The 57069-nt window shown below is 72.1% G+C and carries 51 protein-coding genes, 1 rRNA gene and 1 pseudogene (1 of these 53 only partly in view); 13 read left to right on the top strand and 40 right to left on the bottom strand.

Features of this window, described 5'->3' with window-relative positions; translation table 11 throughout:
- Nucleotides 1–1146 carry the 3' portion of an aa3-type cytochrome oxidase subunit I gene (gene ctaD / locus IE278_RS34200; protein WP_189778190.1) on the top strand. 588 nt of this gene lie to the left of the window's left edge, so the window shows 1146 of its 1734 coding nt (coding positions 589–1734); its start codon lies off the left edge, out of view; it ends in the stop codon at nucleotides 1144–1146.
- Nucleotides 1147–1150: 4 nt separating this feature from the next.
- Here ctaD and IE278_RS34195 read toward each other — a convergent pair whose 3' ends face one another.
- From IE278_RS34195 to IE278_RS34180, 4 genes are all read right to left on the bottom strand, one after another.
- The gene (locus tag IE278_RS34195; protein WP_246571070.1) at nucleotides 1151–1984 is read right to left on the bottom strand and encodes a hypothetical protein; all 834 of its coding nucleotides are present in this window, start codon (nucleotides 1982–1984) and stop codon (nucleotides 1151–1153) included.
- Nucleotides 1981–3249 carry a glycosyltransferase family 4 protein gene (locus IE278_RS34190; protein WP_189778189.1) on the bottom strand — a complete coding sequence of 423 codons (1269 nt, stop codon included), beginning with the start codon at nucleotides 3247–3249 and terminating at the stop codon, nucleotides 1981–1983. Before IE278_RS34190 ends, IE278_RS34195 begins: the two co-directional genes overlap by 4 nt.
- 143 nt (nucleotides 3250–3392) lie before the next feature.
- Entirely contained in the window at nucleotides 3393–4682 is a 1290-nt protein-coding gene (locus IE278_RS34185) for an ABC transporter substrate-binding protein (RefSeq protein ID WP_189778187.1), read from the bottom strand.
- Nucleotides 4657–5196, bottom strand: coding sequence for an MTB12 C-terminal domain-containing protein (locus IE278_RS34180; protein WP_189778185.1), 540 nt, complete (start codon nucleotides 5194–5196; stop codon nucleotides 4657–4659). Before IE278_RS34180 ends, IE278_RS34185 begins: the two co-directional genes overlap by 26 nt.
- A 160-nt stretch (nucleotides 5197–5356) precedes the next feature.
- Between IE278_RS34180 and IE278_RS34175 the strand changes: the two genes are divergently transcribed.
- Genes IE278_RS34175 through IE278_RS34165 form a run of 3 tightly spaced genes read left to right on the top strand, consistent with a single transcriptional unit; the run spans nucleotide 5357 to nucleotide 9707 of the window.
- Nucleotides 5357–5914 (top strand): hypothetical protein, encoded by a 558-nt coding sequence (locus tag IE278_RS34175; RefSeq protein ID WP_246571066.1) that lies wholly within the window; start codon nucleotides 5357–5359, stop codon nucleotides 5912–5914.
- A complete protein-coding gene (locus tag IE278_RS34170; RefSeq protein ID WP_189778183.1) occupies nucleotides 5914–9006 on the top strand; it encodes an ABC transporter permease subunit in 3093 nt (1030 codons plus the stop codon). Before IE278_RS34175 ends, IE278_RS34170 begins: the two co-directional genes overlap by 1 nt.
- The gene (locus tag IE278_RS34165) at nucleotides 9003–9707 is read left to right on the top strand and encodes an ATP-binding cassette domain-containing protein (RefSeq protein WP_189778175.1); all 705 of its coding nucleotides are present in this window, start codon (nucleotides 9003–9005) and stop codon (nucleotides 9705–9707) included. Before IE278_RS34170 ends, IE278_RS34165 begins: the two co-directional genes overlap by 4 nt.
- Here the strand turns inward: IE278_RS34165 and IE278_RS43105 are convergent.
- Both IE278_RS43105 and IE278_RS34155 read right to left on the bottom strand, forming a co-directional pair.
- Nucleotides 9625–10506 (bottom strand): LysM peptidoglycan-binding domain-containing protein, encoded by an 882-nt coding sequence (locus tag IE278_RS43105; RefSeq protein ID WP_189778169.1) that lies wholly within the window; start codon nucleotides 10504–10506, stop codon nucleotides 9625–9627. The genes IE278_RS34165 and IE278_RS43105 overlap by 83 nt on opposite strands.
- A gap of 212 nt (nucleotides 10507–10718) precedes the next feature.
- A complete protein-coding gene (locus IE278_RS34155; RefSeq protein WP_189778167.1) occupies nucleotides 10719–11363 on the bottom strand; it encodes a LysM peptidoglycan-binding domain-containing protein in 645 nt (214 codons plus the stop codon).
- A 573-nt stretch (nucleotides 11364–11936) separates the two neighbouring features.
- Here IE278_RS34155 and IE278_RS34150 point away from each other — a divergent pair.
- Nucleotides 11937–12713 carry a DUF8842 C-terminal domain-containing protein gene (locus tag IE278_RS34150; RefSeq protein WP_189778165.1) on the top strand — a complete coding sequence of 259 codons (777 nt, stop codon included), beginning with the start codon at nucleotides 11937–11939 and terminating at the stop codon, nucleotides 12711–12713.
- A 247-nt stretch (nucleotides 12714–12960) separates the two neighbouring features.
- The gene (locus IE278_RS34145) at nucleotides 12961–13350 is read left to right on the top strand and encodes a hypothetical protein (RefSeq protein WP_189778163.1); all 390 of its coding nucleotides are present in this window, start codon (nucleotides 12961–12963) and stop codon (nucleotides 13348–13350) included.
- An 80-nt stretch (nucleotides 13351–13430) separates the two neighbouring features.
- Here the strand turns inward: IE278_RS34145 and der are convergent, their stop codons facing one another.
- From der to aroH, 11 genes are all read right to left on the bottom strand, one after another.
- Entirely contained in the window at nucleotides 13431–14900 is a 1470-nt protein-coding gene (der, locus tag IE278_RS34140; RefSeq protein WP_189778161.1) for a ribosome biogenesis GTPase Der, read from the bottom strand.
- Nucleotides 14901–14973: 73 nt separating this feature from the next.
- Nucleotides 14974–15672 carry a lysophospholipid acyltransferase family protein gene (locus IE278_RS34135; RefSeq protein WP_189778159.1) on the bottom strand — a complete coding sequence of 233 codons (699 nt, stop codon included), beginning with the start codon at nucleotides 15670–15672 and terminating at the stop codon, nucleotides 14974–14976.
- On the bottom strand, nucleotides 15630–16325 hold the full coding sequence (gene cmk, locus IE278_RS34130; protein ID WP_189778157.1) for a (d)CMP kinase: 696 nt from the start codon (nucleotides 16323–16325) through the stop codon (nucleotides 15630–15632). Before cmk ends, IE278_RS34135 begins: the two co-directional genes overlap by 43 nt.
- A gap of 135 nt (nucleotides 16326–16460) precedes the next feature.
- A complete protein-coding gene (locus IE278_RS34125; RefSeq protein WP_246571064.1) occupies nucleotides 16461–17750 on the bottom strand; it encodes a hypothetical protein in 1290 nt (429 codons plus the stop codon).
- A 37-nt stretch (nucleotides 17751–17787) separates the two neighbouring features.
- A complete protein-coding gene (locus IE278_RS34120) occupies nucleotides 17788–18609 on the bottom strand; it encodes a PP2C family serine/threonine-protein phosphatase (RefSeq protein WP_189778156.1) in 822 nt (273 codons plus the stop codon).
- A gap of 36 nt (nucleotides 18610–18645) precedes the next feature.
- Entirely contained in the window at nucleotides 18646–19410 is a 765-nt protein-coding gene (locus tag IE278_RS34115) for a vWA domain-containing protein (protein WP_189778154.1), read from the bottom strand.
- Nucleotides 19411–19449: 39 nt separating this feature from the next.
- A complete protein-coding gene (locus IE278_RS34110; protein WP_213089761.1) occupies nucleotides 19450–19977 on the bottom strand; it encodes a hypothetical protein in 528 nt (175 codons plus the stop codon).
- 142 nt (nucleotides 19978–20119) lie between these two features.
- Nucleotides 20120–20404, bottom strand: coding sequence for a hypothetical protein (locus IE278_RS34105; RefSeq protein ID WP_189778144.1), 285 nt, complete (start codon nucleotides 20402–20404; stop codon nucleotides 20120–20122).
- A gap of 160 nt (nucleotides 20405–20564) precedes the next feature.
- The gene (locus IE278_RS34100) at nucleotides 20565–21569 is read right to left on the bottom strand and encodes a serine/threonine-protein kinase (RefSeq protein ID WP_189778142.1); all 1005 of its coding nucleotides are present in this window, start codon (nucleotides 21567–21569) and stop codon (nucleotides 20565–20567) included.
- A gap of 154 nt (nucleotides 21570–21723) precedes the next feature.
- The gene (locus IE278_RS34095; protein ID WP_189778140.1) at nucleotides 21724–22809 is read right to left on the bottom strand and encodes a prephenate dehydrogenase; all 1086 of its coding nucleotides are present in this window, start codon (nucleotides 22807–22809) and stop codon (nucleotides 21724–21726) included.
- Nucleotides 22806–23168: a chorismate mutase gene (gene aroH / locus IE278_RS34090; RefSeq protein ID WP_189778138.1), complete on the bottom strand. Its 363-nt coding sequence runs from the start codon at nucleotides 23166–23168 to the stop codon at nucleotides 22806–22808. The genes IE278_RS34095 and aroH overlap by 4 nt, the downstream gene beginning before the upstream one ends.
- 217 nt (nucleotides 23169–23385) lie before the next feature.
- On the opposite strand from aroH, the gene IE278_RS34085 reads away from it, so the two are divergent.
- Genes IE278_RS34085 through IE278_RS34075 form a run of 3 tightly spaced genes read left to right on the top strand, consistent with a single transcriptional unit; the run spans nucleotide 23386 to nucleotide 25155 of the window.
- A complete protein-coding gene (locus IE278_RS34085) occupies nucleotides 23386–24063 on the top strand; it encodes a hypothetical protein (RefSeq protein WP_189778136.1) in 678 nt (225 codons plus the stop codon).
- A 58-nt stretch (nucleotides 24064–24121) separates the two neighbouring features.
- On the top strand, nucleotides 24122–24706 hold the full coding sequence (locus IE278_RS34080; protein ID WP_189778134.1) for a DUF6529 family protein: 585 nt from the start codon (nucleotides 24122–24124) through the stop codon (nucleotides 24704–24706).
- Complete coding sequence (locus IE278_RS34075) at nucleotides 24703–25155, top strand: Rieske (2Fe-2S) protein (protein WP_189778132.1); 453 nt, start codon at nucleotides 24703–24705, stop codon at nucleotides 25153–25155. The genes IE278_RS34080 and IE278_RS34075 overlap by 4 nt, the downstream gene beginning before the upstream one ends.
- 63 nt (nucleotides 25156–25218) lie before the next feature.
- Here the strand turns inward: IE278_RS34075 and IE278_RS34070 are convergent, their stop codons facing one another.
- The 11 genes from IE278_RS34070 to pyrG all read right to left on the bottom strand — a co-directional run bounded on the left by IE278_RS34070 (nucleotide 25219) and on the right by pyrG (nucleotide 38342).
- Nucleotides 25219–26238 carry an ADP-ribosylglycohydrolase family protein gene (locus IE278_RS34070; protein WP_189778130.1) on the bottom strand — a complete coding sequence of 340 codons (1020 nt, stop codon included), beginning with the start codon at nucleotides 26236–26238 and terminating at the stop codon, nucleotides 25219–25221.
- On the bottom strand, nucleotides 26235–27044 hold the full coding sequence (locus tag IE278_RS34065) for an NUDIX hydrolase (RefSeq protein ID WP_189778128.1): 810 nt from the start codon (nucleotides 27042–27044) through the stop codon (nucleotides 26235–26237). Before IE278_RS34065 ends, IE278_RS34070 begins: the two co-directional genes overlap by 4 nt.
- Before the next feature lie 253 nt (nucleotides 27045–27297).
- Entirely contained in the window at nucleotides 27298–28563 is a 1266-nt protein-coding gene (locus IE278_RS34060; RefSeq protein WP_189778126.1) for a pseudouridine synthase, read from the bottom strand.
- On the bottom strand, nucleotides 28563–29219 hold the full coding sequence (scpB, locus tag IE278_RS34055) for an SMC-Scp complex subunit ScpB (protein WP_189778123.1): 657 nt from the start codon (nucleotides 29217–29219) through the stop codon (nucleotides 28563–28565). Before scpB ends, IE278_RS34060 begins: the two co-directional genes overlap by 1 nt.
- A gap of 4 nt (nucleotides 29220–29223) precedes the next feature.
- Nucleotides 29224–30237, bottom strand: coding sequence for a segregation and condensation protein A (locus IE278_RS34050; RefSeq protein ID WP_189778115.1), 1014 nt, complete (start codon nucleotides 30235–30237; stop codon nucleotides 29224–29226).
- Nucleotides 30238–30255: 18 nt separating this feature from the next.
- On the bottom strand, nucleotides 30256–30831 hold the full coding sequence (locus tag IE278_RS34045) for a hypothetical protein (RefSeq protein WP_189778106.1): 576 nt from the start codon (nucleotides 30829–30831) through the stop codon (nucleotides 30256–30258).
- The gene (locus IE278_RS34040; protein ID WP_079053143.1) at nucleotides 30816–31943 is read right to left on the bottom strand and encodes a ParA family protein; all 1128 of its coding nucleotides are present in this window, start codon (nucleotides 31941–31943) and stop codon (nucleotides 30816–30818) included. The genes IE278_RS34045 and IE278_RS34040 overlap by 16 nt, the downstream gene beginning before the upstream one ends.
- 423 nt (nucleotides 31944–32366) lie before the next feature.
- A complete protein-coding gene (gene ald / locus IE278_RS34035; RefSeq protein WP_189778104.1) occupies nucleotides 32367–33491 on the bottom strand; it encodes an alanine dehydrogenase in 1125 nt (374 codons plus the stop codon).
- A gap of 166 nt (nucleotides 33492–33657) precedes the next feature.
- Entirely contained in the window at nucleotides 33658–35739 is a 2082-nt protein-coding gene (locus IE278_RS34030) for a tetratricopeptide repeat protein (RefSeq protein WP_189778103.1), read from the bottom strand.
- 193 nt (nucleotides 35740–35932) lie between these two features.
- Nucleotides 35933–36559: an NUDIX domain-containing protein gene (locus tag IE278_RS34025; protein WP_189778101.1), complete on the bottom strand. Its 627-nt coding sequence runs from the start codon at nucleotides 36557–36559 to the stop codon at nucleotides 35933–35935.
- A gap of 115 nt (nucleotides 36560–36674) precedes the next feature.
- Nucleotides 36675–38342 carry a CTP synthase gene (gene pyrG, locus IE278_RS34020; protein ID WP_189778099.1) on the bottom strand — a complete coding sequence of 556 codons (1668 nt, stop codon included), beginning with the start codon at nucleotides 38340–38342 and terminating at the stop codon, nucleotides 36675–36677.
- 493 nt (nucleotides 38343–38835) lie between these two features.
- Between pyrG and IE278_RS34015 the strand changes: the two genes are divergently transcribed.
- Both IE278_RS34015 and IE278_RS34010 read left to right on the top strand, forming a co-directional pair.
- Complete coding sequence (locus IE278_RS34015; protein WP_189778097.1) at nucleotides 38836–40638, top strand: glycoside hydrolase family 15 protein; 1803 nt, start codon at nucleotides 38836–38838, stop codon at nucleotides 40636–40638.
- An 87-nt stretch (nucleotides 40639–40725) separates the two neighbouring features.
- A complete protein-coding gene (locus IE278_RS34010) occupies nucleotides 40726–42417 on the top strand; it encodes a PucR family transcriptional regulator (RefSeq protein ID WP_189778095.1) in 1692 nt (563 codons plus the stop codon).
- Nucleotides 42418–42474: 57 nt separating this feature from the next.
- Here the strand turns inward: IE278_RS34010 and IE278_RS34005 are convergent, their stop codons facing one another.
- From IE278_RS34005 to IE278_RS33985, 5 genes are all read right to left on the bottom strand, one after another.
- Nucleotides 42475–43620, bottom strand: coding sequence for a glycosyltransferase family 4 protein (locus IE278_RS34005; protein ID WP_189778093.1), 1146 nt, complete (start codon nucleotides 43618–43620; stop codon nucleotides 42475–42477).
- 262 nt (nucleotides 43621–43882) lie between these two features.
- A complete protein-coding gene (gene recN / locus IE278_RS34000; RefSeq protein ID WP_189778091.1) occupies nucleotides 43883–45625 on the bottom strand; it encodes a DNA repair protein RecN in 1743 nt (580 codons plus the stop codon).
- A gap of 383 nt (nucleotides 45626–46008) precedes the next feature.
- Nucleotides 46009–46914 (bottom strand): NAD kinase, encoded by a 906-nt coding sequence (locus IE278_RS33995; protein ID WP_107021203.1) that lies wholly within the window; start codon nucleotides 46912–46914, stop codon nucleotides 46009–46011.
- Entirely contained in the window at nucleotides 46911–47726 is an 816-nt protein-coding gene (locus IE278_RS33990) for a TlyA family RNA methyltransferase (RefSeq protein WP_189778089.1), read from the bottom strand. The genes IE278_RS33995 and IE278_RS33990 overlap by 4 nt, the downstream gene beginning before the upstream one ends.
- Before the next feature lie 7 nt (nucleotides 47727–47733).
- Nucleotides 47734–48057 carry a hypothetical protein gene (locus IE278_RS33985; RefSeq protein WP_189778239.1) on the bottom strand — a complete coding sequence of 108 codons (324 nt, stop codon included), beginning with the start codon at nucleotides 48055–48057 and terminating at the stop codon, nucleotides 47734–47736.
- Between the two features lie 129 nt (nucleotides 48058–48186).
- On the opposite strand from IE278_RS33985, the gene IE278_RS33980 reads away from it, so the two are divergent.
- Nucleotides 48187–48534 (top strand): SCP2 sterol-binding domain-containing protein, encoded by a 348-nt coding sequence (locus IE278_RS33980; RefSeq protein WP_189778087.1) that lies wholly within the window; start codon nucleotides 48187–48189, stop codon nucleotides 48532–48534.
- A 6-nt stretch (nucleotides 48535–48540) separates the two neighbouring features.
- Here IE278_RS33980 and IE278_RS33975 read toward each other — a convergent pair whose 3' ends face one another.
- The 4 genes from IE278_RS33975 to IE278_RS33960 all read right to left on the bottom strand — a co-directional run bounded on the left by IE278_RS33975 (nucleotide 48541) and on the right by IE278_RS33960 (nucleotide 52771).
- A complete protein-coding gene (locus IE278_RS33975; RefSeq protein ID WP_189778077.1) occupies nucleotides 48541–49404 on the bottom strand; it encodes an ABC transporter ATP-binding protein in 864 nt (287 codons plus the stop codon).
- Nucleotides 49401–50402 (bottom strand): FecCD family ABC transporter permease, encoded by a 1002-nt coding sequence (locus IE278_RS33970; RefSeq protein ID WP_246571076.1) that lies wholly within the window; start codon nucleotides 50400–50402, stop codon nucleotides 49401–49403. Before IE278_RS33970 ends, IE278_RS33975 begins: the two co-directional genes overlap by 4 nt.
- Nucleotides 50403–50560: 158 nt before the next feature.
- Nucleotides 50561–51604 carry a FecCD family ABC transporter permease gene (locus IE278_RS33965; protein WP_189778073.1) on the bottom strand — a complete coding sequence of 348 codons (1044 nt, stop codon included), beginning with the start codon at nucleotides 51602–51604 and terminating at the stop codon, nucleotides 50561–50563.
- 138 nt (nucleotides 51605–51742) lie between these two features.
- On the bottom strand, nucleotides 51743–52771 hold the full coding sequence (locus IE278_RS33960; protein WP_189778071.1) for an HAD hydrolase-like protein: 1029 nt from the start codon (nucleotides 52769–52771) through the stop codon (nucleotides 51743–51745).
- Between the two features lie 71 nt (nucleotides 52772–52842).
- On the opposite strand from IE278_RS33960, the gene IE278_RS33955 reads away from it, so the two are divergent.
- A complete protein-coding gene (locus IE278_RS33955) occupies nucleotides 52843–54126 on the top strand; it encodes a DUF1015 domain-containing protein (protein WP_189778069.1) in 1284 nt (427 codons plus the stop codon).
- 81 nt (nucleotides 54127–54207) lie between these two features.
- On the opposite strand, the gene IE278_RS33950 is transcribed toward IE278_RS33955, so the two are convergent.
- The 3 genes and pseudogenes from IE278_RS33950 to rrf all read right to left on the bottom strand — a co-directional run bounded on the left by IE278_RS33950 (nucleotide 54208) and on the right by rrf (nucleotide 56893).
- Complete coding sequence (locus tag IE278_RS33950; RefSeq protein ID WP_246571073.1) at nucleotides 54208–55110, bottom strand: tetratricopeptide repeat protein; 903 nt, start codon at nucleotides 55108–55110, stop codon at nucleotides 54208–54210.
- Nucleotides 55111–55341: 231 nt separating this feature from the next.
- Nucleotides 55342–56652 (bottom strand): annotated as a pseudogene (locus IE278_RS33945) (hypothetical protein); the annotation flags it as partial.
- A gap of 124 nt (nucleotides 56653–56776) precedes the next feature.
- Nucleotides 56777–56893, bottom strand: a 5S ribosomal RNA gene (gene rrf, locus IE278_RS33940).
- Nucleotides 56894–57069 lie beyond the last annotated feature (176 nt).

Here is a 57069-nt window from a genome sequence, read left to right as displayed (position 1 = left end):
ACGATGTTCCGGATGCCGATCTTCACGTGGAACACGCTGTTCACGTCGATCCTGATCCTGCTGGCGTTCCCGGTGCTCGCGGCGGCGCTGCTGGTCCTGGAGGCGGACCGGCGGTTCGGCTCGCAGGTCTTCGCCTCGGCCAACGGCGGGGCGCTGCTGTGGCAGCACCTGTTCTGGTTCTTCGGGCATCCCGAGGTCTACATCATCGCGCTGCCGTTCTTCGGGATCATCACGGAGATCATCCCGGTCTTCAGCAGGAAGCCGATCTTCGGCTATCTGACGCTGGTCGGCGCCACCATGGCCATCACCGGTCTGTCCGTGGTCGTGTGGGCCCATCACATGTTCGCGACGGGCGCGGTGCTGCTGCCGTTCTTCTCGTTCGTGTCGTTCCTGATCGCGGTGCCCACGGGGGTGAAGTTCTTCAACTGGACCGGCACCATGCTCAAGGGGTCGCTGTCCTTCGAGACCCCCATGCTGTGGGCGACGGGGTTCCTGGTGTCGTTCCTGTTCGGCGGTCTCACCGGGGTGATCCTGGCCTCGCCGCCGCTGGACTTCCACGTCACGGACACGTACTTCGTGGTGGCGCACTTCCACTACGTGGTGTTCGGCACGGTCGTCTTCGCGACCTTCGGCGGCTTCTACTTCTGGTGGCCCAAGTTCACCGGCAAGATGCTCGACGAACGCCTCGGCAAGCTGCACTTCTGGACGCTGTTCGTGGGCTTCCACGTCACGTTCCTGGTGCAGCACTGGCTGGGCGCGGAGGGCATGCCGCGCCGCTACGCCGACTATCTGGCGGCCGACGGTTTCACGGCGCTCAACACCATCTCGTCGATCGGCGCGTTCCTGCTGGGCATGTCGACGCTGCCGTTCCTCTACAACGTCTGGAAGACCTCCAAATACGGCGTGCAGGTCGACGCGGACGACCCCTGGGGCTTCGGCCGCTCCCTGGAGTGGGCGACCTCGTGCCCGCCCCCGCGGCACAACTTCATTACGCTGCCGCGGATCCGCTCCGAGTCGCCGGCGTTCGACCTGCACCATCCGCGGTTCGCGGCGATCACCCCGCCCCAGACCCGCTCCGGCCAGGAGGACAGCCCGCAGATCCGCTTCGGCCAGGAGCGTCCGGGGGCCGGCCCCGAGGAGTACTGACCGTTCAGGGTGTCGTCGGGGTGACGGTGATCGAGAGGTCGTTGTCGCCCGTGTAGTACGGACCGGCCGTCACCGGGCCGTGCGCCGTGTCCACCGTGACCTTGGGGTACGTGAAGATCGGCTTCTTGTCGGCGATGTCGTCGAGCAGCCGCGCGATCCGCACCCGCGGCCCGCTCTCCCCCGCCGGCCGCAGCCACAGGTCCCACACGCCCTCGGGCAGTGCGGTGTAGTCCACGGTGAAGCGGAACAGTGCCTGGTCCCGGTGGATCTCGAACCTCGGCGCGGGCCGCGTCTCCTCGCGGCCGGCCGGTTCGACGTACGCGTCCGGGGTGAGCGCCACCCCGTACACCTGGCCGTGGACGCCCAGTGTGCCCTCTCCTATGTGCAGTTCGCCGGCCTCCGCGTGCGGGGCGCGCAGCCAGCTGCGGATGGAGAGGTTGCCGTGCTTGGTCGCGTACGGGATACGGACGGCGACATGGCCGCGCGCCCCGCTCGGCACCCGGTCGACCAGTGAGCGCAGGTCGTTGAGGCCGGGGGTCAGGCGCCGCGGTTCGCCGTCGCCGGTCTGCGCGAAGGCGTCCCAGCGGCCCTCGGGCAGTGCGACACCGCTCGGGAGCGCGGCGCGCAGCCGGCCGTCGGCGGCCGGGGCGAGCGGCAGCCGGACCTCCTGGAGTCCGTCGCGGTGGACCAGTACGAGGTGGGTGTCGCCGCTCTCGCCGGTCTCGGCCACGTCGAAGGTGAGGCCGCCGGCGGAGTCGGCGAGGCAGTCGGCGCGCGGCGGCATGGCGGCGTCCTCGTCGGTGGGTGTCTGCGCGGTCTGCGGAGCCAGCGTCATCATGCGGAACGCTCCTTCCCGAATACGGTCAGTCCGGCGTCCCGCACGGCGTACGCGCTGCCGAGCAGGGCTCCCCTGGTGCGGTGCAGTGAGCCGCGCACCCGGCCGATCTTCGAGGTGCCGCCGCGTGAGACGAGGCCGTTGAAGATCGATTCGTAGCGTTCGGCGATCCGGGACGGGTCGAAGCGCTCGGAGTCCTTGAGCGCGGCGTCCGCCATCTGCCGGCGCAGCGCGTCGTCGTTGATGAGTTCGAGCAGGCCACCGGCGATGGCCTGGACGTTCCCGACCGGCACGAGGCGTCCGTCGACACCGTTGTCGATGATCTCCCCCGGGCCGTGCGGGCAGTCGGTGGAGACGACGGGCAGGCCGCAGCGCATGGCCTCGACGATGGTCATGCCGAACGATTCGAGGCTGGAGGTGACGGCGGCGATGGAGCCCTTGGCCCACTCAGGCTCGATGGGGTTGGCCGCTCCCATCAGTAATACGTGGTTGTAGAGGCCCAGTTCGTCGATGAGGTGGCGCAGTTTGTCCTTCTGCTTCCCGCTGCCGTAGATCCGCAGGCGCCAGTCGGGCCGCTCGGCGCGCACCAGGTCGAAGGCCCTGATCAGCAGGTCGTACCGCTTGACCGGGGCGAGCCGGCCGGCCGCGACGACCCATTTGCCGGTGCCGTCCGCGGGTTCGATGCCGGGCGCGGGCACCGAGTTGGGCACGGCCTCGACCCGCACCCCGGGGAGCCGCATCTTCGTGCGGTACGCGGTGGCGTCCGCCTCCGTGGTCGTGGTGACCGCGTCGAGGCGGGGGTAGGCGCCGCGCAGTTCGGTGCGCAGCCCGACGGAGTGGCTGTCGAGGGTGAGGTGCTCCTGGCCGACGCGGGCCGGGCCGCGCCTGGTCTCGCGGGCCAGGTGCACGTTCAGGCCGGGGCGGGTGCCGACCACGACATCGGCGTCGACGGTGGAGAGATGCCCGGCGATACGGCGGTCGGTCAGGGCGCTGTACTGCTCGTAGCGGATCTCTCCCTTCGGGAAGACCCGGGCCGGTTTCAGATGTTCGGGGTCGTCGCCCTCGTATCCGGGACTGCCCTTGCGCAGGTCGACGAGGTGGCGCAGGCGCACGCGCGGGTTGCGTGCGAAGACCGGCTCCTCGCGGTGGCGGAGGACGGAGACGATCTCCACGTCGTGCTGCTCGGCAAGGGTGTTCGCAAGGTTGTAGGTCGTCCGGATCGTCCCACCGATTCCGTAGGCGTTGTGTATAAGGAAGGAAATCTGCATGCGTCCCCGTATCTCCGGCTCATCCAGCTACCAGAGGGTTAGACCTGGGTACGGACGTGATGGTTGGGCTTACTTATCACTCTGTTCCCGAACAGTTGCGCCATCGGTAACCAAATGGGGGAACCTTCTGGCGCCCGTACGCATCAGGGCTTGTAGGAGAGCTGCGGGACGTCGTAGCACGCGCTGTCCATGTCCCCCTGGCTCACCCATCCCCGGGCGTCCTTCCAGCGGGCCACCGACAGACAGGTCCTGCGCGTCCTGGGCGGTTCGGACAACTGCTCGAAGCGGACCGGCAGCAGCAGCCCTTTCGCGGTGTACGGCTTCCCGGCGGCCATGTACCGGTCGACGCACGCGCGCGTGACGCCCGTCGCGGCACAGGAGCGGGCCGCGTCCGTGAACCACATCGCGGCGGCCCAGCCCTCCACCTGCCACTGGGAGCGCTTCTTCAGCGCCTTCGTGCCGGCCCGGAACTCCCGTACCGCCTTGTGGCCGGTGTCCTCGTAGTTGCGGCTCGCGCCCGTCGCCCACAGGGTGTTGCGGCAGCGCGGGGCGTCCTTGTAGTCCTCGCGGACGGTGGATGTCCAGTTCTGCACGTTGGTGACCTTGGCGAGGACCTCGGCGCCGACCTCGTCCATCGCCTCGCACAACTGCGCGTTGCCGTAGGTGTCGATGGCGTCGAAGACCAGGTCGGCGCCCTGCTCCTTCAGATCGGCCGCCGCGGCACGGAAGTTGGGCAGCGCGAAGTCGACCTGCTCGGTGACGACCTCGTACCCCTCGGCCTTCAGACCCCGGGTGACGAGCCGCGCGTACGCCGCCGACGCGGACTGGTTGTACGAGACGACGGCCGCCGTGCGCGCGCCCTGCCGCTCCTTGAACCAGCGGTAGATCTCGGTGCCGCCGTACAGCTCGCCGTCCCAGCCGGGTGTCCCGTTCCGTGGCGCGAGGCTGCCGTAGATCCCGTAGAGGTGCGGGTAGGTGTCGTAGGCCGCGCCGACGGGCTGCCCGCCGATGTCGGGCACGCGCGCGCGGGACACCCGGGAGGCGCCCGCGTAGTCGAGGGCGGTGGTGGCGACGAGGGCCACCACCTTCTCCTCGTCGACGAGTTCGTGCACGCACTCGTTGTTGCCGACACCGCTGCCGCCGTCGTCGCACGTACGGACCTCGACCCGGCGTCCCGCGACGCCGCCGCGCGCGTTCAGGGCGTCGAAGTAGGCCTTCGCGCCGTCGCGCGGACCGGTGAAGGCGTCGCCGCCGACCGGACTGGTGGCGCTCGTGACGATGCCCACCCGGATCGGTTCGGCGGTGGTGCGGGTGGGCGTGCGGTCGGGCCGGTTCTCGAAGTCGCTCTCCGGCAGGCGGCTGCCGCAGGCCGTGCCCACCAGGAGCAGCAGGCCCACGACAGCGGATTCAGCAGCCCGGGCCCGGCGAGGCATTGCCGCTCAGACCGACCAGGCCGCACAGCGTCTTGACCGAGACCTTCCAGGTGCCGTCCTGCTCGACGGAGGTCCCGGAGGCGTCCGGCATGACCGTCGCGCCCTTCAGGGTGAGCGTGTACGTGACGTCCGCGTCGGTCGGCGAGGTGAAGGCGACCTTGCCGACCGTCGCCTCGACCTGCCCGCCCCGCTCGTCGCCGCTGAAGCTCTTGAGGACCTGGCCCATCGCGTCGCCGTTCTCCAGGACGGCCTGTTTCTCCTTCGTGGGGACCGCCGGGTCGAAGAACTTCTTCCAGTTCTCCTCGATCTCCTCCTCGGCCGCCGCCGGGTCGTCCGGTCCGCTCGCGCTCGGCGTCGGTTCGGCCTTCGAGGTCCGCTCCGCGGAGGGCGAGGGCGGATTCGTGTCGTCACCGCCGCTGTCGTCGCCGCACGCCGTGAGGGCCGGGGCGAGAAGGAGCACCGCCACCGCCAGCCCCCGGCCCGTCCCCCGCCTGAGATCACTCCCGAGAACCATCTGGCTCACCACCGGGTGTCGGTCCGGGCCATGCGCGCCCGGAGCTTTTCGGGTCAGCTTCCAGAAGGCATAGTGCAAGTCCGTCGGCGGACTTGGAAGACATCGGCGGACTCGGAAGGCAGCCGCACGCGTACAGCCGGACACCTCACGTGGAGCCCCCATGCGGACAGCTCGACTGCGCAATGTGCGTCCCGTCCTGTGGACCGGGTGGGCCGCGCTGGCCACGGGCGCCGTGCTGTGCGTCCTCGGCTGGTACGGGATCTCCGGCGAGCGGTACGCGGAACGGCAGTTGCCGTACCTCGCGTCCTGCACGGTGCCCGGAGCGGCCCTGATCATCGCCGCGGCCGTCCTCCTCACCCATGGCAGGAACGCGCTCGCGGCGACCCGCGTGGAGGAGCTGTACGGGCTCCTGGTGGCGGCCGACCCCGAGGACGCCACCTCCGCCGAGGGGACGGCCGCCGCGCCCGTGGCGGTCAGCGGGGACCTGCTGATGGTGCCGGGCGGCACGCTGTGGCACCGCGCGGACTGCCCGCTCGTCGCCGGGAAGCCCGAGGCCCTGCCGGTCGACTCACGCGTCCTCGCGGGCGGCGACCTCGCCCCCTGCCCGATCTGCGAACCCACGGCCTCGGACGAATCCACGACCCCGGCCGGCCCCACGGCTCCGGACGCCCCCGCCGCGGCCCCCTCGGACGGCCCGTCGTCCGGGGCGGCCGGCTGATGGCGTCGCTGACGTACGACCTCACGCTCGCCGGGCTCTCCGTGGGCAGCGCCGCCGCGCTCACCGGGATCGGACTGGTCGTCACCCACCGGGCCACCGGAGTCCTCAACTTCGCCCACGGTGCCGTCGCGATGGTCTGCGCCTACCTGCTGCGCCACCTCACCGTCGAGTGGGACTGGCCGCTCGCGCTCACCGCACCGCTCGTCCTGCTCGTGGTGGCCCCGGCGATCGGCGTGGCGCTGGAACGATTCGTCTTCCGCCCCCTGGCCGTCCTCGGCGGCGACCCCGCGCAGACCCTCGTCGCGTCCATCGGCGTGTTCGTCCTGCTCGTCGGCGGGGCGGCGCTCGTGTGGGGCCCCGGCGCGCGCTCGGACGCGCCGACGCTCGTCTCCGCGGGCCCCTGGGGCCAGTTGACCGTGACGCTCGCCCTGGCCGCCGGCGTGGGCGCGGTGATCCGCTGGACCCGCTTCGGCCGGGAACTGCGGGCCGTCGTCGACGACCGCCCGCTCGCCGCGCTGACCGGCGTCGACGCGGACCGGGTGGCCGCGGCGGGCTGGGCGTTCGGCTCGTTCACCGCGGGCCTGACGGGAGTGCTGCTGGCTCCTTACGTGCGCCTGGACCCGTACGGCATGCCGTTGCTGGTGATGGAGGTGGTGGCGGTCGCGGTGGCCGCCCGGATGCGCAGTCTGCCGGTGGCCGTGGTGGTGGCACTCGGCATCGGGGTCGCCCAGAGCCAGCTGACCCGGCTGCACCCGACGGGCCGCCTCGAACCCCTCCTCCAGGCGGTGGGCGCCAACCTCTTCGTCGTCGCCCTGCTGGTCGCCGCCCTCGTGCTGCCGGGAATCGGCACCCGGGACGCCCTCCCGCGCACGGCGACGGCCCGCGTGCCGACCCCGCCGGGCGCGTGGATCGTCGCCGTGGTCCTGTTCCTCCTCCCCCTGGGCTTCGCGGGCTCGGACCTGCACACGGCCGTCCAGGTTCCGGCCCTGGGCGTCGTCCTGCTGTCCCTGGTCGTCGTCACGGGCCGCGGCGGCCAGCTCTCGCTCGGCCAGGCCGCGTACGCGGGTCTGGGCGCCCTCTTCACGGCGCTGCTGGCGGCGGGCCGCTTCCCCGGCCTGCCCGAACTCCCGGAACTGGCCGCGCTCCTGACCGCCGTACTGCTCGTCGCCCCGCTGGGCCTGCTGACCGGGTGGCCCGCCATCGGCCGCCACGGTCTGGCCCTCGCCCTGGCCACCTTCGCGGTGGGCGTCGGCGTCAGCCGCTTCGTCTTCGCCCAGCCGTACGCGACCGCGGGCCTGGACCTGGGCCGCCCGGCGGGCTTCGACGGCGACCGCGCGTACTACGTACTCGAACTGGTGCTGCTCGGCGGCGCCCTGCTGGCCGCGCACGCGCTGCGCCGGGGCCGTACCGGCCGGGCCCTGGCGGCGATGCGGGACCACGAGGCGGGTGCTTCCGCGGCGGGCGTCCGCGTCCCGCGCCTCAAACTGACGGCCTTCGTCGCGGGCGCCGCGCTGGCCGCGCTGGGCGGCGGCATGCTCGGCATGGGCGTGCGCGCCTTCGACCCGGCGGCGTACGACCCGGTCCGCGGGCTGCTGTGGTTCGCCGCGATCGTGGTGCTCGGCGCCGACAGCGTCCTGGGCGCGCTCCTCGCGGGGGCCCTCCTGGTCGGCCTCGACGCGGGCACCCGGGGCGGGGTGGCGGCGGCGACGATCGGCCTCCTGGCGGTCCTCGTGGGCCGCTTCCCCGGCGGCCCGTACGAGGCACTGCGCTCGACGGCCGAACGCCTGACCCCACGCCGAAAGCCGACACTGACCCCACTGGGCACCGCCGCCCGCCGACGACTGCGGGCACGGGTGGGGGGCGTCGGCCTGCTCCGGGCGGGGACGGGGGCGGCTGCGGTGGGGACACCTGCGCTTGGGGCGCCTGTGCTCGGGGCGTCCGCGCTCGGGGCGTCCGCCGGCCCGGACACGCTGCGGTTTCGCGCCGGCGAGCGGCCGGTGGTGCGACGGCCGGTGCCACCGGCCGGGAGCGGTTCCGACGGGACCGGTTCCATCAGGCCCGGTCCCGATGGACCCGGTTCCGACGGGCCCGGTTCCGACGGGCCCGGTTCCGACGGGCCCGGTGCTGTCGGATTCGGAGCGCGGTGGCTGTCCGGCGCGGCGCCACGGGCCGGTCCGGACCGTGGCGGTGGCGGGGACGCGCCCTCGGCGCCTGGCGGCAGCGGGGGCGGAGGCGGTGGTCGTGTCCCGGTGGGGACGGAGGTCGCCGGTACGGGTGCGGGTGGGCGCGGTCCTGCCCGTGGCGGGCGGGCGCGGCGGCCCCTCCGGCCCCGGGGCGGACGCGTGGCGCCCGGGCTCCCCGTCCTGCGGGCCCGTGCCCTGCGCGTCGCCTACGACGGGTTCACCGCGCTGGACGGGGTGGACCTCGATCTACCGCGCGGCCGGATCACCGCGGTCGTCGGGCCCAACGGGGCCGGGAAGAGCACGCTGTTCCACTGTCTCGCCGGAACCGTCCGACCGGTGTCGGGCAGGGTCGTGCTCGGGGAACGGGACGTCACCCGGCTGCCCGCCCACACACGGACGCGGCTCGGCGTGGCCCGTACGTTCCAGCAACTGGCCGTCTTCCCGACCCTGACCGTGGCCGAGAACGTCCATGTGGGCGCCGAACAGGGGCGTGTCGTGGACCCGGGGGCGGTGGAGCGGGCGCTGCGGCTGCTCGGGCTCGACGGAGCCGTACGGACGCTGCCGGCCGCGGACCTGCCCACCGGAACCCTGCGCCGGGTCGAACTCGCCCGGGCCCTCGCGGGAAGCCCACGGGTCCTGTTGCTCGACGAACCCGCGGCCGGGCTCGACACGGGCGAGGTGACGGCACTGGCCCGCGTGCTGCGCGCGCTCGCCGCCGACGGAACGACCCTGCTCGTCGTCGAGCACGATCTCGACCTGGTGGCCGACCTCGCCGACACCGTGCACGTCATGACGGCGGGCCGCGTCGTCGCCTCCGGCCCCGTCGGCCACGTACTCGATGGACTCGACGTCTACACCGAGCACACCGAGTTCGACGGGCTCGACCGGCTCGAAGGGCGCGACGGATGAGCGCGGCCGGGGTCTCGCTGCGCCACGCGCGCGTGCGCTACGGCCCGCTGGAGGCGCTGCACGGTGTCACCCTCCACGCGCCCGCCCCCGGCGTCACCGTCCTGCTGGGCCGCAACGGCTCGGGCCGTACGACCGCGCTCCGCGCCCTGGCCGGCACCCTGCCCCTGTCCCACGGCGCCGTGGTCTGGGACGGGACCGACGTCACGCGTCTGCCCGCGTACGAACGGGCCCGCCGGGGTCTGTGCCTCGTCCCGGACCGCCGTGCCGTCTTCGGCTCGCTCACCGTCCGCGAGAACCTGGAACTGGCCGCCTCCGGCAGGCCCTTCGCGCCCGCCCTCGACGCGTACCCGCAGCTCGGCGCCCTGCTCCCCCGGAGAGCGGGCACGCTCTCCGGCGGCGAGCAGCGCATGCTGGCCCTCTCCCGCGCCCTGCTGGCACGCGCGCACGTGGTCCTCGTCGACGAACCCGCGCAGGGCATGTCCCCGGCGGTCGCGGCCCGCACCTACGGACTGTTGCGCGGCCTCGACGCCTGCGTGGTCGTCGCCGAACAGCGGCTGCCGCCCGGCCTGTGCGCCGGAACGACGATCGTGTACGAACTCCGGCGCGGCGCGGTCGTGTTCAGCGGCGAGGCGACGGAGACGGCGAGGTCCACAGCAACGGCAGTGGCACCAGATCCACCAGGCCCGGCGAAGCCGACGTGACCGGCGCGGAGGGGGAGGCCGAGGGGACGGGCAGGACCGGTGGGGCCGAGGGGGCCGGTGGGGACGAGGGAGCCGGTGCGGCCGACGGGGCGGCGGACGGAGTCGGCGTACTCGCGCCGCTCGGGCTGTTCGGGCTGCTCGGACGGTTCGGGCGGCTCGGGCGGCTCGGGGTGGGCGTGGACGCACTTCCTCCCTTGGCCTGGGAAGTGACTCCTCCTGCCTGCGAGGTGTCCCGCCGCCCCGGGCCCGCGTCCTTCGGCAGCCGCAGCATCGTGCCGACGTTCAGGCGGTCCGGACTCGCCCCGACCAACTGCCGGTTGAGCTTGTAGAGCGCCTTCCATCCACCCTTGAGGCGGTACGACCGGGCGATCGACGAAAGGCTCTGCCCCGGCCTCACCACATGCGCGCGGCCCGCGAGCCCGTACCTCTTGGAGCAGACGGGCCACGCCTTCCAGCCCTGGACGCGCAGCACTTCCTCGGCGACCCTGATCTGCTCGTCGCGGGTGGCCAGGTCGGCGCGCCGCGCGTAGGCCAGGCCGCCGAACGCCCGCCAGGTGGGCTGCCAGAACTGCAGTCCTCCGTAGAAGCCGTTCCCGGTGTTCGCGTTCCAGCGGCCGGAGCTCTCGCACTTCGCGACGCAGCCCCACGGCCACCGGTCCTTCGCACAGGCGTACGGCGCCCGGTCCGCCGTCGCGGAGCCGGACGCCTGGGTCGGTGGGGCCGCCGCCGCCTCCGCGGGGGCCGGCAGGGCCAGGACCGCGACGACGACGGCCGCGTACCGCATGCGCTTGATCGACATCGGGCCACGCTAGGCGGAGCCCCCGCGGACCTGGACGAGCCGCGCGGGCGGTTCGAGGGGGCCCACTCGGTCGGCTGCGGGCCGGTGGGGGACCCGTCGCGCAGGTCCCCGCCCCCTGGAGAGGCAGAGGCCGGGGCGCAGCCCCGCTTCTGAGGTCGCGGGGAACTGCGCGGGCCACCCCCACCGGACCGCGGCCGGACTACCGACCCGGCTCAGACCTTCAGCCGCTGCCCGGGGACGATGACATCGGGATCCCCGCCGATGACGGCCCGGTTCGCCGCGTACAGCCGCTGCCACGTCGTCCCGTGACGCGCCGCGATACCGCTCAGCGTGTCACCGCTGCGGACGGTGTAGTCGCCCCGGGACGAGCCACGACCGGTGTGCCCCGTCGAACGCTCCACCCCCTTCGAAGACTTCGACGCCTTCGACGACTTCGCCGGCTTCGAAGGAGCCGCCTTGGTGGTCGAGCCGGACGTGGCCCCCGCCGGCGCGCTGCCGGACGCGCCCGCGCGGGCCGCGCAGGTGGGCCAGGCACCCCACCCCTGCGCACGCTGCAGCTTGGTGGCGACGGCGATCTGCTGCGCCTTGGAGGCCTTGTCGGCCGTGGACGCGTAGGCCGTACCGCCGTACGCGCGCCAGGAGCCGGCGGAGAACTGGAGCCCTCCGTAGTAGCCGTTCCCGGTGTTGATGTGCCAGTTGCCGCCGCTCTCGCACTGGGCGATACGGTCCCACACCCCGCTGTCCGCAGCGGCGGCGTCGCCGTTCGCGGCGAGCAGTCCGAGCGGGGCGAGCAGGGCCGCCCCCGCGAGAACCGCGGTCGTACGAGCCTTACGGGTGTTGTCGGCACATTCGGACATGTATTTCCCTCTCGAAGGACCCGGGGTCCCCCGAGGCGGTACGGGACTGCCGCGTCTCGACGCGGTCGCCCCGACCCGCCCCGTCCGCCGGAGGTGGTGCGGAGTGGTGCCGTTGGTGCGGGTGGTGCCCAGTAGCTCTTTTCACGGGATGACCGTGTGGCCGGCGGACGTACCCGAGCGGTGCTCGCTGCACACGGCGGAGCAATGTAGAGAGGGAAGAGGCCCGATATCAACCAACTCCTTGTCATTCCAGGCCAGTTCGCCGTTACCGCAGGTATCGTCGATTTTGAGCCACCCACTTCATTCGTGGATTTCCTGATTTGTCGACCCCTGACCCCGGTGATCTGTGACTCACGTCACCGAGACAACTCCCCCGCTGATCACGGGAGTTGGCGTGGAGTGATGGATTCCGCCGCCGGGTTCACCCTGTGCGCAGGATGGTTCGATTCCGTTCGCTCTGGGGCGTGACCCCCGCCACAGATCCTCCGTTGTCTTCTTCATGAGCCGGGAACCCATCCGGTTCACGGACCGGGAGCCCCCGGCCACAACACGCACCGCACCGAGGAGCCCCCCGTGCCGCGCATGCTCGACGTCAGCGACGACGTACGCGCCGAGATCGGCGACGAAGAAGCCGACCGGCTGCTCGCCGGAGAGAACGCCCCGGGCAGTTACGACTGCACGTCCTGCCGCACCCAGGGCGACTCCGAACAGGAGCGCACCAGCACCGTCCTGTTCATCGGCGACGAGACGGCCGTGCTCGCGTTCGCCCACGCCACCTGCCTGCCCTCGCAGGTCGTCCAGGTGACCGAGGAGCAGCTGCAGGGCGCCGTCCGGTCCATCACCGGGGACGAGCGCCCCTCCGAGGCCCTGCCCGAGCAGGCCGTCCTCGGCGTCACCAGCGGACTCATCCTGCTCGGCGGCGAGCTGCACCCCGCGCTCGTCGTCGAACCGACCGGGCGCATCGCCCGGCCGGGCACGACGGGAGGGGGCGGCGACGACTTCCTGCCGCTCCTCATCGAGCAGGGCTTCATGCCGGTCACCCGGCTCACCGAGGTGCCGCCCGTGCTGCACGGCTGGTCCGTGCTGCTCGCGATGGGCCAGCTGCACGCGGTTCTGCAGCCCAGCAGCAGCGGTGGTTCGCCCGTCGCCTGGTGGCAGGCCCATCAGCCGCTCCAGGTCACCGACAGCTGGCGGGCGGCCGCCAACAAGCACCAGCAGGTGCTGCTGTTCGCCGCCCCGGTCGGCTCGATCGGCCGTCAGCCGCGCGAGGACCTGCTGCGCGACGCCCTCGACAAGGCCGCGGTGGGCGGCCGGCTGGTGGCGAGCGCGATGCCCCTGGCCGGCACCTGAGCACCCGGGCAGCCCGGCTGCCTTAGCGCCTGGACACCCGGGCAGCCGACATCCGAGCGGCCGGACACCCGGCCCCCGGGCAGCCGGACACCCGGGCAGCCCGGCACCTGACCGGCCGGAGACCCGAGCGGCCCGACACCCGAGCAACCCGGCACCCGAGCGGCCGGGCGCCCGAGTGGCAGCGCTGTGACCTGCTAAAGCGGGGCGTCGGCCGCATCCGAAGAGCGGCGGGGTCGTTGGCACGTACGTGTACACCTACGACACCCCCCGCCGCCTGCCCTACTCGTCACCGATCCCGGCCATGCGGCCGGCCCGGGACGGCTCGGGCAGCTCCTCGGCCACCCCGATCTACGACGCGCTCTACGCGGAGTACCTCAGGACCTTCCGGGCCCTGCCGGGTGACCGCATCGGCGAGGAGGAGATGGGCTTCACGGCTTTCGGGATCGGCCCGCACCACCCGGGTTCCTACACACCGACCGTGTACGGCATGCGGCAGGTCGCCGGGCAGCACCAGACGGGGTACGCATCGCCGCACCAGAGCCAGCCGGCCACCTCCGTCTGGCAGCCCGCGGCACGGCAGCACGCCACGGGCCTGACGCCCGCGGCGCTGCCGCCCGGCCCGCGCAGGGAACACTGACGTGAGCTGACGTGACACGGGAGAGGGCCCCTGCATCGCGCAGGGGCCCTCTCCCGTGTCCGTGTGCACCGCTCGCGCGGCTACTTCTTCTTGCCGCGCTTCTCGCGCACCCGCACCGAGATGTGGATCGGCGTGCCCTCGAAGCCGAACTCCTCGCGCAGCCGGCGCTCCACGAAGCGGCGGTAGCCGTGCTCGATGAAGCCCGAGGAGAAGAGCACGAAGCGCGGCGGCTTGGTGCCCGCCTGCGTGCCGAAGAGGATGCGCGGCTGCTTGCCGCCCCGGATCGGGTGCGGGTGGGCGGCGACCAGCTCACCCAGGAAGGCGTTCAGACGGCCCGTCGGGACACGCGCCTCCCAGCCCGCCAGCGCCGCCTCGATCGCCGGGACCAGCTTCTCCATGTGGCGGCCCGTACGCGCCGAGACGTTGACCCGCGGCGCCCACGCCACCTGGAGCAGCTCGGTCTCGATCTCCCGCTCCAGGTAGTAGCGGCGCTCCTCGTCGAGGGTGTCCCACTTGTTGAAGGCCAGGACGATCGCGCGGCCCGCCTCGACGGCCATCGTCACGATGCGCTGGTCCTGGACGCTGATGTTCTCGCTGGCGTCCAGCAGGATGACCGCGACCTCCGCCTTCTCGACGGCGGCGGCGGTGCGCAGCGAGGCGTAGTAGTCGGCGCCCTGCTGGAGGTGGACGCGCTTGCGGATACCGGCCGTGTCGACGAACTTCCAGGTGACACCGCCCAGCTCGATCAGCTCGTCGACCGGGTCACGGGTGGTGCCCGCCACCTCGTTGACGACCACGCGGTCCTCGCCGGCCACCTTGTTCAGCAGCGACGACTTGCCGACGTTCGGGCGGCCGATGAGCGCGATGCGGCGGGGGCCGCCGACCGCGACGCCGAAGGTCTGCGCCGGGGCCTCGGGCAGTGCCTCCAGGACGGCGTCCAGCATGTCGCCCGTACCGCGGCCGTGCAGTGCGGAGACGGGGTGCGGCTCGCCGAGGCCGAGCGACCAGAGGTACGAGGCGTCGGCCTCGCCGCTCAGGCCGTCGACCTTGTTGGCGCACAGGACGACGGGCTTGCCGGCCTTGCGCAGCAGCCGGACGACCGCCTCGTCGGTGTCGGTGGCGCCGACCTTGGCGTCGACGACGAAGACGACCGCGTCGGCCGCCTCGATGGCGAACTCGGCCTGCGCGGCCACGGACGCGTCGATGCCGAGGACGTCCTGCTCCCAGCCACCGGTGTCGACGAGCTTGAAGCGGCGGCCCGCCCATTCGGCGTCGTAGGTGACGCGGTCGCGGGTGACGCCCGGCTTGTCCTCGACGACGGCCTCGCGGCGGCCGATGATGCGGTTCACCAGGGTCGACTTGCCGACGTTCGGCCGGCCGACGACGGCGAGGACCGGGAGCGGGCCGTGGCCGGCCGCCTCGATCGCGCCCTCGATGTCCTCGGCCTCGAAGCCCTCTTCCGCGGCGAGCTCCATGAACTCCGCGTACTCGGCATCGCCAAGCGCCCCGTGCTCGTGTTCCGAGCCGTCGGGCTGGATCTGGTCGTTCATGAAGTCCGTACCTCGTTCATCGTGGTGATCGGTGGAACCGCCCGTATCGGGAGATCCACTACTCAAGTGTCGCTCAGCGTCCCGTAAGACGCCTGGCGTTTTCCAGGTGCGTGGAGAGCTGCTTCTGGATGCGCACGGTCGCCTCGTCGAGCGCCTTGCGCGTACGCCGTCCGCTGCCGTCGCCCGCCTCGAAGGGGTCGCCGAAGACGACGTCGACCCGGCTCCGCAGCGGAGGCAGCTCCTTTATCAGCCGTCCGCGCCGCTCGGTGCTTCCCAGGACGGCGACCGGCACGATCGGGGCCCCGCTGCGGACCGCGAAGTAGGAGAGCCCGGCGCGCAGGGACGCGAAGTCCCCCTCGCCCCGGGTGCCCTCGGGGAAGATCCCGAGGACGCCGCCGTCGTCCAGGACGCCCAGCGCCTGGGTGATGGCGGTGCGGTCGGCGACCGTGCGGTCCACCTTCACCTGCCCGATGGCGAGCAGGAAGGGGTCCAGCGGACCGACGAACGCCTCTTTCTTGATCAGGAAGTGCGTGGGCCGGGGTGCCACGCCCATGACCATCGGGCCGTCGATGTTGTGGGAGTGGTTGACGGCGAGGATCGCGGGACCGGTCGCCGGGACCCGCCAGGCGCCCAGGACGCGTGGCTTCCACAGTCCGTACATCAGGCCGACGCCGATACGGCGGCCGATGTCGGCCCGCCGGGCGGAGGGGGCCGCGGACGGTGCTTCGGTCACTTCGCGGCCCGCTTCTCCTCGACGAGGGTGACGACGCACTCGATGACCTGCTGGAGCGTGAGGTCGGAGGTGTCCACCTCGACCGCGTCGGCCGCCTTCGCGAGCGGAGAGGTCTTGCGGGTGGAGTCGGCGGTGTCCCGCTTGATGAGCGCCTCGCGGGTGGCGGCGACGTCGGCGCCCTTGAGCTCACCGCTGCGGCGGGCGGCGCGGGCCTCGGGCGAGGCGGTGAGGAAGATCTTGAGGTCGGCGTCGGGCAGCACGGTCGTACCGATGTCCCGGCCCTCGACGACGATGCCCTGCACGGCCGCGGAGGCGATCGAACGCTGCAGCTCGGTGATCCGGGCGCGGACCTCGGGGACGGCGCTGACCGCGCTGACCTTCGAGGTGACCTCCTGGGTGCGGATGGGGCCCGCGACATCCGTGCCGTCGACCGTGATGGCGGGCGCCGCGGGGTCCGTACCGGACACGATGTCGGGCTTGCCGGCCGCGTCCGCGATGGAGGAGGGGTCGGCGATGTCGATGCCGTTGTTCACCATCCACCAGGTGATCGCCCGGTACTGGGCACCCGTGTCCAGGTAGCTCAGGCCGAGCTGTGCCGCGACGGCCTTCGAGGTGCTCGACTTGCCGGTGCCGGAGGGACCGTCGATGGCGACAATCACGGCCGGGGCGGTCCGGGCGTCGGTGGATTCCACGGGTGCGGACACCTTCCTGGTACGGGGTACTGGCTGATTCGGGCACGAGCGCGCCCCGAACAAGGTTACTGGCTCCCCGGGCCCCGTCTTACGGCCCCCGCGGCGCCCCGGCCGACGGCCCCGTCGGCGCCTGCGTCACCCTCCCTGCGCCAGGTTCACGACGATCACCAGAACCAGGACCGCCACCAGGATCGTCAGCCCCACGGCGAGAGGCCGCGCGGTGTCCGGCAGCCACGTCGGCCCCTGCTGGGACGGCGGCCCCGGCTGCCGAACCGCCTTCCGCTGCTTTTGGTGCTTGCCCTGCCGGGGCGGCGGGGGCAGCTGGGGAAGCAGCGGCAGCTGCCGGGTGCCCGTCGGAGTCGAGGAGCCGGGCACGGCCGACGGGGTGTCGTTGAACACGTCGTGCCCCGTGACCGCGGCCCGCGCGCACCAGGGGCAGGCGGTCAGATGCGAACCGTGGCTGTGCCGGGGCCGGTCCGGACAGACCCGGGCCAGCCGGCGTTCCTCGTCGAGGGCGCGCAGCCAGTCCTGCGCCTGGGGCCGGGCGGCCGGGTCGGTGACACCGGGTCCGAAGGCGCGGCGGGCGAGGGCGAGCAGTGCGGGCGGCAGGATCGTCGGGTCGACGACTCCGCGCGGGACGATCACACAGCCGGGTTCGGCGACGTAGGAGCGGCTGGCCGCGATGTTGTCCTTGACCGTCGTCTCCGACTCGCTGTCGCGCGGCACGCCTCCGAAGGGGTGGTTCCCGGCGGTCAGGAGCTGGTAGATTAGCACGGCGAGGGCGAAGTCGTCGCTCTGCCGGGTCGCGGGGCCGCCAGCCAGCCGTTCCGGGGCGGCGTAGTCGGCGGTCTGCATCAGGCAGGGGAACTCCTCGTGCGTCGCCGGGTCGGTGAAGGCGATGGAGTCGCAGTCGAGGAAGGTGACGAAGCCGTTGGCGTCGACCACCACGTTGTTGCTGGAGAAGTCGCCGACGACCAGGCCCTCGTAGTGCATCCGGGCGGTCATGAAGGCGAGGTTCCAGCCGACGCCGAGCATGAACCGCCAGTCGGTGCGCTCCGGGAACAGCCGCAGCCGCTGGGCGCGGGTGAAGAGCCCGACGAGCTGGACGTGTCCCGGCTCGCCGAAACGGCGCATCGCGTAGCCGAGGAACTCCCCCTCGGTGCCCCGGGCCAGCGCCGTGGGCCAGGCCAGTTCGGGCGGCTGGCCGGGACCGATGGGGCGGCCGCCCAGCGGGGTCAGGGTCAGCATGCGCTGCAGGCGGCGCTCCTGTTCCGCGCCGGGCGGCTCGCGGTAGAGCTTGACCACGATCTGCCCGTGGTCCGCGACGGGGTAGACGGCCGCCTGTCCGCCTCCCTTGAGGGGCTGCGGGCCGAGCGTCACCCGCCGCCCGTCGAGGAGGACGCGCTGTCCCGTCGGGGCCGTCACGGCCCGGCCCCCGTCGCGTCCCGCCCGCCGACCCGGCTCATGCCCCGACCGTCCTGTCCACCTCATCCGGCCTGTCCGTCCTGTCGGTCCTGTCGGTCCTGACCGCCCTGAGCAGTGTCTTGTCGTCGGCGTTGAGGGCGGTCAGCCGGTCGGAGCGCAGCAGCGCCGCCAGGTCGTCCTCGTCCCCCTCGGGGTCGGCACCCGGCGTGTCCAGGGACCGCAGGACGGCCGAGGTGAAGGAGGCGTTGGGCACCGGCGGCCGGCCGCCGAGCGCGGCCTGGGCGAGCCCGTCGGTGGACAGGAGGACCCCGTCGACACCCTCGTCGAGGACGCAGGCGGTGCTCAGCCGGTCCTCGGCCCCGGGCGAGGTGAGGAAGACGGTCTCGTTGCTGTACTCGCTGACGGCCGCGGGCCGAGGCAGCAGATGGAACTGCCGCTCCCCGTCGCTGGTGCGGCCCGCCCGCAGGACGACGAAGCCGTCGCCGACGGAGAGATGGCCGAGCCAGGCGGGGGTGAGGACCACCACGGTGAGGGTGGTGGCGAAGTCGTCCGCCGCCTCGCCCGTGCGGTGCAGGAACTCCTCGCAGACCTCGCGGAACGCCTCCGTCAGCAGTTTGTGGACGGCCTCGCCGGGCGGACAGCGCCGGGCGGCCCGGCGGGCGAAGCGGTCGGTGGCCAGGTCGACCGCCAGCCGGGCCCCCTCGTCGGACCGGCTGCGGCTGCCCGCGCCGTCCGCGACCGCGAGAACGGTGGCGGTACCGGCGTCGGCATGCCCCCAGGCGTCCTGGCACGGCAGCCCGCTCTGCCGGTGCCGGTACCCCTCGACACTCAGCCCGTGCACCCGCCAGCGCCCGCTCACACCGCCACCCCGCTCGTGCCGCCCATCCCGCTCATGTCATGTCTCCCAGGCCGGGCGCTGGGTCCTGAACTGGGCGAAGATCTTCTCGAAGACCTCGTCCCCGGCGCCGCGCTGCTCGGCGTTGGCGCTCGCCGACATCATCTGGAGCAGTTCGCGGAACGGGAATCCGTGCAGCCGTGCGTTGAAGGCCGGCGCGAGGGCCTTGAGCACCTGCTCGCCCATGTCGGAGATGTCGCCGACACCGATCGCGTACAGCCGGTACTTCCGGGCCCGCTGGTCGTCCGTGAGCGTCGGTACGAGACGCTGCCACGCGGTGGTCCAGCGGCCGGTGCCGTCGGTGGGCAGGCCGTCCGTGACCAGGCAGATCTGCGGCCGGTAGTACTGCAGCCCGCCCGCGCGCAGCTCGCTCTTGCGGTCGGCGACGATCCGCACGGCCAGTTCCAGTGCCTCGGTGAGGAGGGTGACCCCGGCGGCGGCCAGGACCGGGGCCTGGAACGCGTGCGCCGGTACGAAGGGGCTCGCGGGTGTTTCCGGGGGCAGCGGCTGCGCCCCTCTCCACGCGCACACGCCCTGCCCGCCGAAGGTGACGACGGCGACCTCGACGCTGTAGCTGAGGCTGACGTCGTCGTGGAGTTCGCGGGTCCAGGAGCGCAGCGCGTCGTTGAGGGTCTGGATGGGCGGGCCCGCCATGGAGCTGGAGGTGTCGAGGCAGAGCACCAGCGGAAGGCGCTGTGCGTTGTTCTCGAACTCGATGTCCGCGTACGACGCCGGGAGCGTCCGGGGCTGCCGTTCGTTGCGCATGGTCTCTCCGCGGGGCAGTGGGGCGGGCGGTTCGGGCGGTCAGGTGTGCTCGTCCCCGGCCGGCGGCCGGGGACGGCACGGGACGGCGAACAGGACGTCGGCGTGTCCGGAGGCCCCCGCGGGAGCCGTCCTCGCGGGGTCCGCGCCCGCGCGGTCCGTCACGTCGACCGGGGCTCCGGGGGCGGGCGGCGGGGTGCCGGAGTCGGTCCACTCGGCCCGGTGGAGGCAGTGGTCCAGCTCGACGTACCCCTGCGGGTGCAGGCCGGTGCGCACGGTGGCCGTCCGGCGCGGTGGGTCGGCTCTGCGGTCGCGGCGCGGGAGCGGCAGGGGCCGGGGTGCGCCGCGCCGGCGGGAGCTCTCGGCGGGGTCGGGTCCGCCCGTGGCGGGGACGGGGCTCACCCGGGTGCGGCGTACGGCGAGGACGAGCAGGGCGAGCAGCAGGGCGAGCAGCAGGGCGAGGGCGGTGGCCGCGCCGACGGCGAGCCAGACCAGCGTGCGCCTCTCGGTGGCCGCGGCGGTCACGGCGGCCACGCCGGCAGATATCGGCAGCATGATTCCGCGACCCATGACACCCCCGTTCGGCACCGCCGTTCGGTACCCCTCTTGAACACCCCGTTCGGCGCGGAAAGCACATCGCATATTAGAGGCGAATATCGGCCCGCCGGATAGCCGTCGGGACATTTCGTGTCCGTCTTATGAACCCGTTGCTCTAGAGGCGGAACACCTCCTGGCACCTGGTGAACATCTGCCGCGCGTGTTCCGCCCAGTCACTGGCCAGCTGCTCGAAGTCGTGGGGTGTCATACGGCTGGTGAGCGGCAGGACGCAGACTCCGGCGAGGCAGGGGCGGGGGCCGCGGACGTCCCAGACGGAGAGCATGGGGATCAGCTGTTCGGTATTCCAAGCATTCGCCGCGGCGGCGGCCGGAGCCAGCTGATCCTCCCGCAGGACATGACCGTCCGTCATGAAGGCGACGAGCAGTTTTCTGGTGGTCATGAAACGAATGGTGACCACGCCACCCGTTTCGGGAACGGCGAATTCCAGAGTGACGGAAGTGGAATCCGAGGTGGCCGATCCGGCGTGGCCGCGGCCGGCCCAGTTCTCCACCAGGCGCCGCCAGTGGGCGCCCACTTCGGGGAGGGGTCCGAAGGCGCTGTCAGCGTGCGCCACGGCGTGCCGCCTCCCTGACCATGGCGCCGGTCAGCCCGGCGTCCAGGAGTGCCTGTGCGTGCAGCAGCAGGCAGGAGGGGACGCTCGGGGTGAGGCCGCGGTCCCGGTCCGGTCCCGGGCCGACGCGGGCGGCGAGGTCCTTGACGCGGTCCCGGACGGCCTCGGCGACGGCGGGCGGCGGCCAGTCCGCGGCGTCCCCCACGCCGGTGAGGAACTCGCCCAGCAGGACGTCGAGTCCGGGCCGCTCCTCGGGCGGCCGGGCGAAGCAGCGGGTGAGGGTGGCGCGCAGCGCGTCCGGTACGCCGTCCAGTTCGGGCGAGCCGTCGACGACCCGGTAGATCACATCGGCGGCGTCCCCGAAGGGCGGGCGGCCGGTCGCCGCGTAGACGAGTACGCCTGCCAGCGAGAAGACGTCGCTCGGCGGGCCGACCGGCCGGGCCCGCAGCTGCTCGGGCGACATGTAGTGGGGGGTGCCCATGGCGATACCGGGTTTGGTGAGCTTGGGCGCTCCGGACAGCAGGGAGATCCCGAAGTCGATGACGCGGGGTCCGTCGGCGGCCAGCAGGACGTTGGCGGGCTTGAGGTCACGGTGCACGACCCGGCCCGCGTGGATGGCCTGGAGCGCCTCGACGAGGCCCGCGCCCAGGACGCGTACCTGCGCCTCGGTGAAGGGGCCCGCGGCGCGGACGGCCTCCGAGAGGGCGGGGCCGGGTACGTACACGGTGGCCAGCCAGGGCGGGTCGCCCTCGGGGTCCGCGTCCACGACGGCCGCGGTGAACGCGCCGCCGACGGCCCGCGCGGCCGTCACCTCCCGCGCGAACCGCTGCCGGAACTCGGGGTCGGCCGCGTACTCCGGCCGCACCACCTTGACGGCGACGGCCCGCCCGCCGGGCGACCGGGCGAGATACACCCACCCCATGCCGCCCGACCCGAGCCGCCCCACTATGCGATAGGCCCCCACCCGCAGGGGATCGCTGACCGGCGTCCGCACTCGGCCCACCTCATTCGCGCGGAGATACGCGGAGATACCGAGTCTGCCCCGAACCACCCCACCGGGAAGCCTCACGGACCCACATCTACGGCCGAATCACACACTCCACCGACCCCGGCCCGGACGATCCACCCCACGGCCGCCCGCGGCCGCCCTACTGCCGGATCGCCCAGCCCCGCTCCCGCAGCGCCGCCGTCAGTACCGCCGCCGCCGACGGCTTTACCGACAACTCGATGAGGCCCACCTGCTGACCGGTCGCGTGCTCGATACGTACGTCCTCGATGTTGACGCCCGCGCGGCCCGCGTCGGCGAAGATGCGGGCCAGCTGGCCCGGCTGGTCGTCGATGAGGACGACGACGCTCTCGTACGTCGCGGGAGCGGTGCCGTGCTTGCCGGGGACGCGGATCTGGCCCGCGTTGCCGCGGCGCAGGACGTCCTCGATGCCGTCGGTGCCGGCGCGGCGCTTGGCCTCGTCGGAGGACTGCAGGGCGCGCAGGGCCTGCACGGTCTCGTCCAGGTCGGCGGAGACGTCCGCGAGGAGGTCGGCGACCGGGCCCGGATTCGCGGAGAGGATGTCGATCCACATCCGAGGGTCGGACGCGGCGATCCGGGTCACGTCACGGATGCCCTGCCCGCACAGCCGTACGGCGGCCTCCTCGGCGTTCTCCAGCCGTGCGGCGACCATGCTGGACACCAGGTGGGGCATGTGCGAGACGAGCGCGACCGCACGGTCGTGGGCGTCCGCGTCCATCACCACCGGGACCGCCCGGCAGAACGAGACGAGCTCCAGGGCGAGGTTGAGCACCTCGGTGTCGGTGTCCCGGGTCGGCGTCAGCACCCAGGGCCGCCCCTCGAAGAGGTCGGCCGTGGCGGCCAGGGGGCCCGACTTCTCACGGCCCGACATGGGGTGCGACCCGATGTAGGCGGACAGGTCGAGGCCCAGCGCCTCCAGCTCGCGGCGCGGCCCGCCCTTGACACTGGCCACGTCGAGATAGGCGCGCGCGACACCGCCCCGCATCGCGTCGGCGAGCGCCGCGGCCACGTGCGCGGGCGGCGCCGCGACGATCGCGAGGTCGACGGGGCCCGCGGGCTCCTCGTCCGTGCCGGCGCCGAGCGCCGCCGCGGTACGGGCCTGTCCCGGGTCGTGGTCGGCGAGGTGCACGACGACGCCCCGCCCGGTCAGGGCCAGCGCGGCCGACGTCCCGATGAGGCCGGTGCCGATGACGAGTGCGGTTCTCACTGGGCGATGTCCTTGCGCAGCGCGCCCGCGGCGCCCAGGTAGACGTGCGCGATCTCGGCACGCGGCAGGTCGGACTCGATGTGCGCGAGGACCCGTACGACCCGGGGCATCGCCCCTTCGATGTCCAGCTCCTGCGCGCAGATCAGCGGCACGTCGACGATGCCGAGCTTGCGCGCCGCGGCCGCCGGGAAGTCGCTGCGCAGATCGGGGGTCGCCGTGAACCAGATGCTGATCAGCTCGTCGGCGGTCAGCCCGTTCCGCTCCAGGATGGCGGTGAGCAGCTCGCTGACCTGCTCGTCCATGTGACCGGCTTCGTCCCGCTCCAGCTGGACGGCGCCCCGGACCGCTCGTACCGCCACGGTGATGCTCCTCGTTCTGTACGGCTCGGTTGTGGTGCGTCCAGCCTAGTCAGCCCCCGGTCGCCCGATACGCGGCGCCCGCCTGCCGAGACGCCCGCCCCTTTTCGCTTCCCGCTCTCCCAATCTCCGCCAAGTGGCTCCTGTGCGCCTCTGGACGCGGGAGCCACGGTCCGCTTGCATGGTGAGGCTGTCCGCGCCACGCCTCGGGGGAGGCACGATGAAGCGTTCCGGACCACTTCTCACGCTCCTCGCGGGACTGCTGCTCGCCGTGTTCATGTTGTCGCTCAACGCGACGACGGGGACGCGCAGCACGACGACCGGGAGCGACTCGGCCGCCGACGCCGTCTCGGCGAGCCCGGCACCCGCGGTGACGGCCACGGTCACCCCGAGCGAGCCGGCGCCGTCGTCGCCCGCCCCGTCGAGGTCCGCCGTGCCGGACGGCGACTACGCGGGCCGCACCGACGACGACTCCTCCGCGGTCGCGGTGACCCTGCGCGACGGCAAGGCGGTCGCGTACTTCTGCGACGGCCGGGACCAGGAGTCGTGGCTCAAGGGCGACGTCGAGTCCGACGGCGGCATGCGCCTCACGAACAAGAAGGGCCAGGTCCTCACCGGCACCCTGGCCGGCAAACGGATCCGCGGCACCGTCGACATGGGGCAGCGGAACTACGGCTTCACGGCCGACAGGTCCCTGAAGCCCAACGCGCTGTACCGCGCCACCGACACCGTGGCCGACACCGAGATCGACGGCGGCTGGGTCCTGCTGCAGGACGACAGCCAGGTCGGCATCCTCAAGCGGGACGGCAGGGCCTCGCCCGCGCCCCGTATCGACCCGGAGACCGGCGCCGTGACGGTGGACGGGGAGCGGCTCACCGCCCGGCCCGTGACCCCTTGACCCGTGCCCCCTGGCTCCACCCTTCGCCCCGCCCTCAGCTGACCGCCGGGAGCCGACCATGACAGTGGACCCGAACGCCGCGACCCAGGGTTTCCCCGCCCCCAACCCGGCCCGCCGGAGCCCGGGAGCCGCCCGCTATCTCGTACCCGCCCTGGTCGCGAGCGCCGTCGCGGTCGGCCTCGGCGTCTACGGAAACGTGCACGACCCGGAGGGCACCGCCTTCAACCTGGCGGGCTTCAGCAGCACGAGCGCGGTGAAATCCTGGCTGGCCACGGCCGCGATGGGCTTCGCCGTCGTCCAGCTCGTCTCGGCACTCATGGTGTACGGGCGACTGCCGGGCCCGAGCTGGTCGGGCGTACTGCACCGCTGGTCGGGCCGGATCGCGTTCCTGGTCGCGGTGCCCGTCGCGGTGCACTGTCTGTACGCATTGGGCTATCAAACATACGAACCGCGCGTCTTGTGGCACTCACTCCTGGGTTGCTTCTTTTTCGGTGCTTTCAGTGCGAAAATGCTGCTGCTCCGCTCAGAGCGACTGCCCGGCTGGGTGCTCCCGATCGTCGGCGGGCTCGTCTTCTCCGCCCTGACGGTGATCTGGCTGACCTCCGCCCTCTGGTTCTTCCGCACCTTCGGAGTGACGACATGACGAATCCCTCGACGCGGCGCACGGTGCTCGCGACGGGCGCGGCGAGCGCGCTGCTCCTTGGCTGCAGTAAGTACGGCGACGAGAACAGCGGGAGCGACACGGAGGAGGCCCCCTCCGCGGCCCCTTCGGGCAGTGCGAGCGGGGGCGAGACGGCCCCCGGCGGCAAGGAACTCACCAAGACCGCCGATGTCCCGGTCGGCGGCGGAAAGATCTTCAAGGACGAGAAGGTCGTCGTCACCCAGCCGGAGAAGGGCGGCTTCAAAGCCTTCTCGGCGGTCTGCACCCACCAGGGCTGCCTCGTCGCCGACGTCTCGGACGGCACGATCAACTGCACCTGCCACGGCAGCAAGTTCCGCGTCGCCGACGGCTCGGTGGCCGGCGGACCGGCACCGAAGCCGCTGCCCGCGCAGCAGATCACGGTCACCGGGGACTCGATCAGCCTCGCCTGATCCGCCGCGCGGAGGATCAGACGGGGAAGATCAGGCGCGGCGGATCAGGCGGGGCCGGGCCGGTCAGGCGTCCCAGAGCGCGCCCAGCGCCATCAGGTCGCCCTGGTGCTCGATCCTGTCGGCCCACTCCGTCGGCCATGCGTCGGCGCCGAGGTACGCCCCCGAGAAGGCGCCGGCCAGACACGCGATCGAATCCGAGTCCCCGGACGTGCAGGCGGCCCGGCGCAGAGCCGTCACCGGCTCGTCCACGAAGAGCAGAAAGCACAGCAGGCCGGTGGCGAGGGCTTCCTCGGCGACCCACCCGGCGCCGGTGGCCAGACACGGGTCCGTCTCGGGCGACGGCGACCGCAGGGCCTGCCGCACCCGCTCCAGGGCCTCCAGGCACTCGTCCCAGCCCCGCGAGATGAAGTGCGTGGGCGTCGGATCCTGGGCGCGGGTCCACAGATCACCGAGCCAGCGCTCGTGGTAGTTGGTCCGGTTCTCGTACGCGTACGACCGCAGCAGCCCGACCAGGCCCGTGGGCTCGGCGCCCTGCGCGAGGAGCCGTACGGCGTGCGCGGTGAGGTCGGAGGCGGCCAGCGCCGTCGGGTGGCCGTGCGTGAGAGCGGCCTGCAACTGGGCGGCGCCCGCGCGCTGTTCGTCACTGAGGCCGGGAGCCAGGCCGAGGGGCGTCACCCGCATGTTGGCGCCACAGCCCTTGGACCCCACCTGGCTGGCGTCCTGCCAGAGCCGGTCCTCGTGCTTCAGCTTCTCGCAGGCGACGAGGCAGGTGCGGCCGGGCGCACGGTTGTTCTCCGGTGACTGGTACCAGTTCACGAACTCCTCGCGCACGGGCCGCTCCAGCCGCTTGGGGCCGAGCAGCCCCCGGTCCATGGCCGTCCGCAGGCCGCGCGCCAGCGCCAGCGTCATCTGCGTGTCGTCGGTGATGTACGCGGGATCCGGCAGCTCCAGTTCCCGCCAGGGCCCGAACGCGGCAAGGATCGACGGCACGTCCTTGAACTCGGTCGGGCGGCCGAGCGCGTCCCCGAGTGCGAGCCCCACCAACGCCCCGGTGGCGGCCTGCTTCCTGACGGTCGTGGTCATGAGGATCGTCCTTTCGAAGACGAACGCGAACGCGAACGCGAAGGCGAAGACGAGGGCGAGGGCGAGGCAGAATGGGTGGCCGCGTCCGGCACGGGCGCGGATGCGGGCGCGGACCGCAGCAGCGGTGGATGCAACCCCGTCGCGGCCCCCGCCCGGTACAGCGCGGCGGGTTTGCCCCGGCCACCGGTCAGCCGAGCCGCACCCGGGACCGGCTCGACGAACCCGGGCGTGGCGAGGACCTTGCGCCGGAAGTTCGGGCGGTCGAGCGGGGACCCCCACACCGTCTCGTAGACCTGCTGGAGCTCCCCGAGGGTGAACTCCGGCGGGCAGAACGCGGTGGCGAGGCAGGTGTACTCCAGCTTCGCGCCGATCCGTTCACGGGCGTCGGCGAGGATCCGGTCGTGGTCGAAGGCGAGCGGCCCGAGTCCGTCGTACGGCAGCCAGTGCGCGCGTGCCGCGTCACCACCGCCGCGCGGCTCGGGAGCGTCGGGGAGCAGCGCGGCGTACGCCACGGAGACCACCCGCATCCGGGGATCGCGGTCCGGCTCGCTGTACGTGCGCAGTTGCTCCAGGTGCAGCCCGGAGACGTCCGACAGACCGGTCTCCTCGGCGAGTTCACGCCGGGCGGCCGTCTCGGCGGACTCCTCGGGCAGCACGAATCCCCCGGGCAGCGCCCGGCACCCCGCGTACGGCTCCTGTCCGCGCTCGATCAGCAGTACGTGGAGCGCGCCCGCCCGGACCGTGAACACCGCGAGGTCGACGGTGACGGCGAAGGGCTCGAAGGCGTGCTTGTCGTAGCCCTCCATGCCCCCTCCTCATGTGGCCTCGACGGCCGTCGGCGCACCTCGCCGGGCGACAGCCCGCGGACCGGGACCACCCCCGTGGGCCCTGCTCCGCCGGCCGCCGCCCGGCGAGGGCGGCTCCTTAATGGTCAGGAAGACTATAAATCGCGGATCGTATGACCACAAGCCCCCCAACGCGAAACGGCCGGCCCCGGGAGATCCCGGAACCGGCCGCCGCCGTACTACGAGGGCCCTACCACGAGGGGCGAAAAAGTGCCTAGAGGCCGACTTCCTGCATCAGCATCCCGACCTCGGTGTTGGACAGCCGTCGCAGCCAGCCGGACTTCTGGTCGCCCAGGGCGATCGGCCCGAAGGACACACGCACGAGCTTCTCGACCGGGAAGCCGGCCTCGGCGAGCATGCGCCGCACGATGTGCTTGCGGCCCTCGTGCAGCGTCACCTCGACGAGGTAGTTCTTGCCGGTCTGCTCGACGACCCTGAAGTGGTCCGCCTTCGCGTACCCGTCCTCCAGCTGGATGCCGTCCTTGAGCTGCTTGCCCAGGTCGCGCGGGATCGGGCCCACGATGTGCGCGAGGTAGACCTTCTTCACGCCGTACTTGGGGTGGGTCAGGCGGTGCGCCAGCTCACCGTGGTTGGTGAGCAGGATGACGCCCTCGGTCTCGGTGTCGAGCCGTCCCACGTGGAAGAGCCGCGTCTCGCGGTTCGTCACGTAGTCGCCGAGGCACTGCCGGCCCTCGTTGTCCTCCATGGTGGACACGACACCGGCGGGCTTGTTGAGCACGAAGAACTGGTACGACTGCGTGGCGACCGTCAGCCCGTCGACCTTGATCTCGTCGTTCTCGGGGTCGACACGCATGCCCTGCTCGAGGACGATCTCGCCGTTGACCTCGACGCGGGCCTGCTCGACCAGCTCCTCGCAGGAGCGGCGCGAACCGTAGCCCGCGCGCGCGAGCACCTTCTGCAGGCGCTCGCCCTCCTGCTCGGAACCCGGGAAGGTCTTGACCGTCCTGACGTCGGGCTTGCCCGCGTACCGGTCCCTGTTGCGCTCCTCGGTCCGCGTCTCCAACTCACGGGAGCGCGCGTTCTCCGTGCGGCCGCCGCGCTGCTGGCCCTGCTTGGGGCCGCCCTTGGCACCGCCGCGCGCGGAGCTGCCGCGACCCGACTTCGCACCCTCGTGGGTGGCGCCCGGGCCTACGTCGTAGCGGCGCTCCTCGGGGCGGGGCTTGCTGGGGCGCTTCGGCCTGTCGTCGGGCCCTCCCGCGCCGCCCTGCTGGTAGCCGCTCCCGCCGGACGCACCGGTCCCGCGTGAGTTGTATCCGCTGCCGGACGTACGGGGGCCACCGCCGCCGGAGCCACGGGAGCCCCCGCCGCCGGAGCCGCGCGGACCCCCGCCCCCGCCGCCGGAGCCACGGGGGTTGCCGCCTCCGCCGCCGGAGCCGCGGGAATTACCGCTCCCGCCGGTCCCGCGGGGGTTGCCGCGCCCGCCGCTGTTCCTGCCGCTGCCACTGCCACTGCTTCGCATCAAAGTTCCGTCGTCGTCGTGTCGTCTGCATCTGCGTCCGGCGCATCCGGATCGAACGACGGGACCCCTTCCAGCGTCTCTGCTTCGATCGCGTCCGCCTCCGGAAGGAAGGGCGCGAGCTCCGGGAGCTCGTACAGGCCGCGCAGGCCCATTCGCTCCAGGAAGTAGTTCGTCGTCCTGTACAGGATCGCACCTGTTTCGGGTTCCGCGCCCGCCTCCTGGACCAGACCCCTCTGAAGGAGGGTGCGCATCACGCCGTCACAGTTCACTCCGCGGACCGCCGAGACCCTCGATCGGCTGACCGGCTGCCGGTACGCGACCACGGCGAGGGTCTCCAGCGCCGCCTGGGTGAGCCGGGCGTGCTGCCCGTCCAGGACGAAGCGCTCGACGGCCGCCGCGTACTCCGGACGGCTGTAGAACCGCCAGCCGCCGGCGACGATCCGCAGCTCGAAGCCGCGTCGTTGGAGGGCGTACTCGTCGGCCAGCGCGCGCAGCGCGTCCGCGATCTGCCGCCTGGGCCGCTCCAGGATCTTCGCCAGGTGCTCCTCGGTGGCGGGCTCGTCCACGACCATGAGGACGGCCTCCAGCGCGGGCCGGAGGTCGAGATCCGCGACGCTTCGGGCCCCCGCGGGGGCTCCGGTGGTGTCCTCGCTCACACCTTCACACTTTCTTCTCCCTGACCGGATCCGGGACAGGATCCGGCGGCCGGTCGAACTCGTCCGTCACCGTCGGCTGCGCATCCCCCTCCCCGCCCGTCCAGCGCACCACCAGGTCCCCCAGAGCCTCCTCCTGGTCCAGGGAGACCGCCTTCTCCCGATAGAGCTCCAGAAGGGCCAGGAAACGCGCCACGACGGTGAGGGTGTCGTCGACGTCCTCGACGAGCGAGCGGAAACTGGCCTCGCCGAGCTCCCGCAGCCGTGCGACCACGATCGCGGCCTGCTCCTGCACGCTCACGAGCGGCGCGTGGATGTGGTCGACGTACACCTGGGGCTTCGGCCTGGGCTGCATCGCCTTCACGGCGAGCGCGGCGAATCCTTCCGCCCCGATGCTGATGACCACTTCGGGCAGCAGCTCGGCGTGGTGCGCCTCGAGGCCGACGGTACGGGGATAGCGGCGCGCCTCCTCGTCGAGGCGGCGGTTGAAGATGTCGGCGATCTGTTTGTACGCGCGGTACTGCAGCAGTCGGGCGAAGAGCAGGTCGCGGGCCTCCAGCAGGGCCAGGTCCGCCTCGTCCTCGACCTCGGCGGAGGGCAGCAGCCGGGCGGCCTTCAGATCGAGCAGCGTCGCCGCGACGACCAGGAACTCGGTGGTCTGGTCGAGGTCCCAGTCCGGCCCCATCGCCCGGATGTGCGCCATGAACTCGTCGGTGACCTTGGAGAGCGCCACTTCGGTGACATCCATCTTGTGCTTGGAGATCAACTGAAGCAGCAGGTCGAAGGGCCCCTCGAAGTTCACAAGCCGAACCTTGAAAACCCCGTCCGCTTCGTCGTTGTGCCCACGGTCCGCGGCCGAGGTGCCTCCCGCGGGCACGGGCGGCCCCTCCGCCGCAGGCGGCAAGCCCTCAGCCGGAGGCTCGGGCGGCCCACCCCCGGGCCCCCGCCCCAACGCACGCCGCCGCCCACCGGACCCACCGGAGGCGGGGGCAGTGGGCGGAGGGACATCGGACGGGGTCATAACCGTCGAAGGCTACCCCTACCGCCCACGCAACCGTCGTACGAGAATGCTCGCGTCGCCGCGCGATTCAAGATCCGCGAGAACGACGGCGACGGCCTCCCGCACGATCCGCCCGCGGTCGACCGCGAGCCCGTGCTCCCCGCGCAGCACCAGCCGCGCGTGTTCGAGGTCCATGAGCTCCTCGGCGGACACGTACACCGTGATCTTCTCGTCGTGCCGCTCGCGCCCGCTGGGCCGCCGCCCTGAGCCCCGCCCGCGCTTGCGGGACTGGGACTGGGGCTGGGCCCCGGCAGAACCTTCCTGCGGACCCGGACGTCGCCCGGAACGGTCCGCCGTGGCGGCGCCACGGCTCCGGGACTCCCCGTCGGCGGAGTCGGCGTCGGCCGCGACATGTTCGTCGCCCTCGCCGTCGCCACCCCGCACGGGCACCGACTGCGGCCCGTCCTCCCCGGCCGCGGCGTCGCTCTCGCCCGCCGGAGCGGGCACCCGCGCCTCGCCGTTGGCCGGACGCCGCGGGCTGGAGGACTGAAGTGCCATCCCCCCGGTCGTACGGAACAGTTCGTCGGCCCCCGGCAGACTCACTCGGCGTGACACCGGGCGAGCACCTCCCTGGCGAGCTGACGGTAGGCGGCGGCGCCGACGGAGTTGGAAGCGTACGTCGTGATCGGCTCACCGGCGACCGTGGTCTCCGGGAAGCGGACGGTCCGGCCGATCACCGTGTGGTAGACGTGATCGTCGAACGCCTCGACCACGCGCGCGAGCACCTCACGGCTGTGCACGGTCCGCGAGTCGTACATCGTGGCGAGGATGCCGTCGAGCTCCAGCTCGGGGTTGAGCCGCTCCTGGACCTTCTCGATGGTCTCGGTGAGCAGCGCGACCCCGCGCAACGCGAAGAACTCGCACTCCAGTGGCACTATCACCTTGTGAGCGGCCGTCAGCGCGTTCACGGTGAGCAGGCCCAGCGAGGGCTGACAGTCGATCACGATGTAGTCGTAGTCGGCCATCAGCGGCTTCAGGGCGCGCTGCAGTGTGGACTCGCGGGCGACCTCGCTCACCAGCTGAACCTCGGCGGCGGACAGGTCGATGTTGCTGGGCAGCAGGTCCATGTTCGGAACCGCGGTCTTCAGGAGCACCTCGTCGGCCGCCATGCCCCGCTCCATGAGCAGGTTGTAGACCGTGAGGTCGAGCTCCATCGGGTTGACTCCGAGGCCCACGGACAGCGCGCCCTGCGGGTCGAAGTCGACGAGCAGGACCCGGCGTCCGTACTCCGCGAGTGCCGCACCCAGGTTGATGGTCGACGTCGTCTTGCCGACGCCGCCCTTCTGGTTGCACATCGCGATGATCTTCGCGGGGCCGTGGTCGGTCAGCGGGCCCGGGATCGGGAAGTACGGCAGCGGGCGCCCGGTCGGGCCGATGCGCTCACGGCGCTGGCGCGCCGCGTCGGGCGCGAGCGTGGCCGCGTACTCCGGATCGGGCTCGTACTCGGCGTCGGGGTCGTAGAAATGCCCCTCGGGCAGGTCGTCGTAGTCGGCGAAGTGGGTGCGGTTCTCGCCACTTCCGTTGCCGGCCATGGCGTTCACGTGATGGCCATCCATGCTCTGGTGTGCTGTCTGAGTCATCTTCGGACTCTGGTGGGCTGCGAAGGTGCGCACAGCGACGGAGCCGACAGCTTCGAGCCCCGTTGGCCTTGAGCCCTGCGCAGGCATTCCTGGTTGACCACCCCCGGGAGTAAATGTCGACTCATTCACAAGTCGTCTTACCTCCTTGGTGACCAGGAAACTTCTCGATAGGTCAGCGTGGCACCATGCCGACGGTTGGCGACTCTATGGCGTGTCACCGCTCCGCAGCAACACAATCCGCCGGACCCGGCCCGATGTGTCGGCAACGGAACACCCCTCTGTCAAGGGCGTAAGGGCGTCGCACGGCAGGTTTCAGGGGTGTGCGAAACGGTTGAAGGGTTACGTTCGAGGCGAGTTGAACGAGTCTCGCAAAGTGACTCGACACACATCCGGCCGGGCCCTGTGGGACAAGGTCCGGCCGTACGTGCGATGTTGACGAGTCGTGTTGACGTATCGCCTTTTGTCGGTGGAGAAGCCTGCCGCCGAAGCGGGACGAATCCGGCCGGGACCTCAGCCGAGCAGGGTCTCCAGCTCGGCGTGCTCCAGGCCGTGGGCCTCCGCGACCTCACGGTAGACGACCTTGCCGTCATGCGTGTTGAGACCCCGGGCGAGCGCGGGATCACGGCGCAGCGCCTCGACCCAGCCGCGGTTCGCGAGTTCCACGATGTACGGCAGCGTGGCGTTGGTGAGCGCGTACGTCGAGGTGTTGGGCACCGCGCCCGGCATGTTGGCGACGCAGTAGAAGACCGAGTTGTGGACCGGGAAGGTCGGCTCGGCGTGGGTGGTCGGACGCGAGTCCTCGAAGCAGCCGCCCTGGTCGATCGCGATGTCGACAAGGACACTTCCGGGCTTCATGCGCGACACGAGCTCGTTGGTGACCAGCTTCGGGGCCTTGGCGCCGGGGATGAGCACGGCGCCGATGACGAGGTCCGCCTCCAGGCAGGCCTTCTCCAGCTCGAAGGCGTTCGAGACGACGGTCTGGATCTTCGTGCCGAAGATCTTGTCGGCTTCCTTGAGCTTGTTGATGTCGCGGTCGAGCAGGGTCACGTGGAAGCCCATGCCGATGGCGATCTGCGCGGCGTTCCAGCCGGAGACCCCGCCGCCGATGACCACGGCGCGGGCGGCCAGCACACCCGGGACACCGCCGGGCAGGACACCCCGGCCGCCGTTGGCGCGCATCAGGTGGTAGGCGCCGACCTGCGGGGCGAGCCGGCCCGCGACCTCGGACATCGGGGCGAGCAGCGGCAGCGCGCGGCTGGGCAGCTCGACCGTTTCGTATGCGATCGCCGTGGTGCCGGACTCCAGGAGCGCGTCCGTGCACTCCTTGGACGCGGCCAGGTGCAGGTAGGTGAAGAGCGTCTGGTCCTTGCGGAGGCGGTGGTACTCCTCGGCGATGGGCTCCTTGACCTTGAGCAGCAGGTCGGCGGCGGCCCAGACCTCGTCCGCGGTGGCGACGATCCGCGCGCCGGCGGCGACGAACTCCTCGTCCGTGATCGAGGAGCCGACACCGGCGTGCCGCTCGATGAGGACCTGGTGACCGTGGCGCACCAGCTCGTGCACACCGGCGGGGGTGATGGCCACCCGGAACTCGTTGTTCTTGACCTCGCGGGGGATGCCGACCTTCACGTCGATCACGGTTCCTTGGCTCAGAAGGGATTCAGGAGAGACCTGGGGCAGGCAGCGCACACCGTGACGATGCCTGACATACCCGGATGCACGGGAGCACACCGGGGAACACCACGAAAAGACGCGGCGGAGCCAGTCTAATGAAGGGATTCTCTCTGTCTAGCCTTTCAATGCATCAATCTTTTTCGGCTGTGCTACGGATTTCGCAGGCGTTGCGGTCTTGTTCCCTGGTTGATGCGCTCTCCGGGAGCTCATCGCCCAGCATTCGTTCGGCGGCGGTGCGGTGCAGCCGGGCGGCCGCGGGGTCCCCCAGCCGGTCGAGGGTGTCGGCCAGCCGCAGCTGCAGCGCGGCCTGCAGCCGGACGTCGTCGGCGCGGCGCGCCCAGTTGGCCGCCTCCTGGCAGGTGGCGAGGGATTCCTCGGGCCGGCCCGCGTACTCCTGCACCCGCGCCATCTCGCTCAACGCCCGTGCCTGGCCCGCCACATCGCCGGTCCTGCGGTACCCGGTGACCGCGGAGCGCCAGTTGCGCAGCGCCTCGCCGTAGCGGCCCGCGTAGGTGTGCACGGTGGCGATCCGGCCGTGCAGTCTGGCCGCGTCCGCGCGCTCGTCGCGGGCGAGCCGCTGGGCGAGCGCGCGGCCGTACCAGTCGGCGGCCCGGTCGTAGTCGCCGAGCTCCTGGTGGGCGCCGCCTACGGATTCCATCGCGCGGCCGGTCGCGTACGGGTCGTTTGCCTCGCGTCCGGCGTCCAGAGCGGCCCGGTAGCGGGCCAGCGCGTCCGTCGTACGGCCCGTCTGGGCGTCCAGGTCGGCGAGGTTCAGCAGTGCCGCGGCCTTCTCGCGGGGCAGGTTCCGGCGTTCGGCGACGTCCAGCACGAGCCGGTGGATGCCGTACAGCTCGGGCGCCGCGGCCTGCGTACCGACATGCGCGACCAGTGCTCTGACCAGGGCGGCCATCAGACGGCGGGCCAGGGTGTCCAGCTCGCCGTCCGAGACCGCGAGGCGGGCGGCGGCCAGCAGCGCGGGCTGCCGGATGCGCAGCCAGTCGGCGGCGGCGCGGGGGTTGGGAAAGCGCAGCGCGCGGGGCATCCCGGCGAGTTTCTCGCGGGCGGGCGAGCTGTCGGTCTCGGTGATCGCCCGGCACGACACCAGGAGCCGTACGGTCCGCTCCAGCATGCGGGCGCGGGCCAGCTGCAGTTCGGCGGCGCGGTCCTCGGTCTCGGTGAGCGAGCGCAGCAGCGGCAACAGGCAGCCGGGCACCTCGTACTGCGGCAGCGGCGACTCGACGGCCCGGACGAGGCCGAGTGCGGTGAAGTCGTCCAGGGTGGTGCGGGCGGCGCCGACCGAGCAGCCGGCGAGCGCGGACGCGGTGTGCGGGTCGACGAGCCCGGCGGGGGCGAGCGAGAGCAGTCGCAGTATCCGCGCGGCGGTCGAGGGCAGGGCGGTGTACGTGAGCCGGAAGACGCGTTCCAGGATCGGGCCGTCGTCACCGTCGGTGTGCAACTGCTTGGCGAGATCCGCGACGGCCGACTTGGGCCGGTGGGCGAGCCAGGCCCCGGCGAGGACGAGCGCGGCGGGCTGGGCCGCGCAGATCTCCACGAGTCCTTCGGCGGCGCGCGGGTCCACGGTGATGCGTACGGAGCCGGTGTACCGCTCCAGGAGTTCGAGGGCGGACTTGGTGTCCATGCCGCCGAGGGTGCAGGGGCGGACGTCCGCGATCCCGGTCAGGGGCCCGCCGGAGACGGCGACGACGAGGCAGTCGGGGGTCTCCGGGAGGAGCGCGTCGACCTGTTCCGCGTCGGCCGCGTCGTCGAGCAGGAGCACGGTCCTGCGGGTCGCCAGCGCCTCACGCAGCCGCTCGGAGAGGTCGTCCTCGTCCGCTCCGGCCGGGGCCCGCAGTTCGAGTGCGGTGAGCAGGTCACGGGCGGTTCGTTCGGTCGGTACGGGGGTGCCGTCCGGCTCGGTGAGCCGGGCCCGCAGGACACCGTCCGGGTAACTGTCCGCGACCTGCCGTACGAGCTCCTCGGCGAGCGCGGTGCGGCCGGATCCGGGTCTGCCGGCGATCAGCAGCACTCGCGCGCGGGGCGCCTTGCGGCCGGCGAGGGTGTCCAGCCCCGCGCGGTCGATGTCGGCCCGCAGTTCCTTCAACTCTCTTGTACGGCCGAGGAACTGACTCCCCGTGAGGGCGGACGCGGCAGCCGGGCGCCGCCCCTTCTCCGACACCGTCGTGCCGCCGGCATCCACCGCCTGATCCGTCACGGGCCACACTCCCGTCCCACTGCGCGCGCAAGCCCGCCGGGACTCCGGACGGGGCGTTTTCAGAGCCTAGTTCACGCTCTGCGACGATCCGTGCGGAGCGCGGCGGGCGGATCCCCCGATCGGATCAGGCGATGTTCACATCGGTGGGCCGATTGCGCGCTCAGAAGTGGATCAGAAAGGGCTCAGAAGTGGATCACGCCTCGAACGGGCGTGCGGGCCACGGGGCCTCGGCGGGGCGCAGGGCGTCCAGGCCGTCACCGCTGCGGGCGGCGGTCAGCGCGAGGACACCCACGACGAGGCAGTTGTTGTGCAGCTCGCCGGCGAGGACACCGCGTACGAGCTCGTCGACCGGGACTCGGGAGAGCTCCATGTCGGCCTCCTCGTCCTCGACCTCGAAGCGCTGCCCCTCAGCCTCGGAGAGATCGCGGGCCAGGAAGATCCGGACGGCCTCGTCGCAGCCGCCGGGCGTGGTGTACACGTCGGTGAGCACCCGCCAGTCCTCGGCCTTGACGTGCGCCTCCTCGTACAGCTCGCGCTGTGCGGCATGGAGGGGGTTCTCGCCCGGGATGTCGAGCAGACCGGCCGGGATCTCCCAGAGCTTGTGCCGCACGGGGTGCCGGTACTGGCGGATGACCAGGGCGCGGCCCTCGTCGTCGAGGGCGAGGACGGCCACCGAGCCGGGGTGCACCTGGTAGTCGCGCCGGGCGACCGATCCGTCGGGCATGACCACGTCGTCGGTGCGCACGGAGGTCTTGTTGCCGGTGAACGGGGTCGCGGTCGCCCTGACCTCCCACTCCTCGGCGGTGTCCTTGATGGTCATGTCGACTTGCCCTCCCACACACACGGAACCTGTGCCGCACCGGAAATCCCACACGGCGAAAACCGGGGCACGCGCCCCAAAAGACACGTACCCCGGCAACCGTACAACCCTCGTCCTACTTGGCCGTCTTGCGCTCCACCGCGGCCTTGACCAGGCCCGCGAACAGCGGGTGCGGCCGGGTGGGACGCGAGCGCAACTCGGGGTGCGCCTGGGTCGCGACCAGGTAGGGGTGGATCTCGCGCGGGTACTCCAGGAACTCCACCAGCTTGCCGTCCGGGGAGGTGCCGGAGAACTGCAGACCGGCCTTCTTCTCCAGCTCGGCGCGGTAGGAGTTGTTCACCTCGTAGCGGTGGCGGTGCCGCTCCTCGACGTACTCCTTGCCGTCGTACACCTCGCGCACGATCGAGCCCTCGGCGAGCTTGGCGGGGTACATGCCCAGGCGCATCGTGCCGCCCATGTCACCGTCGCCCGCGACGATGTCCAGCTGCTCGGCCATCGTGGAGATGACGGGGTGGCCGGTCGCGGAGTCGAACTCGGTGGAGTTGGCGTCCGCGATGTCGGCGAGGTTGCGCGCGGCCTCGATCACGACGCACTGCAGACCCAGGCACAGGCCCAGCAGCGGGATCTTGTTCTCGCGGGCGTACTGGATCGCGCCGACCTTGCCGGCCACACCGCGGTCGCCGAAGCCGCCGGGGATGCAGATCGCGTCGACGTCACCGAGCTGCTTGGCGGCGCCCGCCGGGGTCTTGCAGTCGTCCGAGGCGACCCACTTGATCTTCACCCGGGCCTTGTTGGCGAAACCGCCCGCGCGCAGCGCCTCGGTGACCGAGAGGTAGGCGTCGGGCAGGTCGATGTACTTGCCGACGAGCGCCATGTGGATCTCGTGCAGCGGATTGTGGACGCGGTCGAGCAGATCGCCCCAGGTCGACCAGTCCACGTCACGGAAGGGCAGGTCCAGCTTGCGCACGACGTACGCGTCCAGGCCCTCGGTGTGCAGGACCTTCGGGATGTCGTAGATCGAGCGGGCGTCGGGACAGGCCACGACGGCCGCCTCGTCGACGTCGCACATCAGCGAGATCTTGCGCTTGATCGCGGTGGGCACCTCGCGGTCGGCGCGCAGGACGATCGCGTCCGGCTGGATACCGATGTTGCGCAGGGCCGCAACCGAGTGCTGGGTCGGCTTCGTCTTCAGCTCCCCGGAGGGGCCGATGTACGGGAGGAGCGAGATGTGGACCACGAACACGTTGTCGCGGCCGACCTCGTGACGGACCTGGCGGACCGTCTCCAGGAACGGCAGGGACTCGATGTCGCCGACCGTGCCGCCGACCTCCGTGATGACGACGTCGACGTCGTCGGTGGCCATCCGGCGGATGCGGTGCTTGATCTCGTTCGTGATGTGCGGGATGACCTGCACGGTGTCACCGAGGTACTCGCCGCGCCGCTCCTTGGCGATGACCGTGGAGTACACCTGCCCGGTCGTGACGTTGGCGGAGCCGTCGAGGTCGACGTCGAGGAACCGCTCGTAGTGCCCGATGTCGAGGTCGGTCTCGGCCCCGTCGTTGGTGACGAACACCTCACCGTGCTGGAAGGGGTTCATCGTGCCGGGGTCGACGTTCAGATACGGGTCGAGCTTCTGCATGGTGACCCGCAGACCCCGTGCCTTGAGCAGCGCGCCCAGGCTGGAGGCGGTCAGGCCCTTGCCGAGGGAGGAGGCGACACCCCCGGTGACGAAGATGTGCTTGGTCGTCGTGGCTGTGCTGCTTCGGAAAGCAGCGGGCGGCATGGCCAAGAGGGGGCTCCCGTGGTCGCGGTTTCGGTTGCGGTACGGCTGCCCGGCCCGGAGGTTTCCGGCGGTGCCGTCGCTGCGGTTCGGGGGTCCCTTTTCCTGCTCGGGCGTCCACCGGTCCACGGGCTACCAGGGTATCAGCGACGCGAGGAGGTCGCTTCCGGCCACGCTCCGCGCACAGGCCGACACGCGCCACACCTGTGCTCACTCGTTCGGACCAGGCGGGTTGTCGGGAGGGGCGCGCGGAACATCATCGTGCGTCGTATCCTGCTCGGACACTCGCTGCCGAGCCAGGCCGGCAAACGGCACCACCCCGCCGGTATTCCTGGGCCAAGAGCTCGTCGGTTCGCCTCGCGAAGACAATCGCTGCAACCATTGACATGCGTGACACGCGACAACTGACGTTCCGCAACGACGCTTTACCAATGATCCTCTGACCGCAAGAACACCGCCCCCTCGGGGCGACGTGGCCGTTCGACTGGAGTTGCACGTGGCCGGGCGCATCGAAGACTACGCACTTATCGGAGACATGCAGACGGCCGCGCTGGTCTGCAGGGACGGCACGGTGGACTGGCTGTGCCTCCCCCGCTTCGACTCCCACGCCGTCTTCGCGGGACTGCTCGGCACGGAGGAGCACGGCTTCTGGCGGCTGGGCCCCGCGCACGCCGCCGACGCCGAACCGCCGAGAGCGGTCCGCCGCCGCTACCGCGGCGACTCGCTGATCCTCGAATCCGAGTGGGACACCTCACGCGGCACGGTCCGGGTGACCGATTTCATGCCCCCGCGTGACGGCGCCCCCCAGCTGATCCGGATCGTCGAGGGCGTCACGGGCCGCGTCCCGATGCGCTCCGCCCTGCGGATGCGCTTCTCGTACGGGCGTGTGGTGCCGTGGGTGCACAAGCACGAGGGGCGGACGGTGGCCGTCGCCGGCCCCGACTCCGTGTGGTTCGACACGGAGTGCGAGACGTACGGCAAGGCGCTGACGACGTACTCGGACTTCACGGTCGCGCCGGGTGAGCGGATCGCGTTCACCATCTCCTGGGAGCCCTCGCACAAGCAGCCGCCCGCGCTGCCCGAGCCGGAGCAGGCCCTGGAGGCCACCGAGGACTTCTGGCACGACTGGGTGGCCCAGTGCACGTACCACGGGCCCTACCGCGAGGCCGTGGTCCGCTCGCTGATCACCCTGAAGGCGCTGACGTACGCGCCGACGGGCGGCATCGTCGCCGCCCCCACGACCTCCCTCCCTGAGGAGATCGGCGGGGTCCGCAACTGGGACTACCGCTACACCTGGCTGCGCGACGCGGCGATCACCCTGTCGTCGCTGCTGCGCACCGGCTACCGCGAGGAGGCCCGCGCCTGGCGCGAGTGGCTCCTGCGCGCGGTGGCGGGCGACCCCGAGAACCTGCAGATCATGTACGGCATCGCGGGCGAGCGGGAACTGGGCGAGGCGGAACTCGACTGGCTGCCGGGATACGAGAACTCCGGCCCCGTACGCGTCGGGAACGGCGCGGCCAACCAGCTCCAGCTCGACGTGTACGGCGAGGTGACGGAAGCCCTGCACCTGGCGCACATGACCGGCCTGGCCCGCAACGACTACGCCTCGCTCCTCCAGCTCAAGCTGATCCGCTACCTGGAGGACCACTGGGACGAGCCCGACGAGGGCATCTGGGAGGTCCGCGGGCCGCGCCGCCACTTCGTCCACTCGAAGGTGATGGCCTGGGTCGCCGTCGACCGCACGATCAAGCTCATCGAGTCCGGGGACGCGGACGGCCCGCTGGAGAAGTGGCGCGAGCTGCGCGACGACATCCACCGGGACGTGTGCGAGAAGGGCTACGACAAGGAACGCAACACGTTCACGCAGTCGTACGGCTCCAAGGAGCTGGACGCCTCCCTGCTGCTGATCCCGCAGATGGGCTTCCTGCCCCCGGACGACAAGCGCGTGATCGGCACGATCGAGGCCATCCAGCGCGAGCTGTCCACCTCGGACGGCTTCATCCTGCGCTACCCCACCTCGGGCGACGACGCGGGCGTGGACGGCCTGGAGGGCGACGAGGGCGCGTTCCTGGCCTGCTCGTTCTGGATGGCGGACGACCTCGCGATGATCGGCCGCGTGGACGAGGCCCGCAAGCTCTTCGAGAAGCTGCTGGCCCTGCGCAACGACCTGGGGCTCCTCGCCGAGGAGTGGGACCCGCGTCTCAAGCGCCAGGTGGGCAACTTCCCGCAGGCGTTCAGCCATGTTCCGCTGATCGACACGGCCCTGCGGCTGACGGCCTCCGGGGCGTACGGAGGCTGAGTGCGGCGGCTCACGGCGGCGCCGAGGCGCCCCCGTGAGCCCTGTCCGGCGCGTCACAGCAGGTGGCGGACGGGGTAGCGTCCGGTCATGGACAGCCGTAACGACACGCCGGACACACAGCACAGTGGCGGGATCACCGTGCGGCGGGCCCTGGAGTTGCCCGCACTGCGCGGCGGCCTGCCGGAGATCCTGGCGGGCGCCGAGCGGCTGGGCCGCACCGTGCGCTGGGTGCACGCGGGCGAGGTACCGAACATCGCGTCGCTGCTCAAGGGCGGCGAACTGCTCCTGACCACCGGTTACGGATTCGGCACCCGCCCCGCCGAGCAGCGGGCGTTCGTCCGTACCCTCGCCGAGCGCGGCATCGCGGCCCTGGTCGTGGAGTTGGGGCCGCGCTTCACGCGACTGCCCGCCGCGCTCGTGGAGACGGCACGCACGGCCGGGCTGCCGCTGGTGCAGCTGCACCGCGAGGTGCCGTTCGTGACGGTCACGGAGGAGATCCACACCGAGATCGTCAACGGCCACTACGCACTGCTCCAGCGCGCCGAGGAGGTCCACCGGCGCTGCACCGAGGCCCTGCTCGGCGGTGGCGGCATCCCGCAGGTCCTCGGCATCCTCGCCGACTTCGCTGGCAACCCGGTCTTCCTGGAGACCCCGGACGGCCAGCTCCTGTACGCCGCCGGGGCCGGCCCCGCGAACGCCGACCCGCTCCAGGTGTGGGAGGGGCTGCGCGGCCCGCACAAGGCCGATCAGCACGGAGCGGGTCAGCACGGAACAGGTCAGCACCGAGCCGGGCCGCCCGCCGGTACGGTCCTCGTGGACGTGCCCGGCGGCGGACAGGGCGGCGGCGCCGGGGCGGCCCGGGCCCGGCTGGTCCTCCTGCCCGTGAACACCCCGCTCGCGCCCGTGCACCGGATCGCGACGGAGCGGGCGGCGGGCGTCCTCGCGGTGGTCCTGATGCAGGCCCGCCAGGAGGAGGAGCTGGCGGCCCGCGGGCGCGGCGACTTCCTCACCGACCTCGCCGAGGGCCGCATCGCCGCCGAGGACGCCCCGGCGCAGGCCCGGGTCCTCGGTTTCAAGCCCGGCGCGAGCCCCCTGCTGCCGGTCGTCATGCGTCTCGCCGACGGGCTGTCGCCCGGCGGCGGCTGGGCCGTCCTCGCACGGGCGGTCGCCGAGGAGCTGGCCTCGGTGGGCGTACCGGTCCTGCTCGGCGTACGGCCCGTGGAGGGCCGGGTACCGCTGCTGGTGGGGCTGCGCGCGGAGTCCGAGCGGCCGGCGGTCGCGGACCGGGTCGCCGCGGCGCTGCGGGCGGGTGTGGAGCGGGCGGGGACGCAGCGGCCGGGAGCGCAGCCGCCGGTCGTGGTGGTGGGCGTGGCGGGCGGCTGGGCTGCCGCGTCGGCGGGCCTGCGGCACGCGGCCGAGACGGCGACGGCCGCCCAGGGGCTGTCCGACCGGCCCTGGTACGACGCCCGGCGCCTGGACATCGACCTGCTGCTGTGGCGGCTGCGGGACCATCAGGACCTGGCGGCCTTCGTGGACCGCGCGATCGGCCCTCTGCGCGATCACGACCACCGCTCGAAGCCGCCGCTGCTGCCCACCCTGGAGACGTATCTCGCGCACGCGGGCCGCAAGGCGGAGACCGCGCGCGAACTGCACCTCAACCGGCAGACGCTCTACAACCGGCTCGCCCGGATCGGGGAGCTGCTCGGGACGGACCTGGACGATCCGCAGACGGTACTGGCCCTGAGCCTGGCACTGCGGGCCCGCAGACTCGTCCCGTGACGGCCGTGGCCGCTTTGACGGCTGTGACGGCTGTGACGGCCCGACCGGCCCTCCGGGCTACGGAAGCGGCAGGGGCCGGGTCAGCTCGTCGTACACGCTGAGGACCTGCGCCACCGTCTCGTCCTCGGTCGGCCAGGTGGCCGCCTGGAGCGTGCCCCTGTCCTTCAGCCGCTCGCACCGCTCGGGGTCGGCGAGCAGACCGGCGACGGCCTCGGCGAGCGCCCGCGCGTCGCCGTGCGGGACCAGCTCGGCCGCGTCGCCCACGAGTTCGGGCATCCCCGCGGTGGCGGCCGCGACCAGCGGCACGCGCGCGTGCAGGGCCTCCTGGGCGAGCAGGGAGCGCGACTCCGGGCAGCCGGGCAGCAGGGCGAGGTCGGCGGCGGCGAGCAACTCCCCGATGTCGTCCCGCCGGCCGATGAGACGTACGGGCAGCCCTTCGTTCTCGATGCGCCGCTGGAGCGCGCCGCGCAGCGGTCCCTCACCGGCGATCACGAGCAGCGGCACCGGGTCGAGCCGACGCCACGCGCGCGCGGCGTCCAGCAGCGTGTCGTAGCCCCGGTACCGGTCGAGGGAGCCGACGGCCAGCAGCAACGGCCGGTCGGTGGTACCGAGTTCCGCGCGCGTCTTGGGCCGCAGTCCATCTGCTTCCGCGTCCTCGTGCGCGGCGCCGGGCCGCCGCCCGCCCGGCAGGGCGACCGCGGCGAGCCGTGCGTCCCGCGCGCCCCTGCTGCGGGCGCGGTCCACCAGGTCGGACGAGGAGCCGAGGACCACCGACGCGGCCTTCGCCACCCGCCGCTCCAGGGCGCGCAGCAGATGAGCCCGCGCGCCCTCGGCGTACGGGCGGGTGTGCCAGGTGACGACGAGCGGGACGCGCCGTCCGCTGAGCGCGAGCGCGGCCCGCAGCGCGGCGTGCAGGCCGTGCGCGTGGACGAGGTCGGCGTCCCCGCAGACCGCCCGCAGCGCGGCCACGGAGGTCGGGTCGTTGCGCCGGGACACAGGGACATGGTCGGCACCGACGCCGGTGAAGTCGTACGCGTGATCGGCCTCGGTCGGGGCGCACACGGTCACCCGCACGCCCCGGGCGACGAGTCCCGAGGTCAGCGACCGCACATGGGCGCAGCTGCCCGCGCTGCCGCCGCCGAGCACCTGGACGGTACGCAGCGGCGACTGTCCGTGCGGTGAGTGGCTGCTCACGTGGCTCACGTGGCCGTGGCTCCTGGTTCGGCGGCGGGCGGTCACGAAGAAAAGTACCGAAGGAACGGGCGGTGGGGGTGTACCGCTCGTCCTCCTTCCAAGGATGCCAGGACGGGGGCCAGTTGCCGACCACCGCGTGATCACTGGGACGCCGGGGGTGCGGACGGGATGCGGGCGCTCACTCACACGAGTGAGCGCCGGGCGAGGTGCGAAGACAGTCAGGGGCGGGCATCGTCCCTGACGAGCTCCTGCCCGCGCCCCTTTCGCGCCCCTATCCGTCCGCGCGGGCCGTCGCCAGCAGTTCCTCCGCGTGGGCCCGTGCCGTCTGCGAGTCCTCCTGGCCCGCCAGCATCCGGGAGAGCTCACGGATGCGCTCCTCGCCCTCCAGGACCTTCACGCCGGAACGGGTCACCGAGCCGTCGTTGGTCTTCTCGACCAGCAGCTGCCGGTCGGCGAACGCGGCCACCTGCGGCAGGTGGGTGACGACGACGACCTGCGCGCTCTTGGCGAGCTTCGCGAGCCGCCGGCCGATCTCGACGGCCGCCTTGCCGCCGACACCGGCGTCGACCTCGTCGAAGAGGTACGTGGGCACCGGGTCCGTACCCGCGAAGACGACCTCGACCGCGAGCATGACCCGCGACAGTTCGCCGCCGGACGCGCCCTTGGCGATGGGCCGCGGCGGCGCCCCCGGGTGCGGGGCGAGGAGCAGTTCGACCTCGTCGCAGCCCGCGGGCCCGTACGAGACGGGGCGTCCGCCGACCTCCACACCCTCCGGGTCCTCGGTCTGCCGGATGTCGAACGACACGCGCGCGTGCGGCATGGCGAGCGAGGCCAGTTCGGCGGTCACGGCGGCGGCGAACCGTTCGGCGGCCTCCGTACGGGCGTCGGTGAGGGCCTGCGCCAGTCCGCCCAGCTCGGCCCGCAGCGCGTCGCGCTCGGCGGTGAGCTCGCCGATCCGGTCGTCGTCCCCGTCCAGTTCCAGGAGCCGGGCGGCGCTCTGCTCGGCGTAGGTCAGCACCGCGTCCACGTCCGCGCCGTACTTACGGGTCAGCGCGGTCAGCGCGGCACGCCGCTCCTCCACCGCCGCGAGCCGCAGCGGATCCGCGTCGAGGTCGTCGGCGTAGCCCGCCAGCTCCCCCGCCACGTCGCCCAGCAGGATGCCGATCTCCCCGATGCGGCCCGCCAGCGCGCCCAGGGCCGCGTCGTGGGACCGTACGGCCTCCAGGGCCCGGTGCGCGCCCGCCACGAGTGTCGTGGCGTCGATGCCCTCCGGGTCCTCGGGGTTGCCCGCGAGGGCGGCGTGCGCGACCGTGGCGGCCGACGCCAGCGCCTCCGCGTGGCCCAGCCGCTCGGCCTCGGCCGCCAGCTCCACGTCCTCGCCCGCCCTGGGCTCCACCCCGGCGATCTCGTCAAGCCCGAAGCGCAGCATGTCGGCTTCCTGGGCGCGTTCACGGGCGCGCGTGGTGATCTGGTCCAGCTCGGTGGTGACTGCGCGCAGCCGGCGGTAGGCGCCCGCGTACTTCGCGAGCGGCACGGCGACCGCGTCGCCCGCGTACCGGTCGAGGGCCTGCCGTTGCCGGGACAGCTTGAGCAGCCCCTGCTGATCGGTCTGCCCGTGCACGGCCACCAGGTCGTCGGCGAGTTCGGCGAGCAGCCCCACCGGCACGGAACGCCCGCCGAGATGCGCGCGGGAGCGCCCCTCGGCGGAAACGGTACGGCTGATGAGCAGGGTGCCGTCGTCGAGTTCCGCGCCGGCCTCCTCGGCCCGCAGGTTCGCCGCGGAGCCCTTGAGGACGGAGATCCGTCCCTCCACCACCGCGTTCTTGGCCCCGATCCGCACGAGGGCGGCGTCGGCGCGTCCGCCCATCAGCAGGCCCAGGCTGGTGACCACCATCGTCTTGCCCGCGCCGGTCTCACCGGTGACCGCGGTGAAGCCGGGCGACAGCTCGACCACCGCGTCGTCGATGACTCCGAGCGACCGTATCCGCATCTCCTCCAACACGGACATGACCATACGAGGTTTCCCCCACCCGGCGCGACGCCGCCCCATTCCCTGCACAAACGTCCAGGCACCCCCGCCCCCCGCAAGACCCCGGGAAAACCGCCCCCACCACCCCACAGCCCCATCCCCACACCGACCACCCCAAGCCCCCCAAGGGGCGCGGGGAACCGCGCACTCCAACCCTCACGGACCCGCAGAGTCATCACCGCGCCGCCGAAAGCCCCCCAAGGGGCGCGGGGAACTGCGCACCCGAGCCCCCACCGACCCGCACAGTCATCCCCACACCACCCCAAGCCCCCCCAGGGGCCAAGGGGCGCGGGGAACTGCGCACTCCAGCCCGTACGGACCCGCAGAGTCATCACCGCGCCCGAGGCGACCGCACCCCAGCCGCACCCCTAGTGCGGCGCCCCCCGCCACCCCGCGACGGGCAACGCGAACTTGGCCACCAGCCGGTCGGTGAACGAGGCATGGTGCAGCCGCGCCAGCCGCACCGGAACGGCCCCGCGACGGACCTCCACCCGCGCCCCCGGCGGCAGCTCGATCGTGCGCCGCCCGTCACACCACAGCACCCCCGGCGGAATGTGCGGCAGGATCTCCACAGCCAGCACGGAGTTCGGCGAGGTCACCAACGGCTTCGCGAACAGCGCGTGCGCACTGATCGGCACCATGAGCAGCGCCTCCACCTCCGGCCACACCACGGGCCCGCCCGCGGAGAACGCGTACGCCGTGGACCCGGTCGGCGTGGACAGCACGATCCCGTCGCAGCCGAACCCGGTCACCGGCCGCCCGTCGATCTCCAGGACGACCTCAAGAAGCTTCTCGGCGCCCGCCTTCTGCACGGCCGCCTCGTTGAGCGCCCAGTCCGTGTGCACGACATCGCCGTTGCTGTGCACGACGACGTCGACGGTCATGCGCTCCTCGACCTCGTACGCCCTCGTCACCACCCGGTCGACGACCTTGTCGAGGTCGTCGCGCTCGGCCTCCGCGAGGAAGCCGACGCGCCCCAGGTTGACGCCGAGCATCGGCACCCCGGAGGCGCGCGCGAACTCGGCGCCGCGCAGCAGCGTGCCGTCACCGCCGAGGACGATCAGCAGCTCACATCCGTCGAGGCACTCCGGAGTCGCCTCCTTGACGAGCTCCACGGTCGGCGGCAGCGGCAGATCGGCCGCCTCCGCCTCCAGGACACGTACGCCGAGTCCGGAGCGCAGCAGCCCCTCGACGACGAGCTCGGCACTGCGGATGGCCGCGGGCCGCCCGGTGTGCGCGAGCAGGAAAACGGTACGAGATCGGGTGTCGGTCAACGCGGCCCCTCCGCCACTGCACGGTCAACGTCGGCCGGGTCCAGTGCGGGTGCCCCGGCACGCAGCCACAGAAAGTACTCGACATTCCCCGAGGGCCCGGGCAGCGGACTGGCCGTCACACCCTTCACCCCGAGCCCCAGTTCCCCCGCCTGGCGGGCCACACCGCGTACGGCGTCCGCCCGCAGCTCGGGGCTGCGGACCACTCCGCCGCTCCCGAGCCGTTCCCTGCCCACCTCGAACTGCGGCTTGACCATCATCACCAGGTCGGCGTCGGGCGCCGCGCACCGCACAAGGGCGGGCAGCACCAGGCCGAGCGGGATGAAGGACAAATCACCGACTACAAGATCCACCGGCTCCCCATCGATCGCCTCCAACGTCAACTCGCGTACGTTCGTACGGTCCTTGACGGTGACGCGTTCATCGCTTTGGAGAGACCACGCCAACTGCCCGTAGCCGACGTCCACGGCGAGGACGTGGGAGACGCCCGCGCGCAGCAGCACATCGGTGAACCCGCCGGTCGAGGCTCCGGCGTCCAGGGCCCGCCGCCCCTGGACCTCCAGGCCCAGCGGTACGAAGGCCTCCAGGGCCCCCGCCAGCTTGTGGCCGCCGCGCGAGACGTAGTCGGGGTCGTTGTCGTCCTGGCTGACCAGGATGGGGGCCGCGGTCTCCACCTGGGTGGCGGGTTTGGTCGCGAGGTTCTTGCCGACGGTGACCCGCCCGGCGGCGATCAGCTGTCCGGCGTGCTCGCGCGAGCGGGCGAGCTTGCGTCGGACCAGCTCGGCGTCGAGGCGGCGTCGTGCCACTCCTGCCACGTTCGGTTCAGCTCCTGTTGCTGTAGCTGTAGCCAGCGCTGTGATGACTGCTGCTGTTCGGCGCGGGGGGCGCCGGAGGTCCCGGGCGGGCGTCGAGCGCGGTGAGCGCGTCGCGCAGCCCCCGGTGTACATCCTCGTACACCTCCACGTGCCCGTCCGTGTCGAGGTGGTCCGCGTCGGCCAGCCGGTCGAGCAGGGCGTCGACCTCGGCGTCACCGGTCGGCGTACGCGGCACGTACAGCGGGGCGGGGGCGGCGGGGTCGTACTCGGGCCGGGTGTCGGGGCCGGGCGGGGCGTCGGACCCGGCGTGCGGCTCCGTCTCCGGCTCCATACCCGGAGGCTGCGTACCCGGAGGCTGCGTACCGAAAGGATCCGTACCGGGGCTTTCGGCCTCCGGGCCGGTCATGGACTCGCTCATGCCCCGACGCTACCGCGAAGGGCTGAGGTACCGTCGATCACGATGGCGACGATCGAGGAGTGCCGCAGCGCACTCGACAAACTCTCGGACAACATGGCCGGCGCGAACGGCGACGTACAGAGCGCGGCCGCGTTGGACCGCTCCCTGAGCTGCCGTATCACCGACCTGGACATCACCTTCGTGGGCCGCCTGCGGGACGGCCGGATCGTGGTGCTCGACACCGTCGAGGGCCCGCCGCCCGAGAAGGCCGAGATCCGGCTCGCGATGACCGGCGACGACCTGGTCGCGATGGTCGACGGCGAGCTCCATTTCGCGAAGGCCTGGGGCTCGGGCCGCGTCAAGCTCGAAGCGGGCCTGCGCGACCTGATGCGGCTCAGAAAGCTGCTTTGACGTTCGTCAGAAAGCTGCTTCGACGTTCGTACGGGCCTTCCGCGCCGCCGGCACCACCAGCGGCGTGCCCGTCTCCGGGTCGTCGATGACCTGGCAGCGCAGCCCGAAGACCTCCTCGACCAGTTCGGCCGTGACGATGTCCGCCGGGGCGCCCTCCGCGATCACCGCGCCGTCGCGCAGGGCGATCAGATGGGTGGCGTAGCGGGCGGCGTGGTTGAGGTCGTGCAGTACGGCGACCAGCGTGCGCCCCTGCTCCTCGTGCAGTTCGGCACAGAGGTCGAGTACGTCGATCTGGTGCTGGATGTCGAGGAAGGTGGTCGGCTCGTCGAGCAGCAGCAGCGGGGTCTGCTGGGCGAGCGCCATGGCGATCCACACGCGCTGGCGCTGGCCTCCGGAGAGCTCGTCGACGTACCGGTCGGCGAGTTCGGCGACCCCGGTCGAGGCCATGGACTCGCGGACGATCCGCTCGTCGTCGGTCGACCACTGGCGCAGCAGCCCCTGGTGCGGGTAGCGACCGCGCCCCACGAGGTCGCCGACGGTGATCCCGTCGGGCGCGATCGACGACTGCGGGAGCAGTCCGAGCGTCCTCGCCACCTTCTTGGCGGGCAGCGACTGGATGGCCTGGCCGTCGAGGAGGACCCGGCCCTGGCGGGGCTTCAGCATACGGGACAGCGCGCGCAGCAGGGTGGACTTGCCGCAGGCGTTGGGGCCGACGATCACCGTGAACGAGTTGTCCGGTATCCCGACCGACAACCGCTCGGCGATGACGCGCTGGTCATAGGCGAGGGTGACGTCCTCGGCAGACAGGCGGTTCACAGTGCTCCTCGGGTGGTTCGGCCTCGTACGGGTCGTGCCGGGGTCGGGGTTCATATCCGGCCCGCCTTGCGCTCGGTGACCAGGAGCCACAGCAGGTAGACGCCGCCGAGGACTCCGGTGACCACGCCGACGGGCACCTGGTCGGCACCGAAGACCTTCTGCGAGGCCCAGTCCGCGACGACCAGGAGGGTGGCGCCCATGCACATCGACGGCACCAGATTGGGTCCCGGCGAGCGCGTCAGGCGCCGTGCGAGCTGTGGCGCGGTGAGCGCGACGAAACCGACCGGGCCCGCGGCGGCGGTCGCCGACGCGGTGAGCAGTACGGCGGCCACCATGAGCAGCAGTCGCGTCCGCTCCACGCGCACGCCGAGCGCGTACGCCACGTCGTCGCCCATCTCCAGCATCCGCAGGGCGCGCGCGTTGCCGAGGACCAGCGGTACGAGTACGGCGCACAGCCAGAGCAGGGGCCAGACCTGCTCCCAGTCACGGCCGTTGAGGGAACCGGTCATCCAGACGATCGCGCGGGTCGCGTCGACCAGGTCGGCCTTGGTGATCAGATAGCCGTTGACGGCGGTGACGATCGCGGAGACACCGATACCGACCAGGACCAGCCGGTATCCGTGCACGCCCCGCTTCCAGGCGAGCAGATAGATGGCGAGCCCGGTCACCAGCCCGCCGACCAGCGCTCCGACGGTGACCTGTTCGGGGCTTCCGGAGAACAGCACGATCATCACGAGCGCGCCGGCCGTCGAGCCCTGTCCGAGGCCGAGTACGTCCGGACTGCCCAGCGGATTGCGGGAGATGGTCTGGAAGAGGGCGCCGCCGACTCCGAGTGCGGCGCCGACCAGGAGCCCCACCAGGACCCGCGGCAGCCGCAGTTGCTCGACGATGAACTCCTGGCTCGCGCTCCCCGTGCCGAACAGCGTCTTGAGGACATCGCCGGCGGAGATCGGGAAGTCGCCGGTGCCGATGAGGACGACACTCGCGGCGAGCGCGGCCACCAGCAGCAGGACGACGACCGTGAACGCGCGGACGTCGACACGGACCGACAGCCCGCCGACGGCACGGACCGTGCGTCCGCGAAAGGCCCGGGCGGGAGCTGCCGGGGCGGCAGTCCCCGGAGTGGGAGCCGCTGAGGCGGAAGCCGCTGAGGTGGGAGCCGCTGGAGTAGGAGCCGCCTGAGCGGGCTCGGCCTGGGTGCGTGGGACCTTCACAGCTGTGCCGTCCTCCGCCGTCGTACGAGAAAGATGAAGACCGGGCCGCCGAGGATCGCGGTGACGATACCGACCTGGAGTTCCGCGGGCCGCGCCACCATGCGGCCGACGACGTCGGCGCCGAGCAGCAGCACCGGGGACAGCACGGTGGCGTACGGCAGGATCCAGCGCAGGTCGGGCCCGGTGAAGGACCGCACGACGTGCGGGACCATCAGCCCCACGAAGACGATCGGCCCGCAGGCGGCGGTCGCGGCCCCGCACAGCACGGTGGCGGCGGCCATGGAGAGCGCGCGGGTGCGGTTCAGATGCGCGCCCAGCGCACGCGCCGTGTCGTCGCCCATGGCCATGGCGTTCAGCGGCCGGGCGAGGGCCAGCGCCAGGACCGTACCGGCCACGAGGAACGGCAGCACCTGCCAGATGATGTCGCTGGTCGCCGAGGCCAGCGAACCGACCGTCCAGAAGCGCATCGTGCCGAGCGCCGCCTCGTCCGTGATCATCACGGCCTGCAGATAGCCGTAGAGCGCGGCGCTGATCGCGGTACCGGCGAGGGCGAGCCGCACCGGCGTCGCGCCCCGGCTGCCGCCGAGGAGGAACACGAGCACTCCGACCACGGCGGCGCCCGCGAAGGCGAACCACACATAGCCGTTCAGCGAGGTGACGCCGAAGAAGGTGATCGCCGTGACGACCGCGGCGGACGCGCCCGCGTTGATGCCGAGCAGCCCGGGGTCGGCGAGCGGGTTGCGGGTGAGCGCCTGGAGCACGGCCCCGGCGAGGCCGAGCGCGGCACCGACGAGCAGCCCGAGGACCGTACGCGACAGCCGCTCCCCCACCACGACGTCGCCGTACGTACCGGAGTCCTGGAACAGGCCGTGCCAGACCTGTTCCAGGGACAGCTCTTTCGCGCCGACGGCGATGCTCGCCAGGGCGACGAGCACCAGCACGGCGAGGGACAGGACGAGCCCGGCGGCTCGGACCGCCCGTCGCCTGGGGGGCGCGGGGGCGGTCTCCGCGCTCGGTTCGGTGGGACTGTCGACCAACACGGCAGTTAGGTTAACCTAACTTGCCCAGTGCTTCGATCGGCGCACACGGTGACCAGGCCAGGTGAGGCCCAGGGCGGCCGACCGGACCGGGCGGGACCATGAGCGGCCCACGAGGCCTGGCGAGGCCGTGAGCGGGTCTCAGAGGCCCAGCCGCGCCAGCGCCTTGCCTCCGTCCAGCTCGCAGGCCGCGTCGCCGCCCGCCGTCCAGGCCGCGGCACACAGCGCCCTCAGCCCGTCCATGGGCTCGCCCTCACCGTCCAGTTCCAGCCTCTCGCCGCCGGCCGTGGCCGTGTAACCCCCGCACCGGAAGCCGTCTCCCGCCTCGACCACCTCGGGCTGCCCGGTCAGCATCCCCCGCAGATCGGCGTCGACATAGGTCGGCCGGTGCTGCGGCGGCGCGGCGAGGAGCTGCGCGCCGTCGGTCACTCCGGTGAGTACGAGCAAGGAGTCCACCTCGCCGTTGAACGCGCCCTCGATGTCCGTGTCGAGCCGGTCCCCGACGACCAGCGGCCGCTTCGCCCCGGTCCGCAGGATCGTCTCGCGGTGCATCGGGGGCAGCGGCTTGCCCGCCACCTGCGGTTCGGCACCCGTCGCGATCCGTACGACCTCCACGGCCGCCCCGTTGCCCGGAGCGATGCCGCGCGCGCCGGGGATCGTCAGGTCCGTGTTGGACGCGAACCACGGCACCCCGCGCGCGATGGCGTAACAGGCCTCCGCGAAGCGCCCCCACGGCAGGTCGGGGCCGCCGAACCCCTGCACGACGGCCGCCGGGTCGTCGTCGGCCGACTCGACCGGCTCAAGACCGCGCTCGCGCAGCGCGACCCGCAGTCCCTCCCCGCCGATCACCAGCACGCGCGCGCCCTTGGGCAGTTGCTCACTCATCAGCCGCGCCACTGCCTGGGCGGAGGTGATGACGTCCGACGCCTCCGTCGCGATACCCAGCTCCGTGAGGTGCTCCGCGACATGGTCGGGCGTGCGCAGCGCGTTGTTCGTGACGTACGCGAGGCGCATCCCGCCCGTGTGGGCCGTGCCCAGCGACTCGACCGCGTGCGCGATCGCGTGGCCGCCCGCGTACACCACGCCGTCCAGGTCGAGCAGCGCCGTGTCGTACGCCTCGCTCAGGGCCTGCTCGCTGCCCTCGGGCCGCGTCCTCGCGGTCTGGCTCATTACGCATCGCTCCTCGTTCGGTCTCTTTCCCCGATCATCGCTCATGGCACTGACACACTTACGATGCATCAATGAACACGGCAGGTACCGCGGACGTACCGGCACGCATGGGCCTTGATCTCACCCCGTTCCGGGGCCTGCGCTACGACCCCGACCGGGTCGGCAGCCTGTCCGCCGTCACATCACCGCCGTACGACGTGGTCGTACGGCCCGACGGCCTGCAGCATCTGGAGTCGGCGGACCCGCACAACATCGTCCGCCTGATCCTGCCGCAGGCCCCTACGCCCGGCATCCGCAACGAACAGGCCGCCGACACCCTGCACCGCTGGGTGTCCGAGGGCGTCCTGAGAACCGACGCCCAGCCGGGCCTGTACGTCTACGAGCAGCATGACGACGAAGGCATGTTCCAACGGGGCGTCATCGGCGCCCTGCGCCTGTCGGAGCCGTCGGAGGGCGTGGTGCTGCCGCACGAGGACGTCATGCCGCACGTCGTCGCGGACCGCGCGGCCCTCATGCGGGCCACCTCCGCGAACCTCGAACCCCTGCTGCTGACCTACCGGGGCGACGGCACCTCCGGTACGACGGCCGTCATCGAACGCACCGCGAAACACCCGCCCCTGTTGTCCACCACCACGGAGGACGGCTTCAGCCACCGTCTGTGGGCCGTCACGGACCCGGCCGACCTTGCCGAGATCCGCGCGGACCTGGCCCACCGCCAGGCGCTCATCGCGGACGGCCACCACCGCTGGGCGACCTATCTGCGGGTACGCGGGGAGCACCCTTCCCCCAGCCCTTGGGACTACGGCCTGGTACTCCTGGTGGACACCGCGCGCCATCCGCTGCGCGTCCGCGCGATCCACCGTCTCCTGCACCAGCTCCCGGTGCCCGAGGCCCTCGCGGCCCTGGACGGCTCCTTCCGCGTACGCCACCTCGACGGCATCCTCTCCTCGGCCCTGTCGGCCCTCTCCGTAGCGACCGCCGAGGGAAATGCCTTCCTCCTTGCGGGCGACGGCACCTTCCACCTGGTCGACCGCCCCTCCCCCGACCTCCTCGCCCGTACGATCCCGCCGGACCCGCCGGAGGCCTGGCGCACCCTGGACGCGACGGTCCTGCACGCCACGCTCCTGGACCACGTCTGGAAGATCCCGGACGTCCCCGAGCACATCGCGTACATCCACGACACGGCCGCCACGGTCGCCAAGGCGGAGCGCGACGGCGGCACGGCCGTCCTGATGCACCCGGTCCGCGAGGAGGTCGTACGCGACCTTGCGAGCCAGGGCGTCACAATGCCCCGCAAGTCGACGTCCTTCGGCCCGAAGCCGGCGTCGGGCCTGGTACTGCGCGCACTGCTCTGACACGGCCCCACGCCCCTCGGAAACACGAACGGGCGGGACTCCCCTCAGGGAATCCCGCCCGCGCGTTCCTACGTGCCGACCTCAGTCCGTCTGGTCGCCCTTGGCCTTGTCGCCCGTCTGCGGGCTGTCGTCCACCTCGACGATCTCGACGATCTCGACGACTTCGTCCGTCGCCGCCTCGGAGGCCACGACCTCCGGAGCACTGTCGTCATCGTCCTCGTCAACGCCCTCGTCATCGATGCCGTCGTCGATGACGCGGTCGCTGTCGAGGTCCTGGTCTTCCACGTCCACGTCTACGTCCACGTTCACGTCCACGTCGTCGACCACGACCTCTGCCTCGTTCCCGTCCTCGACGAGGGCGTCCACGAATTCGACGCCGTCGAGTTCCGCGAGGCGGTCCGAGGCGTCCGTGCTGCCGTCCTTGTCGGACTCGACGGCCTTGGCGAACCACTCACGGGCCTCGCCCTCACGCCCGGCCGCGAGGAGCGCGTCGGCGTACGCGTAACGCAGCCGCGCGGTCCAGGGTTGGACGGAGTTCGAGGCCAGCTCGGGGCTCTGCAGCGTGACGATGGCCGCGTCGAGCTGGTCCATGTCCCGCCGCGCGCCGGCCGCCACGAGCCGCATCTCGACCTGACCGGCCTTGTCGAGCTTCTGCACCTCGGGGGCCCCGGCCATGTCGAGCGCCTTCTCCGGGCGCCCCAGGCCGCGCTCGCAGTCCGCCATGACGGGCCACAGGTCCACGTTGCCGGTCATGCGCCGCGCGGCCCTGAACTCGGCGAGCGCCTCGCTGTACTTCTGGTTCGCGTACGCGGCGAAGCCGGCCGCCTCCCGCACGGCGGCGACGCGCGAAGCGAGCCGGAGCGCGACCCTGGAGTAGCCGTACGCGCCCTCGGGGTCCTCGTCGATGAGCCGGGCCACCATGACCAGGTTCCTCGACACGTCGTCGGCGAGTCCCTTCGGCAGGCTCATGAGCTCCTGCCGCACGTCCTTGTCGATCTCCTCGCCGGTGACGTCGTCCGGGATCGGCAGCCGCTTGATCGGCTCGCGATCGCGGTCCCGCTCGTCGCGGAAGCGGCCACCGCCGCCGCCATTACGGTCGCCACCCCGGTCGTCGCGCCCACGGAATCCACCGCTGGGGCGGCCACGGCTGTCGTCGCGACGGGGTCCGCCACGGCCACGGTCGTCACGCCCGGCTCGGTCGTCACGACCACGGAACCCACCGCGGTCACCGCCACCACGGTTGTCGTCGCGGTTGAAGCCGCCACGGTCGCCACCGCCACGGTTGTCGTCTCGACGGAAGGGCGGGCGGTCGCCGCCACCACGGTTGTCGTCTCGACGGTCGTCACGGCGGAAGGCCGGACGGTCGTTGTCGCGGCGCGGAGCACCGCGGTCATCGTCACGACGGAACGCCGGGCGGTCGCTGCCACCACGGCTGTCATCGCGACGGAAACCGCCACGGTCACCGCCACTGCGGTTGTCGTCACGGCGGTCATCCCGGCGATCGTCACGACGGAAGGCCGGACGGTCACCGCCACCACGGTTGTCATCGCGACGGAAACCACCGCGGTCACCGCCACCACTGCGGTCGTCGCGCCCACGGAATCCACCGCGGTCGTCGTCGCGACGGAAGGGCGGGCGGTCGCCGCCGCCCCGGTTGTCATCACGACGATCGTCACGGCGGAAGGCCGGGCGATCGTTGTCGCGGCGCGGGGCACCACGGTCGTCGTCACGACGGAAAGCCGGACGCTCGCCACCACCACGGTTGTCGTCACGACGATCGTCACGACGGAAACCGCCGCGGTCACCGCCACCGCTGCGGTCGTCGCGGCCACGGAATCCACCGCGGTCGCCACCGCCACGGTTGTCGTCGCGACGGAAGCCGCCACGGTCACCGCCACCGCGATTGTCATCACGGCGATCGTCACGGCGGAAGGGCGGGCGGTCGTTGTCGCGGCGCGGGGCACCACGCTCATCGTCACGACGGAACGCCGGGCGGTCGCTGCCACCACGGCTGTCATCGCGACGGAAACCGCCACGGTCACCGCCACCGCGATTGTCATCACGACGGTCGTCGCGCCGGAACGCCGGACGGTCACCGTCACGCCTCGGGGCACCACGGTCACGGTCGTCACGGCTCGGCCCACTGGGCCGGTCGTCGCGACGGAAGGGGGGACGACTGCCACCACTGCGGTTGTCGTCGCGACGGAAGCCACCACGGTCGCCGCCACCGCTGCTACCGCCACGGTTGTCGTCGCGACGGAAGCCGCCACGGTCACCGCCGCCGCGATTGTCGTCACGACGGTCGTCGCGGCGGAAGGGCGGGCGGTCGTTGTCGCGGCGCGGGGCACCACGCTCATCGTCACGACGGAACGGCGGGCGGGCGCCACCTCCGCGGTTGTCGTCACGCCTGCCGGCCCCACCGCGGTCGTTGTCGCGGCTCGGGCCTCCGCGGTAGCCGCCGCGGTCACCACTGTCCCGGCGTCGCTGATCGCGCTCCGGTCGCTCGTCGGGAGAGTTGGTGGACATGGGTGACTCCTGTCATCGGTACCGCAAGTCATTCTCGCGCAGCCGGGTACCCGGCGCGCTTCGGGAAAACAAAAAAGGACCTCTGGTCCCAGCGAGTCGCTGGGACCAGAGGTCCTCAAAGATTGTTCGGCGGCGTCCTACTCTCCCACAGGGTCCCCCCTGCAGTACCATCGGCGCTGTAAGGCTTAGCTTCCGGGTTCGGAATGTAACCGGGCGTTTCCCTCACGCTATGACCACCGAAACCCTTTCAGACACTCCGCCAGAGGCAGAGCTGTGAACGGGCAGCGAACAAGCACACTATTTAATTGACTAGTGGAACTGTTCAGCCAGCACAACCGTTCGTTGTCTGGGAACTACACAGTGGACGCGAGCAACTGAGGACAAGCCCTCGGCCTATTAGTACCGGTCAGCTCCACC

The organism is Streptomyces tauricus (assembly GCF_014650955.1).
Classification (GTDB): domain Bacteria; phylum Actinomycetota; class Actinomycetes; order Streptomycetales; family Streptomycetaceae; genus Streptomyces; species Streptomyces tauricus.
This window is presented reverse-complemented; position numbering and strand designations above follow the sequence as displayed.

What these genes read in the sequence shown, in the direction of transcription:
- IE278_RS34195 (WP_246571070.1), bottom strand. Translation starts at nt 1,984, where the DNA reads ATGATGACGCTGGCTCCGCAGACCGCGCAGACACCCACCGACGAGGAC.
- IE278_RS34190 (WP_189778189.1), bottom strand. Translation starts at nt 3,249, where the DNA reads ATGCAGATTTCCTTCCTTATACACAACGCCTACGGAATCGGTGGGACG.
- IE278_RS34185 (WP_189778187.1), bottom strand. Translation starts at nt 4,682, where the DNA reads ATGCCTCGCCGGGCCCGGGCTGCTGAATCCGCTGTCGTGGGCCTGCTG.
- IE278_RS34180 (WP_189778185.1), bottom strand. Translation starts at nt 5,196, where the DNA reads ATGGTTCTCGGGAGTGATCTCAGGCGGGGGACGGGCCGGGGGCTGGCG.
- IE278_RS34175 (WP_246571066.1), top strand. Translation starts at nt 5,357, where the DNA reads ATGCGGACAGCTCGACTGCGCAATGTGCGTCCCGTCCTGTGGACCGGG.
- IE278_RS34170 (WP_189778183.1), top strand. Translation starts at nt 5,914, where the DNA reads ATGGCGTCGCTGACGTACGACCTCACGCTCGCCGGGCTCTCCGTGGGC.
- IE278_RS34165 (WP_189778175.1), top strand. Translation starts at nt 9,003, where the DNA reads ATGAGCGCGGCCGGGGTCTCGCTGCGCCACGCGCGCGTGCGCTACGGC.
- IE278_RS43105 (WP_189778169.1), bottom strand. Translation starts at nt 10,506, where the DNA reads ATGTCGATCAAGCGCATGCGGTACGCGGCCGTCGTCGTCGCGGTCCTG.
- IE278_RS34155 (WP_189778167.1), bottom strand. Translation starts at nt 11,363, where the DNA reads ATGTCCGAATGTGCCGACAACACCCGTAAGGCTCGTACGACCGCGGTT.
- der (WP_189778161.1), bottom strand. Translation starts at nt 14,900, where the DNA reads ATGAACGACCAGATCCAGCCCGACGGCTCGGAACACGAGCACGGGGCG.
- IE278_RS34115 (WP_189778154.1), bottom strand. Translation starts at nt 19,410, where the DNA reads ATGCGCAACGAACGGCAGCCCCGGACGCTCCCGGCGTCGTACGCGGAC.
- IE278_RS34110 (WP_213089761.1), bottom strand. Translation starts at nt 19,977, where the DNA reads ATGGGTCGCGGAATCATGCTGCCGATATCTGCCGGCGTGGCCGCCGTG.
- IE278_RS34105 (WP_189778144.1), bottom strand. Translation starts at nt 20,404, where the DNA reads ATGACCACCAGAAAACTGCTCGTCGCCTTCATGACGGACGGTCATGTC.
- IE278_RS34085 (WP_189778136.1), top strand. Translation starts at nt 23,386, where the DNA reads ATGAAGCGTTCCGGACCACTTCTCACGCTCCTCGCGGGACTGCTGCTC.
- IE278_RS34080 (WP_189778134.1), top strand. Translation starts at nt 24,122, where the DNA reads ATGACAGTGGACCCGAACGCCGCGACCCAGGGTTTCCCCGCCCCCAAC.
- IE278_RS34075 (WP_189778132.1), top strand. Translation starts at nt 24,703, where the DNA reads ATGACGAATCCCTCGACGCGGCGCACGGTGCTCGCGACGGGCGCGGCG.
- IE278_RS34070 (WP_189778130.1), bottom strand. Translation starts at nt 26,238, where the DNA reads ATGACCACGACCGTCAGGAAGCAGGCCGCCACCGGGGCGTTGGTGGGG.
- IE278_RS34065 (WP_189778128.1), bottom strand. Translation starts at nt 27,044, where the DNA reads ATGGAGGGCTACGACAAGCACGCCTTCGAGCCCTTCGCCGTCACCGTC.
- IE278_RS34060 (WP_189778126.1), bottom strand. Translation starts at nt 28,563, where the DNA reads ATGCGAAGCAGTGGCAGTGGCAGCGGCAGGAACAGCGGCGGGCGCGGC.
- IE278_RS34050 (WP_189778115.1), bottom strand. Translation starts at nt 30,237, where the DNA reads ATGACCCCGTCCGATGTCCCTCCGCCCACTGCCCCCGCCTCCGGTGGG.
- IE278_RS34040 (WP_079053143.1), bottom strand. Translation starts at nt 31,943, where the DNA reads ATGCCTGCGCAGGGCTCAAGGCCAACGGGGCTCGAAGCTGTCGGCTCC.
- IE278_RS34025 (WP_189778101.1), bottom strand. Translation starts at nt 36,559, where the DNA reads ATGACCATCAAGGACACCGCCGAGGAGTGGGAGGTCAGGGCGACCGCG.
- pyrG (WP_189778099.1), bottom strand. Translation starts at nt 38,342, where the DNA reads ATGCCGCCCGCTGCTTTCCGAAGCAGCACAGCCACGACGACCAAGCAC.
- IE278_RS34010 (WP_189778095.1), top strand. Translation starts at nt 40,726, where the DNA reads ATGGACAGCCGTAACGACACGCCGGACACACAGCACAGTGGCGGGATC.
- recN (WP_189778091.1), bottom strand. Translation starts at nt 45,625, where the DNA reads ATGGTCATGTCCGTGTTGGAGGAGATGCGGATACGGTCGCTCGGAGTC.
- IE278_RS33985 (WP_189778239.1), bottom strand. Translation starts at nt 48,057, where the DNA reads ATGGAGCCGGAGACGGAGCCGCACGCCGGGTCCGACGCCCCGCCCGGC.
- IE278_RS33980 (WP_189778087.1), top strand. Translation starts at nt 48,187, where the DNA reads ATGGCGACGATCGAGGAGTGCCGCAGCGCACTCGACAAACTCTCGGAC.
- IE278_RS33975 (WP_189778077.1), bottom strand. Translation starts at nt 49,404, where the DNA reads ATGAACCCCGACCCCGGCACGACCCGTACGAGGCCGAACCACCCGAGG.
- IE278_RS33960 (WP_189778071.1), bottom strand. Translation starts at nt 52,771, where the DNA reads ATGAGCCAGACCGCGAGGACGCGGCCCGAGGGCAGCGAGCAGGCCCTG.
- IE278_RS33955 (WP_189778069.1), top strand. Translation starts at nt 52,843, where the DNA reads ATGAACACGGCAGGTACCGCGGACGTACCGGCACGCATGGGCCTTGAT.